A 50,746-nucleotide genomic window follows, 5' to 3' on the forward strand; every position below is an offset into this window, starting at 1 on the left:
ATCACCTTGTTGACTATCACTGAGTAAACGCGAAAGTTCAGGGCGTTCTAATTTTGTGCCACTAATATGCTCGCGATAATAATTCGCAATTCGTCCTCCTCGTTCTTCAACAAAATCATTTAGCATATTTTTTGCTCTATCTGCATATTGATCTTCAGAAGAGGCTCTGAGGTAAGCTCGTATGAACATTTTTTCACCAATCTATCGCATTTAAATTATCTCATTAAAAGTATCGCATATAGATTATTGCATTGATAGTGATTTGATGCATTTTAGGTTCTCGCTTTGGGGTATACCCTAATGCTATAAGTCTAATTGACTTGATTTTATCAAATAGGCTAACTAAAATTATTGTGTTAATAATTAACACAAAAGGTGGTGCTATGGCTCGTACAACAAGTGTAACAATCGGGGCTCAATTGGATGAGTTTGTCAATCAACTCATTTCGTCAGGAAGATATGGCTCAACAAGTGAAGTCGTTCGCTCTGCTCTACGTTTACTTGAGGTCCAAGAAAAGCAAACAGCAGCATTGAAGATGTTAATTGATGCAGGTGAGCAAAGTGGTGAGTCGTCGTTAACACTCCAAGATATCGCTAAGAAAGTGAAGAACGCTCATAATGTATAAACTTTCTAATTTAGCGGCTAAAGACTTTGAAGGGATATTCGAGTATACCCTCGTGAATTTTGGTATTAGGAAAGCAGATGAATACACTAAAAACTTACACGATGTATTAGAAGTGATTAGCCCTAATCCATTGATAGGAATCGAGTGTACAGAAATTGCAGTTGGGGTTAGGCGTCATAACCACTCTAAGCATGCAATTTTTTACCGATATAGAACCGATGATATTTTTGTTATCCGAATTCTTCATCAACAAATGGAGCCACTAAAACACTTTTATTTTGAGTAGTTTGAAAAGTAAGTAGACAAATATTTTAATAGCATTATTTTCATGCTGAAGATTAAAGTACCCTCTTTAGTTTTATCAGAAAGATAACCTAAAAAAGGTACTTATATGAATATTTAGCTATTATTTATTAATACAGCATTACATTTTATCATCTTTAGCCATGCTATCTTTAGCCATGCTATCTTTAGCCATGCTATCTTTAGCCATGCTATCTTTAGCCATGCTATCTTTAGCCATGCTATCTTTAGCCATGCTATCTTTAGCCATGCTATCTTTAGCCATGCTATCTTTAGCCATGCTATCTTTAGCCATGCTATCTTTAGCCATGCTGTCTTTAGCCATGCTGTCTTTAGCCATGCTATCTTTAGCCATGCTGTCTTTAGCCATGCTGTCTGCATAAGAAGCTGCAGCTGTCATACATAACGCACTAGTTAAGATTACCAATATTAATTTTTTCATAACAAATTTACTCTCTATCAGTTTATTTATATTAATACTACCATTATAACTATGGGTTATTGATTAAAAAATGATTACAAATTTGTCATAAAGCGAGGAGTAAGAAATATGGGCTTGTTGCAAATAATAAATTTGCGCATTTTTCACTCAGCGCTAAGAAAGTGAAGAACGCTCATAATGTATAAACTTTCCAATTTAGCGGCTAAAGACTTTGAAGGGATATTCGAGTATACAGAAATTGCAGTTGGGGTTAGGCGTCATAACCACTCTAAGCATGCAATTTTTTACCGATATAGAACCGATGATATTTTTGTTATCCGAATTCTTCATCAACAAATGGAGCCACTAAAACACTTTTATTTTGATGAGATTGACCTGTAAACTCGAAAACTTCAGTTAACTCATTTTTTATAAATCCCTTCTCATTAACTAGCTTAGTTTCTTTAAACTTATCGTGCGGAACTGGTTCTCTATAAGTCGATTTTTATAAGAAATGCGTACCATATTGCTTGGTGCAGATAAGGTATACTTTAATTGAACTATTTTTAGTGAGATATGATTAGTTGGAAAATCCAGAAATGATCGTTTGAAAAATCGATTAGTGGAGATGTCCACTCCCCATTAATTGAGACACATTAAATTAGAGTTTTCTAACTGTTTACGATAGGCCTCCGGTGGGAGGTGATTTAAACTTTCGTGAGTTCGATTTTGGTTATAATCTTGTAGCCAAAACCATGCTAATTCTCGAACTTGGCTTAACGATTCAAATAAATACGCATTTAAAAATTCACGACGGAACGAACCATTAAAACGTTCGATAAATCCGTTTTGTTGTGGTTTTCCTGGTTGAATATGGCACAGCAAAATTTGGTTATCTTCACAATAATTCAATAAGTTAACTGAAATGAGTTCAGGTCCATTATCGACTCGGATCTGTTTTGGCAATCCTCTTTCGGCTTTTAAACGTTCAAGCACCCTGATAACACGTTCAGCCGGTAATGACGTATCAACCTCAATCGCCAAGCATTCTCGCGTTCCTTCATCAATAATATTGAGAGTTCTGAAGCGCTTACCGCAATATAAACTATCGTGCATAAAATCCAATGCCCATTGAATATTCGGGACTTTTTCAATTACTAATGGTCTTTTTTCACGCTTCGGAAGCACTTTTTTAACCCGTAGTTTCAGATTCAATCCTAATCGACAATAAACACGATAAACTCGTTTATGATTAAAAGGATAGCCTTGAAATCTCAGTCGGAAATAGCACTTCCAGAATCCCGATTGTGGCGATTTCGCTAATACAGATTGTATGGCATCGATGACGATTCTATCTTTCTCGCGCCAATTTTGAGTCTTTCGATAAAACGAAGCGCGAGGTAGCGATGTTAGTTTACACGCTCTAATGACTGATAAACCCGCGGCCTTTAATGACTGAGCACAGGATTTCTTTTCAGCCACTACCAACCCTTTTTTGCGAAAAGCTCCTTCATCGCGTGGTTTTCAAGGCTAACTTCCGCAAAGAGCTTTTTTAGTTTCGCGTTTTCATCTTCAAGCTCTTTTAATCGTTTAACATCATTAGCTTCCATGCCACCATACTTTGATTTCCAGTTATAGTAAGTCGCGTTGCTGATCCCATTTTGGCGGCAAATATCTTCCACTTTCATGCCAGAATCAGCGAGTTTTAAAATATTAACGATTTGAGTTTCAGTAAAACGGGCTTTTTTCATTATGACCTCTGCAAATTTTAGGGCAGAAAATCTAATTATAGCTGTCTTATTTTAGGGGAAGTGGACAGAGACAGGTGTACGTTAAATGTTATTTACCGACTAAAAAAACACCGCTTCAGGCCTAATTTACGATGTTTAAAATGTCATAATATAAAAGACATCAGTGAGTTTGATAAGTCAAAATAAAAGACTGAAATTAATCATAGGACTTAGTAAGTCTTTTGTTTAAGAGACACTAACGAAAAGGGGATGCAATAATGGATGTGCTTCATTGTCCGATATTAGAGGAATTAAGCAATATATGGAAAAAAACTCTAGAGAAAAGGTATGGTGATGGTTTCTTTCTAATCAACGAAGCTGTCGGCAGACTTAAGTTAATGGCGAACAGGTTTTATGAGTTAGGATTAAATGATCCTACCTTTACTTCTGAAATTCTCTCTAAAGAACCATACAAATACGAACAAAGAATGTCAGAGATTTTATTCTCCGATCGGCTAATTCGTGATGGTTATAAGTTAAGCAGTGACAAGGAAGGGCCAGATTTTAAAGCAGAAAAAAATGGTAAAGTTACGTGGTTTGAAGTCATAACCCCAAGCCCCGTGCCGAAATTGGAGAAACAATTTAAAGACCCAAATTATAGACTAAACCCCACACAAGAAGGAGCTCGTTTAGCATCATATACAACGCTATTAAAAACCACTGCAGCGGTTAGAGAGAAAAATAAAAAAATAGTCACTTATATAAACGACGGAATCATAAGTGAGGGAGATGCTACAATAATAGTTATTAATGACTCGCTGTTTTTCCCTTTAGACCTCCCCACCATAGGGCTAAATTGTGAAATTGCAGAAGGCTGTAGCGGACTTCCTTTAATTATCGAGGCTTTAATGGGTATAGGGCAAGCTCATTGGATTAAGAATCAGAGTGATAATAATCACCAGATAGTAAGAGCCAATAACGATTTCATCATTAACCAAAATAATTCATCTGTAGATACAAACAGATTCAGAACCGATCGTTACAATTCAATTTCAGGTGTCTTTGTTCTAACGTTAAGGGAAGATTATGGACTGGCAGAGGTGATTTATGAGCATGTTAAGAACAAAAAAAATAAGGGCGTATTTTTAACAAACCCTAATACAACAAGGCCATTTGAGCCTAGAGATCTTTCAGCTAGACATATAGAACACAAACGGTTAGATGAGTTGACAAGAATCTCTGATGACAATCCAGTTAGTTGTCTCATGACTAAAACAGTTGCTGGGTACTTGATGGAATTAAATAGCTATCTTGGTTATATAAGGCAACTATTTATTAAGGCAGGTGTGCATGTGGCTAATGAAACAACCAATGAAGTTTCTATTTCGCAAAAAGCACTTGAGGGTGGTTTTGGAAAATATGTGGTAGATTACGATGAAGCGAGCGGGTTGCCGATAGGTGTTTCACTGCTAGAAGAGTAAAAAGAATAGGTAACATAATTTAAGAGCCTTCCATTGTGATTTAAATGATAGTGTATCGTTTAAATCACAAATATCATTTCAATGATATAAAAATCGATAACTAAAATATACTTATCATATAGTTATACTTAAATGGTATGTTGAAGGTTCTTAATGTAAGCATAAGATAATCTTTTAGAAAATTTCGCATGCGAAATTCATTGCATATCAATATTGATATGCAATGAATTTATGATATAATCCCCTCAAGATATGAATTTAGATTCATAGCTTTCAAAGATACATGAAGTTGTGTCTTTTTAGGCGAAACGCCTGACTCATAGGAGTGGATATGAAAATTGATATTAATATAAGTATATTCTTGTCACACCACACCTTTCTCAACATTTCGCATGCGAAATACTAAGGATTCTAATATGGAACTCAAAACAGGAAAAAAACTTGGCAAGCTAATAGTAGTGTGCAGCCAGAAAGGTGGTGTAGTTAAGTCTCAATCTACTAATGAAATATCTTTCAACTTGCAAAAAATGGGGTATTCAGTTCTAGAAATTGATGCGGATTGGACTACAGGGTTAACAGAACGTACCTTTCCGAATGAACTTCCATTGGAAATTGAAAAAGAACCATTAAAGCATGAGTTCACCCCTGGTGAGGCTAATACCTATCAATTGTTTTTTTCTAATACTGACATTAAACCGATAACTCTAGATGATGGACGTGACTTCATAGGCACAACGAGTGAACTTAATGAGGTTAACTATAGACACTCTGATTGTATGTTTGATTTCCGAGATCGTATATTAGAATTGAAGGAAAAATATGATTTTATTTTTATAGACTCAGCCCCTTCATATTCTAATGTAATGGTAGCAAGTCATATGGCTGCTGATTATTTATTAATTCCAACCTTACTAGAAAAACAATCAAGGAATGCTGTAGCTAAACAATTAACTTACATGCAAAAAATAAAGAAAAACTATAATCCATCGTTACAATTTTTGGGAACCTATGTGACTCAAGCTACAGTTGCGAACTATTCAAAACCACTTTTTGATGGTTATTTGGGGGCTGTGGATACTCATAACCTTAATATGCTAGTCGAAATACTTGAAGATAAAGGTTATACCCAAGATTATATCTTAGCTTATATTTCGTTTGCTCAAGCAACAGCAAAAGAAGCTATAGAATTAGGTATGACATTTAAAGAATATGAGCCTAAATCTAAACCAGCAATTCAATATGAAGAATTAGCAAAACGAATTGTGAAACAGGTAGGATAAATTAAATGGCTAAAAAACAATTTTTGAGTCGACTACGTGATCAAAATCGTAAATCGGCAACCGAAGCAATTAACAAAGTTATTGAAACTAAGTCACCTAATGAGGAAATCAGAGATATTGATGCTCACCAAATTATGACTGATATTGCCCGCCCTGAATTAGAAACGGAAGGGCAAATAATTAGAGTTCCAATAGATGAAGTTTATGCAGAAAGTCAAGTTCGTCCAGAGGAAGATTTTGATGACTCCATAATAGAGGGAATGGCTGATACATTTAACACTGTAGGGATATTAACACCACCGCGTTGTTATCCAAAAGATAGGGCTGGTTATAGAATTTGGATGGGTGAAACTCGTTGGCGAACAGCAAAAAAAAGAGGAGATACCTTTATTGATATTTATGTCGGTTCTCCACCTAAAAACGATAAATTTCGAATTATTGGTCAGTTGATAGAAAACCTACAACAATCCGGCCTTAAACCTTTAGCAACAGCAATAGCATTTAATGAGCTTAAAACAGTTCATGGAATGACTGGAGAAGAAATAGCAAAAACTGTAGGTAAACCTACATCATTTGTGAGTAAACATTTAAAATTAATAAGTGCTCCTGAAAGTGTTACCACATTACTAAAAGATAAAGTAACTTTAGATGTAGACTTAGCATATACACTTACTCAGATAAATGAAATTAACCCCAAAATTGCTGAAAAACTTGTTGAAAAAGCAAGAAAAAATGGTGTTTCTCGTAATGAAGCAAAAGATGAATTAAGTAAAATAAAAAATAGAGATAAAGAAAAAATTTCGCATGCGAAATCAAAACAAGTTTCTCATTCAAAATCTCAAGTTAATACAAATGATGTGTGGCATGTTCAGGTGGAGTTTGATAACAAGATAGGTATTATTCTCACGGATAAAAAGCCTGAAAGTGACGGGGTTGTATGGGTAAAGCTTGAAAATAGCATCAACTCTGTCAATGTTGATAAATTAATAGTAAAAGGGTTAGTACAGATCAAATGATAGGTACGCCATTTTCAACTATGGCCACAGAGTTTCGTGGCCAGATTATTAAAACATGGTTATTGCAACTATCTGGTACAGCAACAGAAAAATCAAAAATATTATGTCAAACAGCAATTGAGCTCGGTCTTACTGAAAGGTCTAAATCAATTCCAGGTTCTGCATTAATCCAATGGACAAAAACAACACCGACAAACACGCCACTTTGGGCTGCACAAAGCGCTCTTCTATTATTATTTGCTAATGAATGGAAACCAAGCACACATGTAGAATGGTGCGGAATGGCATCGCTATTGCAACGGTTATATAAGAAAAATAGTATAGCTGAGATGTTAAGTTATCTACCTAAACATATAAATAAAGATATTGCAGCAGGCTGGATTACTGCAGCCATAGAGGAAGATGCAAATTTTAGAAGGCATAAAAAAAGAAAATGACTTTTTCGGGACTAGAAAAAATAATTACATCTTCAGGACGTCGTTCAATATCATCATCCTTGCTAGCATATTTACTTGATGCTTTTGATAACGGATTCGATGGTATTGATCTTGATTTGTTCCAATCAAATACTGGTTATGTAAGGACAAATATAACTCAAGTTGCAAACTATCTAAAAGATAAAGGAATCATTTTAATATACTACTATAGAGATCAAGGTGACAAAAATAACCGAGATTATATTGAGGAGAACATTTTTGGACGGTGGGGTAAGCAGCATTATAAATTAACATCTGATGTATTACGTTTGTATAGAAGGAATTAGAAAACCATTTCGCATGCGAAATAGTAGATGTGAATTATAAATTCACATGTTTGTTTTTTAAAATGGAGTAAAGTATACTCACACTGTGTATTTATACAGTGTTGGTGCCCTATGCAAATTCCTATTTTCGAGAGTCTAGTTGCCTGTGGTTTTCCCAGTCCCGCTCAAGATCACATTGAGCGCAGGCTATCCCTCGATGCTGAATTAATTCGATATCCTGAAAGTACTTATTTTCTTCGAGCTTCAGGGGATTCGATGAAGGATGCGGGGATTTTTGACGGTGACTTATTGGTAGTCGAAAGTCACCTTACTGCCCGTCATGGGGAAATTGTCGTTGCTGAATACGATGGCGAATTCACCTGCAAGTACCTGCAAATCACACCGACTAAAGCCCTTATTCCTGCTAACAGTCAATTTCCCGCTATCCCAATCAATGACGATACAGACGTGCAAATCTTCGGTGTCGTTCGTTATGCCGTGCATACCTGTCGGTGAAAAGTATGTTTGCGCTTATCGATGTCAATTCCATGTACACCTCCTGTGAATCTGTCTTTAGGCCTGATTTAAAAGGAAAGCCGATTGTTTGCCTTTCGAATAATGATGGCTGTGTGATTGCGCGTTCGGCGGCGGCTAAACCTTATATCCGTATGGGAGCCCCTTATTTTGAAATTAAGCAGATAATCAAGCAAAAACAAGTCACTGTTTTTTCTTCAAATTATCCCTTGTATGCCGATTTTAGTAATCGATTTATGGCGGTGGTTGCTCAAATTGTGCCTCAAATTGAGGTTTACAGTATTGATGAATGTTTTTGTAACCTGACAGGTATGGATTCATTGTATTCCTGGCATGAACTTGGCCATAAATTAAAAGAGGATGTATTCCAGTGTGCGCATTTGCCTGTGGGGGTGGGGATTTCCAGTACCAAAACGCTAGCTAAGTTGGCGAATCATGCCGCCAAAACGTGGAAGAAAACAGGTGGTGTCGTCGATTTAAGTTCGCCCAGTCGTCAGAAGAAACTTATGGCCCTCGTGCCCGTTGGGGACGTTTGGGGAATAGGGCGTAAACTGGCAAAACGCCTGAATCAAAGCGGAATTGAAACTGCCTTGGATTTAAGTCGGTTGTCAACGACCCAGGCGCGCCAAATGTACTCCGTGGTATTAGAACGAACCGTGCGAGAGTTGAATGGTGAATCCTGTCTGGAACTTGAAGAAGTCGCGCCCGCCAAGCAACAAATTATTTGCTCTCGCTCTTTTGGCCATAAAGTCATGGACTACGAATTGGTTCGCCAATCGGTATGTGCCTTTGCTGAACGTGCAGCAGAAAAACTGCGGGAAGAAAAACAGTATTGTCGATTAGTGACCTTGTGGGTGCAGAGTAGCCATTTTTCCCATCATGAGCCGCACTATTATCGTCAAGAAACCCAAGCTCTCATTTATCCGACCCAAGATACACGCGAGATTCTTCAGGCGGCTGTGGGGTTATTTGACCGACTTTGGCTTCCGAATGTGAAATACAGCAAAAGTGGCATATTACTCAGTGAATTTTCCCCTTCAGGGCAAGTGCAGCTGAATTTGTTTGAAAGTGGCCATGCTTTTCGCAAAAGTGGTGAACTGATGCAGACGATTGACCAGATTAATCGCGGAAAAGGCGCTATCTGGTTTGCAGGTCAGGGGGTTCAATCGCAATCGGCTTTATGGAAAATGAAGCAGCAATTTCTCTCGCCCCGATGGACAACGCAATTCTCGGATATTCCTATCGTAAAATGCTAATCATTGGGTGATGTTTTTTTGAGCAGTGTTGATATTCATTCATTAATCAGGCTATTAACCTTGTTATTAACAGGGCTATTTCAAGTTATCCACTGATTTTGTGGATACGCTTTTTTTGCGTTTCGGGGCAACGGCTTCATGCTGGCATTGAGCCAGGCTTAAGCCGAACGCCGGATTGACCCCATTTACACACAGTTGGCGCAGGTTCCCCGTACACTTCCGTTCTCGCGCCTGTTTGGGGCGCGTTCACTGGCTCGCCAAATGTGGAAAATGGGGACAACCGGCTTGAAAGGTCAACCTCTGCGCCTTTTTCCGTTTTCAACGTGGCGCAAAGGGCAGGGGTGCAGCTCCCTGCGGAACCGCCCCTGGTTCACTGCTTAGCTGCGCTAAGCGTTAATGGCGACTTGCCGTTCGCTTCTCTCGCTGCAAGTCGGGTGCTGCCATCTTCATCACCTGTGTGATTAATCTTTCATCGAGCACCTCCGCTTGGCCTAAAACATAGCCTCATCTCGTCATACAGCAAGCGTAAAGTGCACTCCACCAAAATTCTTGTCGCTGCGCTTTCCAACAATTTTGTCTCCGCCCTTGCTTCCTTCCTCGTCTCGGCTCTGTACGGCCTTTGCAGCGGAGGAACTCGACGAAAGAAATCATTAATACAAAGGAGGATTCAAAAATGTCATCACATCAAAACCTTGCAGCTCCAGAATCTAACGAAAGAAGGGTTAAAACCCCACTGACGCATGACCAGAAAGCGGATTTATTGCATTACATTGCGCCGTTAACACGGTTATTGGAGTTATTCGAGGGGAATATTTCACCGGAGTTATACGACGAAGAAATCACGCTGCACAGTGATGCGTTCGATTCCAACAGTATTTTTATGAAAGACGGTTATCCGATTGGATTTAGTGACAATTTAAACAACATGTTTTATCTGCGTCCTGAACTGATTCAGGCATCTTAAGGGCTAAGGGAGTTATTGAGCCTCCCTTAGCTTAGACACAATAACACTAGAGGTAACTACTATGTCTACATTAGAAACTATCATTAACCCAAAACAACGTAAAGTGAAAAAAGGCGCAAAATCCGCACAGGCCGACGCGATTTATCAGGCATTGGACAGCATGGAAGCACATGTATTGCCGTTATCGGCATTAGTACAAAGTGAACTCAATGTGCGTAAACGTCCAATCGACGAAAAAGCCTTGTCCGAACTGTCAGACAGTATTCAAGCGGTCGGGGTATTACAAAACTTGGTGGTTTACCCGATGGACAATGACGTCTACGGGGTTGCTGCGGGTCAACGTCGTTTACTGGCGTTACAACAATTGGTGGCAAAAGGGCATTTAGCGTCGAGTTTCCCTGTGCCTGTTAAAGTGGTCTCAGAGTCCGATGCGCTGATTATTTCCCTGACGGAGAACAGCCAACGTGAAGCCATGCATCCAGCCGACCAACTTCATGCTTTTATCGAGCTACAAAAAACAGGCAAAAATGCGTCTGAAATCGGTGACTTATTAGGGTTCAGTACTCACCACGTTAAAAAATGTCTGCGTTTGGCGAATATGGCGCCCGAGCTGTTAGCCGAATTGGATGCGGATAATATTACCCTTGACCAACTGCAAGCCTTAACAGGCACCAATGACCATGAGCGCCAAGTCATGGTGTGGAACAATGCCTTTGGGTGGAAAAAAGAGCCACGCCATTTGCGTGAAGCGGTCGAAGAAACCAAAACCCCCGTAGAAAATAACCGACTGGTGAAGGTTGTGGGGTTGGACGCTTACGAGCAAGCAGGGGGAACCCTTGAAATTGACCTCTTTACCGAAGCTGGATTTATTGAAAATGCCCCATTATTAGAAAAATTGGCACTCGATAAACTCACTGCGTGTGCGGAACTGTTAGCGGATATTGAGGGTTGGCAGTTCGGTACTGCACGTTTAGAGCGTCCGACCTTTTATGGTAATGACGGGGAAACCTTGTCTCTCAGTCATGCGCCCGAGGCGGTCATTCTCCCTGAATTTGCAGATTTACTGGCTGAATTACGTTCCCGTGAAACAGATTTACGTCAGCAATCATGGGAAACGGATGACGAAAATGAACAAGCTGACCTTTGCCAAGCCGTGGCAGACTGCGAAAAGCAAATCGAAGACATTAAAGACCGTACCAAAAATCAGGCGTGGACAGCCGATAGAAAAGCCACAAAAGGCGTTGTTGTCTACCTTGACCGTGATGGAGAACCGTGTGTCATCCGTGGCGTCATTGATTTAGCACAGCAAGAGTCACAGTGCAGTGAAGCGGAAAGCAAAACGGAAAGTGTGAGTGAGCAATCAACGACTCAAGTTGAGACGGTTTCTACCTACAGCGCAGCCTTGTGCAAAAGTCTCTCTTCGGAGCGCACATTAGCGGTTCAAGCGGCATTAACTCAGCACCCAAACGTGGCACTGGCGATTTTGGTTCATGATGCATGCATTCAAGTGTTTGGTTCACCGTATGCCAAAACTGCATTTAACATTAAATTTTCACTTTCTCAGGAAGAGTTACTCAAAAATGCCCCGACCGCCCAAGACAGTGAAGCATTGCAATTACTCAATACGCAATTTGAGTCATGGTCAGCGCGTCTCCCTGACACATGGCAAGCGGATTTTTCGTGGTTGTTGTCATGGGAACAGGCGGATTTAGTCGCATTACTGGCGTTTTGTTCCGCGCAAACGTTGAGTGAAGTCAATCATCATGCGCCGCACGATAACACGTTAGCTAAAGCTTTGCGTCCAATTGAACAGGCGATTGCCTTCGATTTTCGCCAGTGGTGGCAGCCAACAAAAGCCAACTTCTTTGGGCGTATCAGTAAAGACCAAATCAGCGATTGTTTAGCTGAGGCAAGCGCATCAGATAAAGCCCTTGAAGCCGTCAAAATGAAGAAAGGGGATGCTGCGGAGTTGGCTGAAAACACCCTCAAAGATACGCATTGGTTGCCTCGCTGTTTTCTCGATGTAAATGCTGACACTCACCAAACCGATAACGCACAATAATCAGACTGGAGGCACTGCCCTGAAAAGGGCAGTGTGAATAATCATGACAACTATTCCCAACCATTTAGCCCTTGTTCCCTTTAATGCCCGTCAATATGCCGCGGCAAAAGCCATCCTTTTTGTTGAAGATAAAATGCAAAAAGGGCAATACCAAAAACGGTATCCCTATGCATGTGCGTTAATTCGCTTTTTTACGGGTAATAAAGGGGCAATAACCGTAAAGGATTTGCACTATACGTTAGTGTTATCTTTTGATAATAAACGTGAAATGCCATCAAAAAATCGCTATCTTGCTGCCCTTGATACGTTTATTCAATCCCGTGGTTATCTTTGTCCGTTGCCGTTGTGTGATCATCATGTGCCCGATTTTTTTCCTGAACTGGATTACCGTGACCGTGAACGGCAGGGGCGAAAAATTCAGTCTCACGTGCATGTTGTGAGCCGAGCACGACAAAAAGCCCAAATTAAAGCGCAGCAACAGTATCAAAATCGATTAGCCCAAGCCGAAATTGAGTTAGCCTTTATTACCCCCAGTGAGTTTAAATCGTGGTACAACCGGTTTAATCATGATGGGATTGAAGAGTATGATTTGATTGAATTGCTTGTGAACTGGACGTCGAGATTTAACAATTTAAACTTGCGAAAATACCTTGATTTTGCCCCGTTGTGGTCGGCTCTCTTGGATTTCAATGAGGATATCGATACCCGATCATACGGTGAACAATTACTGGATAATTATGCCATTCCCAATAAATTAATCGGTTAAAAGGGCGTTGACGATGAATGAATGGAATGTGGTGTTACTCGAAACTGAAGACAGTTTGCTGTTAATGATGCGCGGTGAGCACTCAAAAGAAACGGTGATTAACTCAGCAATTGCCGCGAATGAAATTTCACAGAGTGACCGCGAAACGTGGTTAGCTTGTGAAGATATCAATGTAGGATATTACAAGGCGGTGCCTAGAGATGGGTATGCAACCTATTATTACCCCTCCAGTCAGGACGTTAAAGGGGCATTTTTAGCGACGTGTCTTGAGCTATTTTAGGATGCAAGACAGTTAGTGAGTTCACGATGCAATTAAAAAGCAAACAAACACAATGTGTTGATTGTTATTACAATGGAACATTTTTTTCTACTGTATATCGCTTCGGGTCGAGTGGGCGTCATTGATGACTTTAGTGGGTAAATGGTTGATAACAGTACCCTGTGGGATGGTGTGTGATTAAAATTGCCTACTGTGGACAGTGTCATCGACCTTGCGGAACCGTTGAATAATGAGAGCAATAAAGGGCAGTTCGGGTAAACCCGAACTGCCCTTTATCTCTCTTGGAACAGGCATAACCAGCGAGTCTTTGAGTGTAAAAGCCTTGGAGTTTGTTAAAAAAATGGGACTTTCCTGAGGTCACGATGACGTATCGTTGGTTTTTAGATTTTAAAACAATGAGATAATGCTTTTTAACAAAAAGCTTAAATTAAAATTTATAAAATTTAGTTATTAAAAAACACAATAATCCCTTATGGGTTCCTACGGCAGCTCGATATCCTCGAGCTGTCGCCTACACTCCAACGCCATTCGTTTTACGAATGGGTTTCCGCAGAGCCGCAAGCGTCTCTGTCCTTCGGATAGCAAGCGAAACCTAACGGCACGGCATTTCGTGCTTCGCACGGCCGTTAAAGACGCCACGCGTTGCGTGTCGGCCGATTGCCTCCTCACCCGACGGTTATTTTCTTACTATCAGCCCATTCGCTAGGGCTTAAACATAGCCTCAACTCGTCATCCAGCAAGCGTAAAGTGCACTCCAGCAAAATTCTTGTCGCTGCGCTTTCCAACAATTTTGCCTCCGCCCTTGCTTCCTTCCTCGTTTCGTCTATGCACGCCCTTGCCGCGACTGAACTAACAGTAAGATGAATTAACACTTTCAAAGAGAACTACGAGGCCATCGGTGAACGTCAACACCGCCACGCCAAAACCTCCAGAAAGATGAGTTAAAAGCCAAAAACAAGGAGTATCAACATGAATTATCAAGTTTTTATTGCAGAAACCCATAAGCAAAAGGTGACAGGGCAAGCGGATGACGTTTATCACTTCAATTCCATTGCCGAATTCTTCACTTTTCTGAAAAAAACGAAATTCGCGGAAAAAATGAACATGAATTATCACTACGTTTTAACCGATGGAACAAAAAAACCCGATTTAACTTACCGTGAAATTGAAAGCGCCAATCACCTTAAACCGTTTAAAAAACAGGTTCGCCAATACCGTTAAAGCGACCTATTGAATAGCGCGAAATCGTAACGCGCTATTCAATATCGAGCCAGTTCGATATTGAGCCAACTACTAAATCATAAAAGGAGAAAAAGTATGTATCACGCATTAGAGCTGTACGAAACAGACAGTTACCAAGAAACCCAAAGCGCGGAATTGATGTATTGGATAGGACGTGAACAAGCGGCTAAAACTGCACCGACAGAAATCACCTTAATGCAATTTATGGATGCGTTATCCGTTATGCCCCCGTTGGATTGGCAAGGCAATAACAATACGGAGTCCTTTAAATTGCAAGAGATGTTTTTGGGGAACGTGACGGACATTTTTGTCAAAGTGGACGGGCGTTATTTCACGTTTAGAGATGTTTCAACGTTATCTCACGCGCAAATTATTTCGCGTGTACGTTGTGCTGGATTACTGGCGCAACAATGAAAAAAGCAGGCTTTCGCCCGCTTAATCCGTGCCTTGAGCGACTTTAGCGTAGGAACTCAAGGTATTCACCCAATCAAAGGAGTAAATCCGATGAATACAAATATCATGGCATATGCTGCCAACCCTGTAAAGCCCCAAATACCCACCGTGTCAAAACGTCGGGTCGTACGTCACGATATCGCGATTAGTGATATTGAGCCTACCTATCGGGCAATGGCGCGACATATTGACAAACAACTTAAACGCAAACAGCCCGTTCGCATTCCTGCAATGAATAACCATTGCTTGGGGCAACTTTTGCGCTGTTTAGAACTGCGTAAATCGTGGATTTAAGTTAACTCACTGCCCCTGTTTTTTGTTTCAGGGGCAGTTCTGGAGCGTCGATATGTCACAATTGAGTTTTTTTGATGTGGATTTAAGCCAAGCCGTGAAAACACCCAGTCCTATCATCTCAGGCTCACCCAGTAAGATAGACACAAAGACAGACAAAACAGTCGAAAAAGCAACCCTAGCAATGGCTAACACCAAGTCAAAGCGCGATTTTCACACCGAGTTTATTCAATTATTTAATCAAACGGCACGTTATCACAGTCGTGTAGAGGTGTTTCGCGATTTTATTCATGTTGCTGCGATTTCATTAGAAAACAGTGTAAAACAGTGCTCTGAATTGGAACAAACCTATTTTAACGTGATTGCGCGTTATGAAAATGCTGATTTGGATGCGTTTGCGAAACTATTAGCCCTTTGTGTTAACGCCTTAGACCAACAAGCCACCGATTTTTTAGGTGCGGTGTTTATGTCACTTGAGTTAGGTGAAGGAGCATGGGGGCAATTTTTTACCCCATTTCACGTTAGCCAGCTCATGAGTGATATGATCATTGGGGATTGTGGCTCGATAATTGAGAAAAACGGCTATATCAGTGTCTGTGAGCCTACCTGTGGTACAGGCGGAATGGTGATCGCCTGCGCTAATGCTGTTTTACAGCAAGGTTACAACCCACAAACGCAAATGATCGCAGTGTGTACCGATATTGATGAGGTTGCAGCTCGAATGTGCTACGTCCAACTGGCATTGTTGGGGATACCTGCCATTGTGAATATTGGCAACAGTTTAACGCAGGACGTTCGCCAAACGCTGTATACCCCGATGTTAATGTTAAATTCATTCCGCTTTAAATCCTTTTTAACCGCCTAATCCACGTTATTTTCAAGGGGATTTATTCCCCTTTTTTGCGCATCGGCTTAATCCTGGCATCGAGCCAGGCTAAATCCGACAACGTCAACCCCTGCGCCTTTTTACGCAGGCGCGTGGCGCAAAGGGCAGGGATGCAAGCTCCCTGTGGGAGCTGCTCCTGATAAACCGCTTAACGTTGTTAAGCTCAAAGGACGCCTTGCGGTTCGATTCTCTCGCCGCAAGTCGGGTTACGTCATTTTCAGCCACTGTGTTGTTAATCTTTCGCCAAGCCCCTCCGCTCGGGCTTAAACATAGACTCAATTCGTCATCCAGCAAGCGTAAAGTGCACTCCAGCAAAATTCTTGTCGCTGCGCTTTCCAACAATTTTGCCTCCGCCCTTGCTTCCTTCCTCATTTCGTCTATGCACGCCCTTTGCAGCGCAGGAACTCGACGAAAGAAATCATTAACCCAAAAGGAGGCACTAAAATGACTCAACAACAAAACCTTGCAGCGAGAGAATCTAACGAAAGAAATGGAAAAGACGAAATCCTAATCACGGCTATTGAGGTGAAGAACGAACAAGCACGTTTAAAATTTTTGCCATCAAAATTAGGGCGGTACTGTATTGCCTTTGAAAATGCTATCTATAACTGGATGACTCGGAACGCCGTAGCCTATAACGGCGGCTATTGGGATTTTTATACGTTGTCGAATAACGGTTTTTATTTGCAACCGACAAAAGGCTATATGCTCACCTCACCAAACGGCTTTATGGACGATGTGAGCGCCCAAGAAGCGGGAATTATTGTCACCTTAATGATGTTAAGTCATTTTTCATTTGTGACGTATGAGAAAGAGCATCATAAAGATTGTGAGCGTATTTCTGCTTATTTTCATCAATTACGGGATTTTATTTTCACATTATCCCCTGAATCACAAACCAAAATATTAAACGCCATTGATTAACACTATCCCGCGCAAGTCTCAGGCTTGCGCTTCATTAAACACCATCAATCAATAAATCAGAAAAAGGTAAATGGATATGGAACAGCAAACATTATTATCGGTTGGTCAAGTGGTTTACACTAATTTATATAATCTCGGCAAGGGGGTTATTGTTAATATTCATGGCGAGCAAAAACCACAAAACATAAAGAATATGTATAATGTTATGGTCACAGGGGGCAATGCTGAATTTGATATCGTATTCTTTAATGGGAATAAAACTAGTCGTTTGCCGGAAAGTATTTTGCACGGCATACAATGGAAAATTGAAGATGAAATGGTTGAACAAGAAACCATTAAATCATTAATTGAAAAAGCGGAAGCACATGAACAAGCCGAGAAAGCCGAAGAAGAACGAAAGAAAAATGAATTTAAACAAAGTGTCGAATTCCAAAAAAACAATAGTCAATATTCACACTTAACACAGATAACCTCTAATTCAGATAAGGAAGTCAAAATAGTCGGTAAAAATATCCGCGCTGAGTTAAAAAAACATTTTCCAAAAACAAAATTTTCAGTGCGTAAACAACATCACAGTACTTACCATATATCATGGACAGATGGTCCGACAGTGGATGAAGTCGAATCTATAATCAATAAATATGAAACATCACGTTTTGATAGTTATACCGATTATCATTACAGTGAGAATTCGCCTTTTAATGTGGTTTATGGTGGTGCTGATTATGTTTTCACACATCGGGATTACAGTGATGAAATAATCGTGCTGGCAATCAAATCATTGATTGATAAATATGGCGAGTCTTATGAGTTTGATACCGCGCTAATGACGGTTGAAAATTATCATCAAGGAATATTATACAAAATAGGACGAGAACAAATTATTGGGAATGATGGGATAGGTGGAGAAATTGGTCGAGTATTAAGAAAAACCAGTTATTAAAGAAAACGCGCCATAAAGGCGCGTTTCTCGTTTTAATACTAAGCCACATGCATTACTTAATATTAAACGTGATTATAGCGTTAAAAATAGAAAGTAAAAGGAATAAGTTTAGTTATTTTTTTAATGTTAAGATAAATGTGATAGACCTCAAGCGCGTATTGATTTCTTTTTTGTTCTTGAACCTCGGATTTTTTCAATCCTGCATTATAAGCCCCTACGCCTTTCCAGATATCCCCTTGTATGCGAATAAACTTCGCCAGATAAAATGCGCCCGTATAAATATTCAAACACGGATCTAACCTTAATTGATTTTCGGTAATGCCATACTGTGCTAATTTGTTAAAGTTTTGCGAATGAATTTGCATTAAGCCAATAGCGTATCGCGTCAGTGAAGCTTGGTTAATCGCATTAGGCTGAAATGAGCTTTCACGAAAGGCAACCGCACGTAATAAATCAGGGGCAATTTGATAATCATTTCCTGCTTTATCATAGCAATCAAACGAAAATGAAAACGGTGAAAAAATAACGCAATGAGAATACAGATCATTCGCATATAAAACCCCATTTAATAATAATCTCTCTTAACTCAGAATCGCCAATTTTAATTAAAAAATAAAGCACTATTTAAATGCAAGCCAAAAGAAAGGAGGAGCAATAAATACGCTCCTCTGAAAGAAAGAACTCACACCCCACGCAAAATTTCATTTTGCAAGAATTTATCATAAAATCAGGGTGTTAATTAAAAATAAATGGGTGAAAATTTTAAAAATCTTTGTGCTGAGTGCTAAAAGAGTGCTGAAATGTGGCTAAGTTAGTGCTGTTATGTGGCTATCTTGTGGCTAATCAAATTAAAACATTAAGTTATAAGATGTAGTGCTTGATTAGTGCCTAGTGATTAGCACTAATTAAGTGCTTAAATAATTCAGGATTAGCACTTCTAAAGCACTAAAAATATGATACTATCGATTTTAATAGGCACTCAATTAGCACTCAAATAAATAGGTTAAATAAATGGCAAGACAAAACGTATATATGTCACAAAAAGTTTATGATGCAATTAGAGCGATTGTTGATGAACGACGAGCTGATGGGGCAAGTCATGCAGATGCAAATATGTCGAGTGTTTGCTCAGAAATGCTAGACATTGGCGTTCGAGTGACGATGAATTTAAAAAAGAAGGCAGACGAAACTGATGACAACGGAATGACATGGGATGAGCTTTATAAAAAGCAAATGTTAGAAGACTCGACCAAAACACGTCAATGCATTCAAATGATTTTTCAGATGCTATTTAATATTAACGAAATAAAAGAAGATAGCCGCTACGATTTTAGAGAAGGAATTACAGAGATGAAAAAAGAAACTGAAAAGCTTGTTGAACAATTTTTTGATATTAATGGAAGGTGATGTTATTTATGAAAATATTTACATTATATCCCATAGTGCATGACTCTTTAATTACCAGAAATATTTACTCATCGAGATATATCCCTAATTCCAATATAACAAAAAATCTAGGTATGGTAAAAACAGTTAAATCTGAAATATGAGTGAATTCAAAGATGAAAATGAAGTGGTAAAGGTAGAGCTAATTAATCTAACTGAAGATAAAAGTGGGAATGCAATAATTAATTTCAAATATGAAACTGGATCCTTTCAAAGGATAGGAAGTGGTTGTATTTCTAGTTATATAATTACATATGGGATGCTGTTTTTTATTGAATATAATGATTGATTTAATCTGTAAATATAGGTATATTTAGCTTAAGTAATATTGATTGCTTAATTAAAATTTAAGAGTCGCCCAATAAAGGAGTTCTGACCTCCCTTATTGAGCTAAACATATAACCCCCAATTTAGGAGACGGTTACATGTCTATTCATGATCCTATTGATCTTAATGATAGATCTCAAGTGTTTTTTACGCCAATAATGGCGAATTATCATATTTTTTCAATTAAAAAGTGTTGTGATTCTAATTTATGTGACAACGATGATTGTTTTTTAGTCGATTCATTCGAAAATTTTGTTCTCCCACCTATAAACACTTCAGAAAAACGTAGAATACATCAGATTGTCTACATACAGTTCTTAAAAAGAAAGGATTCTAATAATTATTATCCTTTTACTGTTATTGTAAATCCAAATTATTTTGAAAATAATATTTCTTATATTGACTTCACTTATATATCTCTGAGTCAGCTATCAATTGAGTTTTTTATTCTTCCGCAAGATTGCTTTAATTATTTTGATCGCAACGAATCAAAACTAAGTTTAAATTTGAGTATAAATTATTTGTCAAATGAGAAACCATCAATTTTATTTTCGGAAAAGGAATGGATCGTAGGTTGGTTATTAATCTTTAATTTTACAGCTAAACAAATATCAAATTTAAGTGGTATTTCAATTTCTTATGTAGAAAAACTAACTAAAAATGTTTTAGAAAAAACATCTACACATAATAGAAATCTATATTCTAAAGTAGCAAAGTTACTTGGTTGGGAGAATTTCATACCTGCATACTTCATCAAGCATACTCTTATTAAATTCAGGACTGTATATAAAACCAGTCCGAGTAATGGACTTACCTAACTTATTTTACTTTAGTAGACTCCAGTTAAAAGGAGTCAAAATGAAAGAAAAAGAATATAAGTCGGTCACTATAAGTGTACCGATTAGTGCTGAAACAAATCGTTTATTAACAGAATCCGCCAAACGAGCACGACGCTCTAAAAAAGTCGAAGCCGTTTTACGATTATCTGATCATCTACGACTTGTTGAACATATTGAAGGGAATTACCAAGAGTTGTTAATTAAATATTAATTTACTCTATTACTGGGTTTATTCCATTTTGGTTTTTATTTTTGTTGATTACACACAGCAACGGGATCGCTTTGCCTAAAAAAAGGTAGTGCACACCCGGAGCGGTAGCTTTACCCAAAGCCAGGGAAAATTATCGCGTTTTATTTCTTTATTAAGTTAAGTGTTATTTATTTTAAGACTTTTCTGGATAAGGGAATAAAGCGAGCTAATTAGCTCAGTCGTTTAAGTACTTATTTATTTTACTTCATAGGGCATTTAATAAGAGGATATATTATGAGTCAAATTGCTATTGATTCACCGGTAACAAAAAGAAAAGGGTTATTTGCACGTGCTTGGAATTCACTGAATTCTAAAGTCGCTAAATCGCTGTATAAATATGTTGCTTCACCATTACTCTTATGGATGGCAGCACGTGGTTTTGCTCAGGCAGCCGATTTAGCGGCAGCAGGGGCAGCGGATGCGGGAGATACCTTCGGTGAAGGGTCATCGGTGATGTATTACATCATGCTGGGCGAAGTGGTGCTTGTTTTATTAGCCTTTATGCGCGCACAAAACCCTGCGTTACTCCTGCTCATTCCTGTCTTTATTGTGGGAACCAAAATCGTCTTTAGTTTAATCGAAGCACCAACAGCCCCTTAATCGATAAGGAGTTGCATGATGGAAAACGAACGTGCCCAGCGATTCATTTTCCCTCAGACATTAACCGAGCAAGGCGGTATTCTTCCATTACCCAATGATGAAACCGCCGTTCTAATAGGCCCCATGTCATGGGGCTTTTATGACGGACATTACATGACTGGCCTTGTGGTTGGTACGTTGCTCTGGTATGCCCTGAGGTACTTCAAAAAAGGGCGGGGAAGTCAGTGGTTACTCAATGCCTGTTATTGGTACTTACCCGCCTACTGCTTCAAAAGTATTTATAAAACTCTCCCTGACTCTGCGTTCAGACTTTATTTAAAATAGGAAGGAGGCTGCCATGAAACTGAGCGCAGCTAAATCCGCCACGAAATACACCTCGTTACTGTTTATTACACTGACCTTTATGTTAGGCCTCAGTTTGACTGGTAATATTTTCGCGTGGCTGAGATTAGATGATTTACTCAATAGTCGACAAGAAACGTATATCCCGATGTTTTTTGATACCCCATTTACCTTAACGCGCTCCCATGCGGATGCGAACTACCTTGAGTCCGTCGCGCAGTCGTTGTTGTTTCTACGCTATAACATCAGTCCCGAATCGGTCAAAGCAAACCATCAATCCTTATTACGGTATGTGGCCAAAGAGGCGCGTCCAGAAATGCAAGATGTGTTGGCGGTCGAAGCGAAAGAAATCATCAATAACAACGTCACTTCGGCATTTTATATGACCAAAATGGAAGTCTATCCCGCTGACGGCATTATTGATATTCAAGGTGATCTGAAAACGTGGATAGGTAAGCGTGAATCGTTACCTGAACATAAAAAATTGCGGCTGCATATGAAGTATGCCAATGGAATTAGTGAAGTGATCAGCTTTGAGGACATTATTGATGAAGAAAAAAAGTAATCCGATAAAGCTTCTCTGTTTAGCGCTCGCATTTTGTGGTTTTGTCTCGACAGTACGTGCTGAGCCAATGGCGCAGTTGCCAACTCAAATTCCGGTATCTCCGGACTCACAAGTGAAAGTGGGGCTGAGTAACAGTGAACCGAATATGTTGGTTGTTCCAGGGGATAGAATTGTAGCCATCGACAGTGCTCAAGGCATGTTTATCAATGGCAATCAAAAAGGGGCAACGGGTGTTGCGAATGGGGGCGTGGTATTGATGACCGCACAAACCAAACCCTTTACCTTTTACGTCAGAACGGCAGGGGGCTTAACGGTATCTGTTGTGGCTGTTCCGCAAAAGCGTGATGGTCGCGTGTTGCAGTTCATTTCCAATCAACCGGCACAAAGTGCTGTCGCTAAACGTTGGGAGCGCGCGTTACCGTATCCCCGTGTCTTAGTTGAAATTCACAAAGCGTTACTGAATCAACAAACACCAAATGGGTTTATTCCTGCGCCCGTGACCGCTTTACCGTCATTCACATTACCGTCAGCCTATCGTGTGACGGCAAACAAAATGTGGAATGGCGGTGAGTTGCGAGTCTACCAACTGGATGTGATGAACACCAGTGCCGTCTCACAACCGCTAAGTGAGCGATTGTTCAATCAACACGCGGTGCGCTCTGTCGTTATTTATCCGTATAGCGATACCGTGTTGGCAGGTGCCACGGCAACGGTCTGGTTAACCGTCAGTAATGAGGTTGAAAATGGCAAATATTAATGTTCGCGCAAAGCGAAAACAAACGGCGTTGTTTGTGTTATTGGCCTTGGGATTAACGGGGCTTGGCACAGCAGCTTGGTACATGAGTTTACCCGCGAAGCCAAAAGCGGCCACAAAGCAATCACGACCCGCTCCCAACATGACAGGCGTAGTGACATCCTCATTTGATAAGAATGTGGGAAAATCAGCGATGGCAGATTTGCAATCCACGGCGTCTCAAATGGATAAGCAAATGAAGCAAGTGAACGCGCGTATTGCGAAGCTGGAACAAGAAAATCGTGCGTATCGCGATAAAATTGCTGAGCAGGATAAAGAATTAGCTACCTTAGGTGAAGAACTCACGAAAATGGGAAACGATTTCATACACGGTGATAGCAATAACGGTTTGCCTCAACCACAGCAACTGCCCGTAGGAACACTACCCACACCGAATGCACAAGCTAGTCAGCCAATCATTCCGCCGCCAACGGCATTTTATCAAGGGGGACAATATCCTGTCGGGCAACCGCAAATCAATGTGAATCCCGTACTAAAACAAGGTTTATCCTCGATGACGATTGAGTATGAGGATGAGCAGGAAAACACCGATTTACCGGATTTGCCCTACATCCCGTCAGGCAGTTTTGCTAAAGCGATGGTGATTGAAGGGGCTGATGCCAACGCTTCAGTGACGGGAAACAGTAATCCCTCTCCGATGCAATTTCGGTTAACGGGCAAGCTGATTATGCCGAATAACGAAGAATATGATTTAAGTGGTTGTGCCGTCACCGCTGGTGTGTATGGCGATATTTCCAGTGAACGCGGATTGGTGCGTACCGACCGACTGTCTTGCAAACTGTTTGGTCATACTATTGATATGCCCTTTAAAGGCCACGTCTCTTTTATGGGGAAAAACGGCATTAAAGGTGAGCCGGTCATCCGAAATGGTGAACTAGTCGGCTATGCCTTTGGCGGTGGCTTTCTTGAAGCGGTCGGTTCCGGTTTTTCGAAAGTGGGGGATACCACTGTTGGGATTGGTGCCAGTAGCACAACCACGATGGCCGATGTGGCGCGTGGTGGTGTTGGCGGTGGGGTGCAGCAATCCGGAAAAATGTTATCGGAATATTTCATTAAACGCGCTGAGCAATACCATCCGGTTATCCCAATCGGCGCGGGCATTGAAATTACTGTGGTTTTTCAAGAAGGTTTTCAGCTGAAGTTTATTGAACAAATGAAGAAAGCCAAATCGCAAAAGCAAGAGAGTCAGTCGCTGGAAAACTCCATTAACCAAGGTATTACCGTTTCAAAACAAGCATTAGAACGGATTTCTTTAGGGGATGCCGTCCCTGTTGAGAATATTCCGCAGTAGTAGAGGTCCTTTCAGTCTTTATCCTTAATTTTCATTGTCATCATTCAGGTACAACCCAATGCAAAACCGAATTCGTCAGCTAAAAAAGCGGATGCGTTTGAGCACGTTACTTATGACGCTCATTACGATTTCTCCGGCCGCGTTATTTGTTTCCAATCATGTGAGTTGGGATTCGGTCATCTTTTTAGCCATTTACAGCGGGTTAAGTGTTTGGGTTGTACAAATTCTGAGTGCTGACCATCAACTAAAGTGAGTCATCATGGAAAAGTGGTATTTATTATATTGTAAACGTGACCAGGTTTTACGCGCGATTGAGCACCTTGAGCGTCAAGGGGTAACTGTGCATAACCCGACCTACAAAACGGAAAAGATGGTGAGAAACCGCCGCAAGAAAGTGATGGAGCCGTTATTTCCCAATTATTTATTTGTGAAATTTGATTATGAAGTTATCCACTTTTCAACAATTGGCTCAACACGCGGGGTGAACTACTTTGTGCGCTTTGGCCAGAACCCTGTGGTAGTACCGAATGAAGTGATTGCGACACTGGTTGTACCTGACTTCGTCAAAGAGATGAGTGATAACTTGCCGCAAAAAGGGGATGAAGTCGTCATTACAGACGGTATTTTTGCGGGGATCCAAGCGATTTATAACGAACCCGATGGAGAAGCTCGCTCAGTTTTATTACTGAACATCCTTAATAGGGAAGTTCCCAAAGTCGTCGATAATCGCAGCTTTGAAACCATCAAATAGCTGAGGGATGGAAAAAAATTATGTCAATGCTGAATACGATTACTGTTTTTATTTTTGCTGTCATATTTTTCGTAGCTATCTTTACTGCACTGAGAGAAGAAGAGTTTGCTAAAGCAGGTGCTGGCGCGGTTGTGGCTTTATGTTTTTTCGGATTGTATTACAGCCTATTTGGTGAACAGACTGGAAATGTGAGCAAAGGAGAATATTACGCAACGCAATGTCAGCTGATTGAAACCAATATTGATAATGGGTTATTTCAATCAAATACTAATAAGCCCAAGAGCGGTGATGTGATTGAAAAGGTCATTGTTGATGAATATCAACAAGCCATTCAAGCCTATCAAGGTAGTGGTAATTAAAATGGGATTTGTTGTTTTATTTTTGTGCTTGGTTCTTTTAGGGATGTGTGTTGTTGGTAAGATAATGTCAGAAGAGCCACTTCTCGGTTTGTTTTTTGGCTTTTCCTTCGTGATAATTTTCATTATTTTGGGAAGCGAAGCTTACTCGCTAATGAAAAATGGAACGCCCAAGATAATTGAACAAGGGCGATATTACACAGAGGAGTGTCACATCTTAGAAACTGACGTTGAAATTAATCCAGCCTATCCACATACGCATAAGCTGCAATGTGGCCCTATACCTATAATTAACTATGTTGATATCCAATCCTATCGCGAAGCTGTCAAGGCTTATCAAGACCTAGGTACATTGAATTAACACTTAATATGAAGCAGAAAGTAAAGATTAACTGGCTAGGGCGCTGCGTGGTTTGTGGTAGTGAAAATAGTATTGTCGAAACCGAGTTTGGCTCAGACGATTTCCTATTTGAAAAAGATAAAATCATCTGCTCAGGCTGTGCTCATCAAGGCCTTGTGGTAGTTGAAAATGGCGTTGCCTATGCAATTTGGAATACCCCTAAAATCAGTGTAATACCCGAACAATGCGAAGAGAAGGATTAAATTCATTTCAGCCATCGGGTTCGTTTTCTCAAATTATCAACAGGATTAATAATGGATATACAGTTTAAAGATTTTACGATAGATGGGGTTATTATTTCTAATTTAAAAAGTGTTAGGCGTGACCGACGGCTAATGAATGATGAAATGAACCAATGGCTAAATGAAAATAATATAACTGATATCATTAATATCGAATCATTGGAATATGAGATCCCTCCAACTATTGGAAGCCTTGGTGGTGTTAAATTTCACGGGTTTAGGCTTTGGTATAAAATCATCAAGTAACGTCTTTCGTTTAAATTCAAATTCCTACAATTGCTAGAAATTCATTTGTCTCAAAAAGTACATGATTATCCGTTAATTAACCGTATTTAATTAAATGGTTATGAGTAAAAATATTTTTTTCGTCACTGAATAAGCGGCGACACAAATTCATCGTTATTTCTCCAAAAAACACCTTTTTTTGTCATTCATTTATAAGGTTCATTTTATGAAAAAACTCCTCATTCTAGGCGCATTAACCCTGCTCGCCGGTTGTACTGCGGGCATGAAAGATTCCTTTGATTGTAATGCCACCGCACAAGACAGCTGCATGACCATGGAAGAAGCCAATCAAAAGGCAGCACAGCAAAATATCACGTGGAACCATCCTGCTAATGGGGAGGGCACATCCCAAAAGCGAGCCGAACTGCCGCGGTTAGCGCCGTTGGCAACCCCGACAGTACCGGTTGTGACAACCGCATCTCCGGCTCAGTCTGTTCGTACTGCGGTGCAGGATAATCGCGCTTCCTCACAAAGCGTGGGGGAGTTAGGCGCATTTAAGCCTTCATCCGCATCCGTTAAAAAATCCGCGCCATCCAATGCACTTCCCCCCATTCAACACACGGCACAAACCTGGTCGAGTTGGAGTGATATTGGCATGGCACCGCCTCAACGATTACCGACCACGACGGCTCGCTTATGGATAGCCCCGTGGATAGATGAACAAGATAACCTGTATCAGCCTGCGGTTGTCTCTTTTGTGGTGAAAGATGGTCAGTGGAGAGTCCAGTAACATGAATGAAAAACCGTCCTTAATCGATAAGCTGCTTGCCCCGTTTCTCCCCAAGTCAAAAGACATTGTGTTTGATGACGAGCCAGAACCAGTATCGTTGCAAGAAGCGTTATTCAAGAACTTATTTACCGCATGGCGAGAGCCGGATGGAAATAAACGGGCGGCAGAGGCCTTGGAGAATATGGATTACCCCTCCTTTTGTAGCCTTTTACCGTATCGCAACTACGATGCCAAATCCGGTCTGTTTATCAATAAAACCACCATTGGTTTTGCGTTAGAGTGCACGCCCTTAGTGGGGGCCAATGACAAAATTGTCGATGCACTGGATTATTTTTTGCGTAATAAACTCCCACGCAAAATACCCTTAACGTTCATGTTATTGGGCAGTAAGTGCATCAGCGAGCAGTTAGGCTATGGATTAAAAGACTTTGGGTGGCAAGGGGAAGAAGCGGAGAAGTTTAACCATATCACGCGCGCTTTCTACGAGCGCGGTGCTTTGGTGGGGTTGGATAACAAGCTCAATCTGCCGTTATCGTTACGCAATTACCGTTTGTTTGTGTGTTATGCCGAAGAGCATAAAAAAGCCGATGCGCTGACATTACAAAAAGTGAATCAAATTCTCAGTATTGTCATGAAGTCCTTGGCAGGTGCATCTTTGCATTGTGAACAAATGAATGACAAAGGGTTACTGCAACTGGTACGTGAAATCAGCAACTTTCGGCACGACCAGATTGCGTTGCCAAGTAGCCACGTTGACCCCTATGAGTCACTCAATGACCAATGTGCTGATCGCTCTTTGACTCTTGAAATTCGTCCCGATGCCATTCATCAGTCGTTATCGATGGACAAGGGGCAAAAAAGCCAAACCCGTATCATGAATTATATGTTGGAGAAAAACCCGACCCAGTTCGCCTTGTGGCAAACGGGCGATAACTTGAGTAATTTGCTTGACCCTGCATCCAGTGTGTCCTGCCCGTTTGCCATTACCATGACCGTGTACGTTGAAGATTTGGTCAAAACCCAAAACGAGGCGAAGAAAAAGTTTATTACCAATAACAGTCGGGCAAACTCCAAGTACATCAATTGGGTGCCTGGGGTTAAGCGTAAAGCCGAAGAGTGGGGAGCGTTGCGTGAGGGACTCGATACCAATCAAATGGCACTCGCGCGTTACAGTTACGGTATCACTTTATTTTGCGAAGACGATGATGATAAAGCGCTGGAAGCGGAAATGGCGTTGATGAATACCTACACCACCAATCACTTGAAGCTGTGTCCACCGACCTTTATGCAATTACGTAACTATTTGGCACTGTTCCCTTTTGTTATGCAAGAGGGGCTGTGGGGCGATATGGTTCGTTCAGGCGGCACACTCAGAGCGAAAGCCTTTAATGTCGCCAATTTATTACCCGTGGTGGCAGATAATCGGATCTGTCAAAAAGGCTTACCTATCCCGTCGTATCGGCACCAACTCTCCTTTCTCGATATTTTTGAGCGGGGTTCTGGTCTCGGTAACGACAACTTTAATGCGGCTGTGTGTGGGACGTCAGGCAGTGGTAAATCGTTTCTCATGCAAGCGCTAATTCGTCAAGTACTCGATGCAGGCGGGTGGGCGTATGTCCTCGATATGGGGGATTCGTATAAAGAGCTGTGTCACAGCCTTGGGGGCGTCTATGTCGATGCGCGTGATCTTAAATTCAATCCGTTCGCGGGTGTCGTCGATATTAAAGAGGCCGCAGAAAGTATTCGTGACCTGCTCATCGTGTTGGCGAACCCTTCGGGCGATATGGATGATGTATCTAAATCTATCCTACTCAATGCCGTTCAAGAGGTGTGGGAAGGAAAAGGGCCAAATGGACGTAAAGGGAATAAAGTTCTGATTGATGACGTTCATGATTACCTCGAAGCCGAAGTGAAATCCGCTTATTTCGATCCGCAAAGTACGGTTCAAAATAAGATGCAAGAAATCATTGTGGCATTGAAAAAATACACCACCAAAGGGCTGTACGGAGAGTATTTTAACAGTGACAAGCCGGCACTGAATGAGCAGGTGCGTTTTACCGTACTTGAAATGGGCGGTCTACAAAACAAACCTGACCTATTAGCCGCCGTCATGTTCTCCATGATGATATTCATCCAACAACGAATGTATTTAACGGCGCGCAGTATCAAAAAACTCGCGGTAATTGATGAAGGTTGGAAACTGCTAGATAACAAGAGCAGCTTTGTTGCCGACTTTATTGAAAGCGGTTATCGAACAGCCCGTAAATACGGCGGCTCTTACATTACCATCTCACAAGGGATTGCCGATTTCGATGGTGATGATGCCAGTACCGCCGCGAAAGCCGCGTGGAGTAACTCCTCATTCAAAATTATCTTGCGCCAAGGTACGGAAACATTCCGTAAATACAACCAGAAAAACCCCGACCAGTTCAACCCTGTTGAACGCACCATTATTGAAGGGTTCCCTGCCGCAGGGGATGCACATTTCAGTGCCTTTATGCTGCGAATTGCGGGGCGCTCCTCATTCCATCGGTTGGTAACCGATCCGATTAGCCGGGCATTGTACTCAACGGATGGGGATGACTTCCAATTTCGTGAAAACCTGATGGCGGGAGGACTGTCACAACAAGCAGCGTTATTGGCACTGGCTAAGCGCAAATTCCCACAAGAAATGGAGACCTTATCCCAATGGCAGAGTCAAACACGACATTAGTCGACAAGGCAGTAAAAACCCCTGCTCTAGGCATGAGCCGTCGCCGCAAACAATGTTTAAAAGCCATGAGTTTTTTTATGGTCATTGCGGTGGTACTTAGCTTCAGTATTTCGGTGTTTGTGGTGCGCTGGCTTGCCCCCGTTACCGTCACTTTCGACATGACAGGCACGGTCAACCAGTACCAGCAGCAAATGGCTATGCAGTTTAACAGCGAAAACCCATTGAGCGAACAGCAAATCGCAGAAGCGACTCACCGTTTTCAAGTGGCGCTCAGTGACAGTTTATCGGAGTACCAACAGACGCATCAGGCCCTGATTTTAGTCACCCCTGCGGTGGTCATGGGCGCAGAAGATATCACAGTCGATATTCAAGCCGCGATTGCCGACAAAATGGCCCAATAAGGAGGGGAAATGAAGCGATTACAGTTGTCTGTCATTGCCTTGTTATTCAGTGTTCCTTGTTTTGTTACCGCCAAAGACCTCGGGGTATGGGGAGATGTCTATCCCGTTCAAGAGCAAAGCATGTTGGACTTTATCCAAGGGCGGTTAAAACAAATGGAAGGGACGGGCGAAATCGCGCAGATGCAACAAGATTTTAAAGATCGCGTGATTGAAAACACGTTGCGCCCACCGCCAGTGGATTGGCTCAGTACGGATACCGAAGCACATACGGTGTGGTACGACCCGACCTTTACGGTTCAAGGGGATTATGCCGACCACAATGGCGTGATGTTTGCTCGTCAGGGTGACAAAATAAACCCGCTGAGTCACGTGGCACTGGGGCAAACCCTGTACTTTTTAGATACGGATGATCCGCGCCAAATCGCGTGGATGAACGCACAGCAGCCCGCAACTTTGCGTTATAAAGTTATTTTAACCAACGGCAATATCAAAGAGGCCACACAGGCACTGAATACGCGCGTGTTCTTTGACCAAGGGGGCAGTTTAAGTCGTCAGCTCGGGCTTCAGTACATTCCGGCGGTGGTGACGCAAGAGGGCGACAAGCTCAAAATCGTCTCAGCGGCAATGCAGGAGGGGTGATGAGAAAATTTACCCGTTGGTTATTGAGTGTGTGCGTCCTTGGCTGTGTGAGCGTGACAACGCCAGCGAAAGCCGATGTGATGTGTGAAGGGAATTTTGTTAATCCGATCACCGATATCTGCTGGGACTGTTTGTTCCCAATGACCATTGGTAATGTGCCTGTTTTCCCTGGCGTGGCACCGGATACAGAAAACCCGTCGATGCCGATACAAATTTGCCCGATGGGGATTTTATACCGCATTGGTTTAGCGATTGGGTATTGGGAGCCCTTTGCTTTGACCGATGTGACCCGTTCACCATATTGCATGGTGAATTTAGGCGGCTTTAACATCAATGTCGGTAAGATGGGCGGGGGCAAAGGCACACAAAATGACCCTGCCACCCAAGGGGCGTTTTACCATGTCCATTGGTACAAATACCCACTGACCTATTGGCTCAATATCATTACCTCGGCAGGCTGTTTAGAGCGCGGGGATATGGATATTGCCTATTTGTCCGAGTTAGATCCACTGTGGAATGACAGCTCTTTGTCGTCGATTATTGCCCCTGAAGCCTTTGTGTTTGCGAATCCCATCGCGCAAGGGGCGTGCGCCGCCGATGCGATTGCCAGTATTGGCAGCAAGCCTTTAAATGCGCTCTTTTGGTGTGCCGGTTCACAAGGCAGTATATATCCGTTTACGGGGTATACGGGCAATGAATTTAGTCCGCAGGCTTCTTCAGTTCTGCTTTCTGAGCGCATGGCGTTTAAGTTGCATCGACAAGGGTTGGTGATGAACAGCGTCGGGAAAAATCAGGAGGTGTGTTACACCTACCCGTCCCCGATTATCCCGAAAGACCGTTATCGCTATCAAATGGTGAATATGTACCCGGATACCGCGCAATGCCACCCTTTTGGTCGTTCCGTGATGCGCTGGCAAACAGGGCATGCTTCACCCAACAGTCGTAAAAACTTCGGTTATCTCATCTGGCGTAAACGTAACTGCGTTTTCCTCTAATACGGGGTCCTTTTCATGAAATCCGTTTTCTTTTTATTCGTAAGCTTGGTGCTTGCGCCAGTTGGTTATGCCTTAACGGACGACCAACAGTTTTTAGAACAGCTGCGCGACCAAAGCTCGGCCTTGCTCGAACAGTCCTTGCCGCCGGATGGCTTTAAGCCACCGGAAATCTCGGCCAAGGATAAAGCCTGGATTGATAGCTTATTAGCCAAACAGGAGCACGCGCAGCAACAGGCCGCGGATGCGGCTAAAGCGCAAACAGCTCGGGAAACTCCGTTTATCTATTTTGTGTCGTTTTCGATCCCCGAAGCGGGACTCAAACAGATGGTGCCAGAGGCCACGCAGCTTGGTATCCCCACGTTGATTAATGGGCTAATTGACAATGACTTTCGTAAAACGGCCAGTGCCGTGTTTGAACTGACCAAAGACAGTGGTGAAGGGGGCGTGCAAATCGACCCGAAAACCTTTGCACAATACGGCATTACCCAAGTCCCCGCACTGGTCGTTCGCTGTGAACACGGCTTTGATGTGGTGTACGGCAATATTCGTTTGATATCTGCCATTGAACGGATTGCCAATAGTGGCGATTGTCGTGATGTAGCCCGAGATTGGTTGGAATCGAGGGCGCGGCAATGAAACGGTTATTGATTGCATTATGGGGGGTTGGGGCTCTATCACTGGGTTTTGCGGCCAATGAGTATAAAGCAGGCTCAGAATTTGCCAGCGGCCTGAAAAACAAAGGCACAGACACGATAAAAAACACCAATCCCGCCAATATCATTCCGAACTATACCGCTAATCCGTCAGAAAGTGGTTATTACGGTGGGGTGACGTCAGGCGCAGCTTCGGGTCTGGAAAATGCAGGAATGAAAGCCATGAATGAGACGGAGGCGGGGCAAACCACGATGGAGGTCATGAAAAATCGCCCACCGGATAAGTTAGATTTGGACGCTCCGTTCTTAAAAGCAGGGATTGATATGCGGGAAAAAGCGGAGTCGGAAAGCGGGCAAATCACGGTGCCCTGCCAGGATGTGACGCTGGATAAAACCGAAATCACGTCACACCAATGTGAGCGAACGCCCGCAGCCAGTTTAGCCTGTACTCGGACAGCCAAAATTACGTGGGAGGAGGTTGACGGGTGGGAAAATCAAACGATTGTTGTGCCGCCCTCTGATTTTGCTTACCACTGGCATGGTGACCGATGGTCGTTTTCGTTCAAATCTCCCGTCACAGGCACCATTCAAAGTGCAACCTTAACACTGAACTCGGGGTTTTTATTTAATCAGCATGTCATTTTTATGAATACGACATTTCAAATGTTAAATGCAAGTCGTTACACATTAAATGCACGAAATATGGCGTTGAAAGAGGGGGAAATTATTGCCTCCAATCGGATTTGTGTCGGTAACAATGGCGAGTTGTGTCGAGTGGGTATTCAAGAATTGGTTTATCAAGCCTTTGCGTCAACAAAAACGGCGACCTTAACCTTAAATATGATGGTGACAGTTAAAGTTAAAACGCCATCGCCCAAAATTGAATGGGTTGAACATTGTCCGTTTGATAAATCCGAAGAAGTGAAGGTGGAAACCCAGTGTACTGAAAAAGGGGGCACCAAAACGGTCACTGTGGGTGGTAAAAAATACGATGTTTACAGTGAATGTTGGCAGTACACCGATTATTACGCCAAGCAGTCAGCAGACAATGGTAGCTGCGGTGATTACATGAAAAATCCCGCGTGTACCATTGTGAAAACCACCTGTATAGAATCCGTTGGCAGTACCTGCTTGCGTGAGCAAGCCGTGTTTTCCTGTGAAAAGGGGCTGACCGGAGGCGGGAAAATGTGCGGTGTTGAGTTGATTTGTGCCAGCGGCGAGTGTGACCAAATCAAGAATGACAAGGCGAACAGTTTCCAAAAAGCGGTATCGGCGTTAGCGGCCGTGGCCACCGCAGGGGAAGATGTGGCAGAGCTCAATGACGTGAATGTCAGGGCCTTTACAGGTCAGCGTTATACATGCCGTAAAGCCGCTGCAGGGTTTAATAACTGCTGCAAAAGTGGCGGTTGGGGGAGTGATGTGGGGCTGGCGCACTGTGACAGTGAAGAAAAAGCCCTGGGTAAAGCCAAAAGTCGCAATCTGACTATTTATGTTGGTTCATATTGTTCTAACAAAGTCCTCGGGGTGTGTCTTCAGAAGAAAGAAGCCTACTGCGTATTTGACAGTAAGCTCGCCAAAATCGTGCAAGAGCAAGGGCGTGGCGGGCAGTTACGCATTGGGTTTGGTAGCGCCAAAAACAGTGATTGTCGCGGTATCACCGTCGATGAGTTGCAGTCCATCAATTTTGACCGACTGAACTTTGCGGATTTCTATTCCGATTTGCAATCGGGCACCGATATTCCGGCTGACCAAGAACTGATTGACCGTGTGAAAAATCAAATCGCCAATGTCCTGCAAGGGCAAGGGGGACAAGGATGACAAGACGGATTTTGATATTACTTGTCAGTCTGGTGATATCGGGAAGCGTGTTGGCCAATAATGGCGAACAAGCAGAAACGCGAACCTATGTGGATGAACCTATCGTCGGTTGGCACTGGTATAACGAACCGCAACCGGAAGAGGATGAAGAGCCGCCAGAGCCAGAGCAAATCCCGCTGTCGACGCTACCACCGACTTTACAAAAAAAAGTCATGCAAAAGTTGACAGAAGAAGCCTTAGATACCGCGATTATGCAGCCCTCGCCACAAAATGCCCTACGATACATGACGTATCAGCGCTTTTGGTTGGAGCAATCCGGTAAATTTGAGCGGTCAGTAAAAAAAGGGTTATTGCTTGACCCTACCCTTGATTACAACTTAGAGCACAGTCATTACAACAGTACGGTGCCATTGCAACTATCTCAACTGCAAGACAAGGAAAAAGCGGCTATTCAGTCGTTATCGTCACAATACGGTGTGTTTTTCTTTTATCGCGGACAAGACCCACTGGATAACCAGTTAGCGACTGTGGTTCGGGAATTTGCACAGTCACACAATATTGCGCTTATTCCCGTATCCGTTGATGGCGTTCGCAGTGAAGCACTGCCTGAGACGCGACCTGATACGGGGCAAGTCGCTAAAATGGGTATCACCCATTTTCCGGCTCTGTTCTTAGTTGACCCGAAAAGTAAACATTACCAATCGCTTGCGTATGGGTTTATGACGCAAGATGCGTTAGCACGCCGCTTTTTAGATGTGGCCACAGATTTTAAGCCTAACTATTAAGGATAAAGACATGACAAAACCCACGATAAAAGAACGATTAATTGAAAATACTTTGATTTACCTTGGCATGACACTGATTTTTGCCTCACTGATTTTTTATGGACTTATCCATTACTTAATCGATATTCGCCACGGTGTTTTAAGTGAGTCTACAAAGCAAACCCTTCAAATGATACAAGAAACGGGCATGGTATTTATTTTCGCATTAGGGGCGGCGACGTGTTTAGCAGGGATGTTCTATGCCGTCATTAAAGCTTGGCAGCGCATTAAAGCCCCGACGGTTTTTCCAGAGGATGAGGAGAAAACATCGTGAGAATAATGATGTTAGCGATAATGTTGTTCTTCAGCGGTCTAGTTCAAGCGAGTGTGATGGACGATATTGCAGAACTTGAAGCCCATAAAACTGCTCCTTCAGAACGTGAAACAGTGATTGAAGAAGAAACACCGACAATTAATGTTAATACGGTCGCCGTTAAGCCGTACCGATTACCGAATGGAAAGGTCGTCAATTTAAATGATTATACCCTGGTGTTGTTTATGCAAGCTAAGTGCCCGTATTGCCAGCAGTTTGACCCACAATTAGCCTTATTGTCAGCGCAAACGGGATTTAAGGTTTTTGCGTACACGCTCGATGGTCAAGGCGATATGGCGTTTCCCAATGCGATACCCGCCCCCGCTGAAGTGGTGCAAACTTTTTTTGGGGCAGGGATGCAAGTCGTGACGCCGTCGGTCTTTTTAGTTGAGGTGAACACATTGCGAACATACCCACTGCTACAAGGGCTAACGGACATGCAGGACGTGATGAACCGAATCAACAGTAACTTAATGTTGGCGACACAATAAAGGAGAGTTGGTGGCTGAAAATGCGTAAAGCGCAAAAAGATGTGTAATAAGTGCTTTTTTTAGTGCTAGGTCTGTGGGGATAGGTACTTTAACTCCTGGCCTATCTTTAACTATTTTAAAATAGAGGTCGTATGATGATTGATAATCAAGACGATACCGAAAACCATGATGAAATAAATTGTGAGCAAAATGCAAAACTTCAAAAAAGAATACGTGAATTAAGAAAATACCAATCCTGTGAAGCGAAACGCCAAGACCAGAGCGCTTCTGAGTTTATTGGTTATGTTATAGCCGGTTTGGTTCTTTGGTTTGTGATGCGTCAGGTTTTTGAGATGGCGTGTTGGCCAGAGAGTAAACTCGACGCTGACCCTAACTATTTAGGAACAAAAGGACTGTGGAATGTGGCTATGTATGTTGTGCCGTTTTGTTTTTGGGGGCTTGCGATAAGACACTTTGTAATAAGTGTCATTTCTTGGGTTGAATATACCTTTGCACGTTTAAAAATAATCCGCCTGAAAAAGAAGTTAGCCAAATGAAAAAGTGGGATCATCACATCATCGACCCACTGATTGAGCCTTTGGTGAAAACCTTCAATCAATGCGGTTTTAGCACTTATGCTTCCTGCCAAGGGCACGGTTGGCCTGTTGACTATCGGAAGCCCTATATCGCGTTTATATCGACAACGGAGCATGCAGGGCGACTTGAACGACGCTTACGAGAGGATATGGAATCCTCATTCCCCAAGCTTAACTGGGGATGGATGATTCATGGTGGATTTAATGATACCTATCAATTGTGTTTTTCACTGCGGCTTTGTGGACATCGTCGAGGGTATTATCGCTACTGGCGGCCGTCAATCAACCATGATTTTGCGGTTATCGAGAAGATACTCATCACCGAGTTTGGTTCTCATTCTTCAATGGAATAACGCTATTTCGCTCGTTATCTCCCTTTAATCTCACTTTACTTTTTAATGCCGACACGCAGCAACGTTGCGGGTGATGGCACTCAATAAGGTTTACCCACAATGAATGATTTAATTAACCCTATTCCTTGCTGGAATAAGGCGATAAACCCTGCCTTATTTTCGTGTTGGCCTATTTATCTTCAATCCGGAGGCCCTCATGCGTAAAGGACTCATCGCTGTCATATGTTCGGCATTACTCAACCAAACGGTGGCGGTTGCCAATGTGAACAGTGATATGAATAACTTCTTCAATAAGTTGGGCTTCGAAGGCAATGCCACCGATGCCCGCGCTTGGGAAGGTCAGGCCGCAGGTTATGCCACAGGCGGTAATTTATTCCTGCGTAGCCAAGTGAAGCAGTTGCAAATTGCGTCATTCACACCGCCATCCATCAATGCGGGGTGTGGGGGGATTGATGCATACCTAGGGTCTTTTTCTTATATGAACAGTGAGCAGCTGCAGCAATTTATCAAACAGATGATGACCAATGGGGCGGGGTATTTATTCGATTTGGCGTTACAAACCACCGTACCTGAACTGAAATCGGCAAAAGATTTTGTGCAAAAAATGGCGGCAGATATCAATAGCATGAATATTTCTTCATGTCAGGCCGCCCAAGGCATTATTGGCGGGCTGTGGCCCACCAATACCGTGGCCTCACAAAAAATCTGTCAAGATATTGGTGGAGAAACCAACCTATTTTCAGACTGGGCGGCTTCCCGTCAAGGGTGTACGGTCGGCGGGCAGATGAACAATGCCTTTAATAAAGCCCCTGAAAACATGAAAGACCAAATCATGCAGAATAAAAACTTGATGTGGGAAATCTTAGCCAAAAGTCAGTTTTTATCCGGCGATAACGAGTTAAAAGAGTTGGTCATGAATCTGACAGGCACACTCATTTTTGATGCCAAAGGGAATGTCAAAAGCACCATTCCCAAAGTGAATCGGCAAGAACTCATCAAAACCTTGATGGAAGGCGGCACCATGACCATTGAAGGCTGTGTGTCTACGGTGGATTGTTTGGAGTTAAAAAGCAAAAAAATCACCATTAGCAGTCAAAATGGCCTTATCTCCATGACCAAAACCATGATTAAAGGTATTCAAGGGAAGTTACGCAGTGATGAGGGGTTAAGTGCCAAAGAAAAAGGCTTTATTCAAAGTACCTCTATCCCGATTTTGAAGTACTTGGTTGACCCGATGCAGCTGAATATCCAAGCCAATTTATTACCGGCTCTGGCGGATTATATTGCCTACGACATTTTACTTCAGTACCTGCAGGAGTTGATTGACCAAGCAAAAGGCGCAATGGGAAGTCGAAATTACATGGAAGAAGCGGTGAAACCGCTACGGGAAAATATCGCTGAAGCTTCACGCCAATTGGAATCCCTGCAGCAAATGGTCAACACCAAGGCCAATGTCTTGATTGAGCTGGAGCGGCAAATGAGTTACTTGCGCCAACAAACCTCCAGTCAGCTGCAAGAACGTTTTATGCAAAATACCCGCTTTAATATCGTCACCCCTGAAACCCAAAAATAAAGGAGCCGCAATATGGCCGTGATAGATACCGTCTATGTGCTCGGCGGCGGTGAATACATGATGCAAGTATTCAACGGCGTCGCTGCATTGATAGGCTCTGATACGTGGGACTCCATGTTCCGCATTGTATTATCGATTTCTGCGGTATCCGTATTGATATCGTTTATGAAAGCCCATGACCCGAAAGAGCTAATTAAATTTACCGCGATGATTGTATTGGTATCCAGCGTGTTGTTAGTACCCAAAAAGACGGTGCAAATTATTGACCGCACCAACCCCACAGGCGTCTATTTAGTCGATAATGTCCCGTTAGGGTTAGCGGCACCGGCTAAATTTATTACCTCGATTGGAACGGGATTGACTGAGTTGTATGACACGATATTCCATACCCCTGACTCATTAACGTACAGTAAAACCGGCATGTTATTTGGGGCAAATCTGGTCGGTAATCTCAGTGATGCGATGATGGTTGATGGTGATTTGGCGGAATTGATGGGGCTTTACACCAAAAACTGTGTTATCGGGGATATTTTAATTAACCATAAATATTCATTCCAAGAGCTGATGAGTAGCCGTGACCCTTACACGCTCATTTTCCAAAAACCAAGCCCGTTACGCGGCATTATTGTGCCCTACGGTAACACCGCTGCCGTTGGCGCTAATGGTGTTGCACAAAGTGGTTTCTGGACATGTGCAGATATAGCAAAACATGTCTTAATGCCAAAACTCAATATCGATACACAAACGGGCGGAAAAACCTGGAATTACATGGTGAAACAAATCTTTGGCGGCCGTCCTGATGCTAATGTGTTGTACAGTAATATGATGGGCGATAGCTATAACTTTTATTACCAAGGGTCAGAAACCGCCAGTCAGTTGATGCGAAATTCCGTGGTGATGAACGCACTTAAAAATGGCATCAGTGCTTACAGTGCGCAAAGCGGCGATACCGCCAGTTTAGTGAACCTCGCATCCACGTCGTCATACAATAAAATGCGATTAAGTTGGGCGACGTCATCCCAAGTGGCGGTTTCCTTTGTGCCGATATTGAATACCATTTTGTTGTCGTTAGTGATTGCGCTCTTTCCCATTTTTATCTTACTGGCGGTCATTCACTCATTATCGGTCAAAATGTTATTCAACTACATCATGTCCATCATTTACCTGCAATCCTGGCCGCCGATGTTTGCCATTTTAAATTACGCGACCAGTTTTTACTTGCGAGGAAAAACGGGCGGATTGGATTTTAATCTGGCCAATCAAGCCAGTATCCAACAAATGCACAGCGATATCGGGTTAATTGCCGGTTGGCTATCTATATCGATACCCTTTATTGCTGTTGCGATAGTGAAAGGGTTAGGTCCTGCAATCGCACAAGCGGGGAATTATTTGGGTACTGCCATCAACAGTTCGGCGACAGCCACTTCCTCACAAGCGGCGGACGGAAACTGGTCATTTAATAATATGCAATCAGGCAACGTAGCAGGCAATAAATGGGATACCAATGCCAGCTTCCGTGATGGACAGATGACGCGGCAACTCGCCAGTGGGGCAAGCAGTACCGTAACCAGTAGTGGCCAAGAAGTGATGGATATCAGTGGGGCGATGTCGAGATTACCTGTATCCATTAAAGACAGTGAGGCTGTGGTGAGCTCGTTACAACAAAGTGCTAAGTTCGCTAAAACCCAAGCTGCGCAGTCGCTGAGTGCGTTCCAAAGTTCGGTGAATTCCGCGTGGAATCAAGCGTCACAATTTACTAAGCAATTTGGTAATAGCTCAACAGGGTCAACTACTACGGATTCGGGATTAAGTGGTAATCAAGCTGACGGCTTTAAGAAAATAATTAATGCCACTGAAACTCGCGCGAAAAATGACAATATCAGCTATGAAGAAGCTTTCGCTAAGCTTGTAAGTGAGAATTTCGATGTCTCTAAAACCATGGGGGCGAAGGCAGAAGGCGGGATATCTCTTCCGGTTATTGGGGGAGCTCAAGCATATACCGATGGCAATACTCGAGATACAGATAGTACGCAAAGTAGTGTACAAGATCGGGGTTCAAGGCATCAAGATGCACGCAGTGAATCCGGTTCACAAACGACTCGTGACTTCACTGAGGGCTTAGATATGCTCAATAACAGCAAGGTCTCAGAAGGAACCAATCGCCACGACAATGAGGCGAATTCAGAAATTAATCAGTTTGTTGCAACGCTGAATGTGGCGAAAAACCAATATGAGCAATACTCGAATAGCTTAACCGAAAGTAAGGAGTTAAGTGATATGGCGAGCTTTGCTCAAAATAACAGTGCACAGATTGACAGTAATTTAGATCAAGAGTTTGCCAGCTACGTCAGACAAAAAGCCCCAAGTCAAGCGGATGAATTACTCAGTAATACCAGTGATATCCGTGTGGCAAAAGAAAGGGATGCTTTGGCTCAATCGTTTGTCAAAGAACGGTTACTACCGAAACTGGAGAATGAATATTCTCAAAATCGTGAAAATATCGAAGTTAAAGGTGCAGCGACTTCTGGTGGAAATCTACCCTCATCAAGTGATTTAATTGCAGAGCATGAATCTAATGATAAACGGATTAAAGTGATGAGTGAAGGCGCAGAAATAAAACATGATACAGCTCAAAATGTGCTATCAAAAGAGACGTCAACAAAAGAAAATATTGCTAATATTAAAGATAAAATAGTCGAAGGTAAAAATGAAGTCGAGAAGCAGCAGAAAGCTTTAGAAAATAATCATCAGAATGAGTTGAAAAATCATACTGAAAAAATGGAACAGGAAAAATCTCATAAAATTAAATCGGGGTTAATTTATGATAACAATCCAAGTTTAGATAAAAGTAAGCCTAATAATGGAGTAATGAATAAAGATGAGTATGACAAATATCCGAATAGTGATTAATTTTATATTTTTCATGTTTTCACTATTCATTAGTTTTAATTCCATTTCAGATACAAAAGTTATTAATTTGACAATTAATCAATCTACTTTGAAAGATGTGAATAAGCTATATGAAACTGAAAGGAAAGGAGACTTAGGATATAAACTTGATCCTTCCAAAGTACCAATACAAGATGTTGTTGAAGCAAGTGTTGTTATATATGAAGGAAAATTGAAAGTTGTAAGTTTTACATTTTACGATTCTAAGTATTCTTACTTGAATGAGTTATTGAAATCAAAGTACAAGCTAATTAGCGAAGAGAATAATGTAGTCTCAAAGTTGACAACCTTTGAAAATAATGGCGATATGATCTTCTTAAAAAGTAACGGAGGTAAGTATATAGAACTAATTTATGTAAACAAGGAATACAATATATTGGTTAATAAAAGTGTTAATAAAAGAAAAGAAAAAGAACGTGATAATGACTTTGGTCATTTATAATCCTAACGCACTTCGTTTGTTAACGATCTATTCCCCTAAATAATAAATTTTTCAGGGGAATAGACCGTCTCGTCTCAAGAGGTTTCCAATGGCTGATGAAATTGATGTCTCTCAAGCTGAGAGCGATTTTTTGCTGTCTCTAAGATTGAGTCAACGTGCTCAATATCAGGGGCAGAGTGCAAAAGTGTGTGTTGAGTGCGGTGATAATATCCCGCTTGCTCGTCGAATCGCGTTACCAGGCGTTCAGCACTGTGTGGGGTGTGTCGAGCGCCAAGAGTTGTTCCGCTCCAGATAATTATTCTCCACATAAATATCATCGAATTTTTTCTTAAAATCTTTATTGAGGTTACAATGAAAAAAACAATCCGTAATAAAGCGGTGTTCGCTTTATCGTTACTATTTTTGTCAAATATCACCTATTCATCAGAAGAAAAGAATAAACTTGATGAAGTTATGCTTTATTTTACATTATCTCAATGCAGTGAGTATGTGATTGGTACTCAATATCCCGATAGAACGCTTGAAGAAAATATAACGACTTATTTGGATTACCTAAGAATAGACAAAAAGGATATTACGCTTCTCTCACAAGAAATCATTAAATTTAAAGACACCTTACCCACATTAGGCCTTGTATTATTCAACAATAATGCAAATAGAGATAAGGACGTATCCTTTTGTGCAATAGCCTCATCGCATTATATTGAACAGCTAAAAAATAAATTGGGATTAACAAAATAAGTTTTCTTCCATCTCCAGCTTTAAATTCTATCCTTTTCCTTATTAATTAGAGTGATTTCATTATGAGTTCTACCAAGCATATTACGCAGGGTGGACAAGTCTTTAGCTATATGCTCGGCATGTTCATGCAAGTGAATAAGCGAATATCTTTTTGGCTTATTCTGGTTTTCTTGATCATCTTTCCGGTCATTTTTTATTTTAAAGTGCCGCTGCAAGAAATTAAAAATGGCGGATTATATTGGTGGTTATATTTAACCGCAGGCGGTGAAAAAGCCTTATATCGCGTGGCACCAATTTATGAAGTGGATTTTGATGGTCAACTTTATCAGTTTACGTCTGATGCGATATTAAAAGATGACTACATGATCTATGCCGGTAATATCGTGCTACAAGAATTGGGATTATCCTTATTATGGGCGTGCATTATCGTCATTGTGCTATTTTTTGTCATCTACCGTGTCTTTCATGGCTTAGGTAAGCGCCAAGCGAATGATGATGTGATTGGTGGGCGTACACTCACGGAAGATATTAAGCATGTTCGCAATATGCTGCATGCACGACGCGAAGCGTCGCCTATTACTTTTGACGGATTACCCTTGAAACTTAACAGTGAAGTGCAAAATATGCTAATGCACGGCACACCAGGGTCAGGGAAATCAAACACTATAAATAAGCTGCTAATTCAATTACGAAAGCGCGGTGACATGGTCATTGTCTTTGACAAAGGGTGTTCATTGGTCAAACGACATTATAACGAAAATATTGACAAACTTCTAAACCCACTTGATGAGCGTTGTGAAAATTGGGACTTATGGGGGGAATGTTTAACCACGCCGGATTTTGACAGTGTGGCAAATACGCTTATTCCACAAAGTACCTCGGAAGATCCCTTTTGGACGGGATCTGCGCGAACCATTTTTACAACGGTTGCTGCCAAACTTGGTTCTGATGACCAGCGCAGCTATAACAAGTTATTACGCACCTTACTGGCCATTGATCTAAAGTCATTACGCGCGTATGTCGAGAAAACTGAAGCCAGTAACTTGATGGAAGAAAAAGTCGAAAAAACCGCTATTTCTATCCGTGGGGTGCTGACCAACTACGTCAAAGCGTTACGCTACCTACAAGGGATTGAGCGTAATGGTAAACCGCCATTTGCTATTCAGGAATGGATGAAAAGTGTCAATGAACCGAAGCAGCGACAAGGTTGGTTATGGATCACCAGTAATGCCCGTCAACATGAGTCGTTAAAACCGTTAATTTCCATGTGGTTAGCGCAAGCCGCGAATTGTCTATTGGAGATGGGGGAAAATCCTGAACGCCGAGTCTGGTTTATTTATGATGAATTAGCCTCACTGCACAAATTGCCGGAATTACCGCAAGTTTTATCTGAAGCCCGTAAGTTTGGTGGATGTTTTATTCTTGGGTTTCAAAATAAACCACAGCTTGACTACACCTACGGTCATGATTATGCCAACGCCATGATGGATTTACTGAATACCCGCTTCTTCTTTCGCTCTCCTGATGAAAGTGTGGCGAAGTGGGTACGTGACCAACTCGGGCAAACACGCAAAAAAGTGGCGAGTGAACAATACAGTTTTGGCCCTGAAACGGTACGTGATGGCGTGTCATTCAGTAAACAACAAGAGGATGTCGATTTAGTCAACTATTCTGACGTGCAATCGTTACCCGATTTGGATTGCTACATCACGCTGCCAGGCCAATACCCTGTTGTCAAAATCTCGATGCGCTATGAAAAAATCAAACCGATTGCGGCAGAATTTACGCCTCGACCGATTAATGACAGCTTAGACCAAGAAATTGAAGCTGAGATTAAATCCCGAATGCAAGAGGATGCGCTCCCCGCAGTGATGAATCAAATAATTGATAACCTGATTAGCGGCAAACCGATTGAAACACCCGTTGATACGGCACAAAACAATATCGCTCCGGAAGTGGCTCAGACACAACCACAGTCTATCGTTGAGCTCACATCGCAGTCAGTCACACAAAACTCCACGCCGATAACAACGGAAACCGCAGCATCCGACCATCCACCGGAAACCCAAGGCGGGCAGGAGGTCATCATTGATAACGTCAAAGTGAACACCGAAACAGGGGAAGTTCTTGGACGCGTGATTGATGGAGAAGAAAATCCCTATGATCAATATGACAGTTACACACGCATGCGACAGGAAGAAAAGGAGATTTTGGATGATCCGCATACTAAAAATGTGAATTCTTCACCAGATTTAGATAGCGAATATGATAACGGTTGGGGGAAATGGTAATGCTGACTGTTGCACCGATTGCCAATAATGCGGCAAATTATTATACCCATAAAGACAATTATTATTTCCTCGGTAACCTTGAAGCCCGTTGGATGGGCGAAGGCGCTAAATCACTCGGATTAGAGGGGGAAGTCACCAAAGAGCAACTTGGTGAAATTCTGGAAGGGCGTTTACCCAATGGCCAAAGTCTTGAGCGCATGGAAAATGGTAAAAACGTCCACCGCGAAGGGCAAGACTTAACGTTTTCGGCACCGAAAAGTGTTTCTGTATTAGGGCTAGTGCTAGGTGATAAGCGCATGATTGACGCGCACAATCATGCGGTCGAGGTTGCCCTGAAAGAGGTGGAGAGCCTCGCGTCAACGCGGGTGATGGTTGACGGCAAAACCTCGCTGGAAATGACCAAAAACTTGGTTATCGCCGCATTTAACCATGATACGTCCCGCGAGCACGACCCTTTAGTCCATACGCATGCCCTTGTGATGAACATGACCGAACACAATGGCGAGTGGCGCACGTTATCCAGTGATACACAGCAAAAAAGCGGCTTCAGTGAGGCGGTTTATGCATTGCAAGTGTCATTAGGGCAAATTTACCGCCATGCTTTACGAGAGCGAGTCGAAAGCTTTGGTATGCAAACTCATGAAACGGGAAAAAATGGGTTATGGGAAATCGTGGGTGTGCCTGTTGTGCCTTTTTCGCAGCGACATTACCAAATCATGGATGCGGTGGGGCATGAAGCCTCACTCAAATCCCGTGATGTGGCTGCGCTTGATACTCGTCAAGCCAAAACAACCCCTGAAAAAAGTGAGTTGCTGACTGACTGGTTTGACCGCTTGGATAAAAATGGCTTTGGTCCTGAAGAACGCAAAGCGTTTTACGCTGAAGCCGAGCAGCGTCTTGCCAAAGGGGAAGCCGGTTCGGCTTCACGGGAGATACCGCCCGATATTAGCCGGGCGGTGACGGATGCTATCGCGCTACTCAGTGATAAACAACTTAGCATGACCTACAGCCAAGTGTTGGCTAAAACCCTTGGGGGATTGGAAGCCCGTGCGGGCATGATAGCGCAGGTACGTGAAGCGATTGATGTCGCGATTGAACAGCGTCAACTTATTCCACTGGATGAGAAAAAAGGGCTGTTTACCTCGTCCATTCATTTAATGGATGAGCTGAAGCTGCAACAAATCGCCACCGACATGAAGCAACATAACCGTACCGTCAGTTTTCAGGCGCGGACAGAAAACCTCAGCCCCGTGATGGAAAAAGTAGCCGATACCTTACCCAATATTGCGATTGTCGCCAGTCAAGGACTCGGTAAAGCACAACGAGACGGGGTATTAGACGGTGTCACGATGGCACAATCACAAGGGCGTGACGTAGCGGTGATGACCCTTGATACAACCAGTCGTCAAGCCTTTACCAATGATACGCGTTTTGCAACTGTGCCGAAAATGACTTTGGGTGATGGCCAACCGCTTAAACCCAACAGTACCTTGGTGGTTGCCAATGCCGAAAAACTGTCATTGAAATCGGCTTTATCTCTACTGGAAAGTGCGCAATCTGCCAATGTGCAAGTGCTCATGATGGACAGTGGCGGGCGCAAAGGCACGGGGAACGTGTTGGCCACCTTGCAAGATGCGGGGGGGCCACGTTTTCAAGGCGAGGCTTCCGCTGTCTTAACGGTGAAAACGGCACACATTCCCGATAAAAATCATCGTTATGCGGCACTGGCGGCGGATTATGCACGACTGCACAGCGACATGAAACCCGTGGTTGCGCAGGTCAGTGGCGTTCGGGAACAAAAAATCGTGACCGATACCATTCGCCAAACGCTCACCGAGCGCGGGATGCTCAGTGAAAAAACGGTGACGGTGACACAGCTCAAACCCGTATGGCTCGACAGCCATTCGCGCAAGCAAATCGACAGTTACCGTGAAGGCATGGTGATGGAGTGTTGGAATGCGGACAAAAAGAGATTGAGCGTTTTACCATTGACCGTGTCACACCTGAAACCCGTTCCGTCACCTTGCTTGACAGTCAAGGGCAAAAACAGGTGATGAAACCCCAGCAATTCAATGGTCAGTGGAGTGCGTATCAGCGCCAAACGATGGACATTGCTCAAGGTGAGCAGTTAACGATATTGGCGAAGCAAAACAAACTCTCTGCACGTGACAGGGTCACGGTAACTGGGTTTATGCCAAATGCGATTATGGTTAACTTTAATGGCAAAACCCATCGGATTGATGTGCGAGACGGTGTCAAAGCCGATTACGGCTATGTTACCGCGCCAGGGCAGCAGGCTAACGATACGGGTACAGTGTTGTTGGCCGCGTCAGCACGTGATACACAGCCCACTTTACTTAATACGGCTGCATGCAGTGGTGAACATATTACCGTGTATACGCCCCTAGATAAGATGGAAACAGAGCGTCGTTTATCGCGTTCGCCTGTCTATCAGCAAGCACTACTGTTAGCGGGGGTTGAAGGATTGTATGGCAAAGCCATTGAACAAGCGGCCGATAAAGCCACGGAAGCGTTATTGTCTAAGCCCGAAAAAGCCCTGCAACAAGGCATGACATTAGCGCAAGAGAGTCAGGTTTTTTTCTCGCGCATCGATGCAATTGCCAAAGCGTTACCATTACACAACTCGCTGGACAGTCAATCGCTGGGGAAAGCCTTTGACCGCTTAGTCGCCCAAAAAGCCATTATCCCCGTGACCAGTGGTAAAGGAGCAGCCCAACAACACTACGTGACGGCCAGTACCTGGGAGATGGAAAAGCAAATCTTGACCACCATTTTAGCGGGAAAAGGGACGCAAACCCCACTGATGGAGTCTGTACCCGATGCCGTACTGGTGGGGTTAACGGAGGGGCAAAAGGCAGCGACCACATTGATTTTAACCACGCGTGACCAATTTGTTGGTATACAAGGCTATGCAGGGGTGGGGAAAACGACCCAGCTGAAGGCTGTTCTTAAGGCGCTGGACACACTCCCTGCAGCGCAGCGGCCGGAAGTCATAGGCCTTGCGCCCACGCACAGAGCCGTCGGGGAAATGGCGGCAGTGGGGGTGAAATCACAAACTTTGCATGCCTTTTTGATGGATGCCAATCAACGCCAACAGCAAGGGGAGGTACTGGATTTTAAAAACACCCTGTTTTTAGTGGATGAAGGGTCGATGGTCGGTAACAAAATTATGACTGAAGTGTTAGACGTGATTGGGCGCGGTGGCGGGCGAGCGCCAATTTCAGGGGATAGGGCGCAGTTATTGTCGGTGGACAGTGGTGACCCATTTTCCCTCGCGCAAGACCGTTCAGCGCTGACGACTGCGGTTGTGAACGAAATTGTGCGGCAAAGACCCGAGCTTCGTCCTGCCATTGAAGCTATCATCGCGGGTCAAGTTCAAACGGCTATGGATACAATGAATCGCGTGGCGCCGGATGTGGTTCCCCGTCGAGCGGGAGCGGAACTGCCTGAACAGTCGGTGATAAATTCAGGCGACAAGGTCATCACGCATATTCTCGATGATTATCGTGGGCGAACGCCTGAAGCCCAAAAAGAGACGCTGATTGTGGCACAAACCAACCGTGATAAAGATGAACTTAATCGCGGTATTCATCAAATCTTAGTCGAGCAAGAGCAATTACAAGGGGGGAAAGACGTCCCGATATTGGTGCGTGAGAGTACGCGCACAGAGGCCTTGCTATCAACAGCGGGGATGGCGGCACATGCGGGTAAAATTGCCCTCATTCAAGAGCAGTACTATCGAATTGAAGTGACCCGTGAGGGGGTAAATGACGGGGTTGTGACGCTGGTTGATGAACAAGGGAAAGGGCATTTACTCTCAGCCTTTGAAAGTAGCTTGCGAGATATCGGTATTTACCGCCAAGAAACCCGCCATATCGCAGCCGGTGAAAAAATCAATTTTACCCGTACAGACAAAGAGCGTGGGCGCGTGATGAACAGTGATTGGACGGTCAGTGAGATTAGTGAAAACGGGCAAATCACTCTTACTAAGGGCGACGAATCTCGCGTACTTAATCCGAATAGCGAATTGACAGACCAACATCTGGATTACGGCTATGCGGGCACGGCATACAAAGCCCAAGGAGCAAGTAGTCTGTATGTGATTGTCCTCGGTGGTGTCGAATCAGGACGACGTATGCTGGCCACTTTGCGTGATGCGTATGTGGCTTTATCTCGTACTAAAGCGCATGTCCAAACCTACAGTGATGACTTGGATAAATGGACAAAAGCCATCGAAAATCCAGGAAACCGGCAGACTGCGCACGACGTGTTGTTAGCTGAACAAGACCGTGCCGCCAAAGTCGGTAATCAATTGTTTAACCATGCGAAACCCCTTAATGAGACGGCGGTAGGTCGAGCTTTAAGCCGTCAAATAGGGTTGGGCGAGTTACACGAAGGAAAGTTTGTTTACCCGTCCACCAAGCATCCCGAACCGCATGTGGCGTGGCCTGTGTTTGATGAACACGGCAAGTCTCAAGGTGCGATGCTGCAATCCATTGAACTTGAAGGCGATAGATTACAAGGGCTTCGCGCTGAAGGGCGTTTACTGGGGAGTGAACAGGCGCAATTTATTGTTGTGAAACCCAGTCAAAACGGGCACACCGTGATTGTGAACAGTCTAGAGTCCGCCTTTGAGACGATGGCCCAGCAACCTGAACAGGGCGTGGTGGTGCAACTCAATCACGATGAACGTTTACACACGGCCATGATTGAAAAAATCACGCAGGGGGAAGTGGATAACGCCTATGCGAATCCGAATGCCGCGCAAACCGATAAAGCGGACAGTGACCCGAAAAATCTGCAAACCCCGGAGGAGCAGGCGATTGATAAAGCCTTAAAAGGGGCTGAAGCGGCCTTGCGTCAGCAAGCAGACAGCGACACCAAGGCACCTGAGCTCAACGAGGACGAGCTGCGGCAGGTGATGGCACAAGAGCGTGATAGCTTGCTGAAAGGGGAGCATGACTTAATGGAGGCGAAAGAGCGAGTCATTGAAAAGGCTGTTCAGTTTGAGCGTGAACATCAGCAGCAACAACGGGACGTCTTGCGTCAGCAAGAACGTGAAATGGTGATGGAAAAATCCCGTGACCGTGAGTTTGGTGATTAAGTTTCTGTTATTTCTGTTTTAACCCGCATTGTCGGCGATTTCCGCCAGTTTCATTTAGTTTTCTCTCGCGTCGAACCTCAAGTTTTATCACAAATTTTGTGAATAAATCGCGCCTTTATCGTGAAGGCGTTGCTTGCTTGAATGCGCATAGAGTGCTAAATTAGCCGACAATTGATGTGAATTTTGTGGCTGCCACGCCGAAAGGTGGCAAGTGATGGGATGTAACACACGAAATGTGCTGTGAACCCAAATAGAAAACCCCTGTAATCTTCTTCATTCTTGGCGGAGCGAAAAGATTATCAGGGGTCATCAGAGCAATTCCGCTAGGGGTAATGTTGAACTCCTAGCGGGGAGTATAGAATTATGCGTAAAAAAATACAACTCCTTCCGTACAACATAAGTGCGGAGAAGC

Annotated in this window: 57 protein-coding genes (1 of these 57 running past the window's edge); 54 read left to right on the top strand and 3 right to left on the bottom strand. The window is 42.9% G+C overall.

Annotation, left to right across the window (positions count from 1 at the left end; translation table 11 throughout):
- Positions 1-189 carry the 5' end (the start) of a recombinase family protein gene (locus RB151_RS22560; RefSeq protein WP_071548926.1) on the bottom strand. Its footprint begins 444 nt before the window's first position, so only the first 189 of its 633 coding nucleotides appear in the window; the start codon lies at positions 187-189; its stop codon lies beyond the left edge, outside the window.
- Positions 190-383: 194 nt separating this feature from the next.
- Here RB151_RS22560 and RB151_RS22565 point away from each other — a divergent pair, with 194 nt between their 5' ends.
- The 4 genes from RB151_RS22565 (at position 384) to RB151_RS22580 (ending at position 1,752) form a co-directional block, all read left to right on the top strand.
- Complete coding sequence (locus RB151_RS22565; RefSeq protein ID WP_071548927.1) at positions 384-626, top strand: type II toxin-antitoxin system ParD family antitoxin; 243 nt, start codon at positions 384-386, stop codon at positions 624-626.
- Positions 619-912, top strand: a complete 294-nt coding sequence (locus RB151_RS22570) for a type II toxin-antitoxin system RelE/ParE family toxin (protein WP_071548928.1) — start codon at positions 619-621, stop codon at positions 910-912. Before RB151_RS22565 ends, RB151_RS22570 begins: the two co-directional genes overlap by 8 nt.
- Positions 913-1,077: 165 nt before the next feature.
- Complete coding sequence (locus RB151_RS24670; RefSeq protein ID WP_369109528.1) at positions 1,078-1,335, top strand: pentapeptide repeat-containing protein; 258 nt, start codon at positions 1,078-1,080, stop codon at positions 1,333-1,335.
- Positions 1,336-1,548: 213 nt separating this feature from the next.
- Positions 1,549-1,752, top strand: a complete 204-nt coding sequence (locus RB151_RS22580) for a type II toxin-antitoxin system RelE/ParE family toxin (RefSeq protein WP_071548929.1) — start codon at positions 1,549-1,551, stop codon at positions 1,750-1,752.
- 240 nt (positions 1,753-1,992) lie between these two features.
- Here RB151_RS22580 and RB151_RS22585 read toward each other — a convergent pair.
- Positions 1,993-3,101, bottom strand: a protein-coding gene (locus tag RB151_RS22585; protein ID WP_420794215.1) for an IS3 family transposase whose coding sequence is annotated in 2 segments (ribosomal slippage) — positions 1,993-2,840 and positions 2,840-3,101 — 1,110 coding nt in all. Because the reading frame shifts where the segments join, the coding sequence is not laid out codon by codon here.
- A 257-nt stretch (positions 3,102-3,358) separates the two neighbouring features.
- Here RB151_RS22585 and RB151_RS22595 point away from each other — a divergent pair.
- The 17 genes from RB151_RS22595 to RB151_RS22685 all read left to right on the top strand — a co-directional run bounded on the left by RB151_RS22595 (position 3,359) and on the right by RB151_RS22685 (position 18,200).
- Complete coding sequence (locus tag RB151_RS22595) at positions 3,359-4,561, top strand: hypothetical protein (RefSeq protein ID WP_071548931.1); 1,203 nt, start codon at positions 3,359-3,361, stop codon at positions 4,559-4,561.
- Between the two features lie 416 nt (positions 4,562-4,977).
- Complete coding sequence (locus RB151_RS22600; protein ID WP_071548932.1) at positions 4,978-5,841, top strand: ParA family protein; 864 nt, start codon at positions 4,978-4,980, stop codon at positions 5,839-5,841.
- A gap of 5 nt (positions 5,842-5,846) precedes the next feature.
- Positions 5,847-6,857 (top strand): ParB/RepB/Spo0J family partition protein, encoded by a 1,011-nt coding sequence (locus tag RB151_RS22605; protein WP_071548933.1) that lies wholly within the window; start codon positions 5,847-5,849, stop codon positions 6,855-6,857.
- Positions 6,854-7,294 (top strand): hypothetical protein, encoded by a 441-nt coding sequence (locus tag RB151_RS22610; protein ID WP_071548934.1) that lies wholly within the window; start codon positions 6,854-6,856, stop codon positions 7,292-7,294. The genes RB151_RS22605 and RB151_RS22610 overlap by 4 nt, the downstream gene beginning before the upstream one ends.
- A complete protein-coding gene (locus RB151_RS22615) occupies positions 7,291-7,620 on the top strand; it encodes a hypothetical protein (protein ID WP_071548935.1) in 330 nt (109 codons plus the stop codon). The genes RB151_RS22610 and RB151_RS22615 overlap by 4 nt, the downstream gene beginning before the upstream one ends.
- 111 nt (positions 7,621-7,731) lie before the next feature.
- On the top strand, positions 7,732-8,115 hold the full coding sequence (gene umuD / locus RB151_RS22620; protein WP_071548936.1) for a translesion error-prone DNA polymerase V autoproteolytic subunit: 384 nt from the start codon (positions 7,732-7,734) through the stop codon (positions 8,113-8,115).
- A gap of 5 nt (positions 8,116-8,120) precedes the next feature.
- Entirely contained in the window at positions 8,121-9,389 is a 1,269-nt protein-coding gene (umuC, locus tag RB151_RS22625; RefSeq protein WP_071548937.1) for a translesion error-prone DNA polymerase V subunit UmuC, read from the top strand.
- 673 nt (positions 9,390-10,062) lie between these two features.
- Positions 10,063-10,353: a hypothetical protein gene (locus tag RB151_RS22635; RefSeq protein ID WP_071548939.1), complete on the top strand. Its 291-nt coding sequence runs from the start codon at positions 10,063-10,065 to the stop codon at positions 10,351-10,353.
- 61 nt (positions 10,354-10,414) lie between these two features.
- Complete coding sequence (locus RB151_RS22640) at positions 10,415-12,415, top strand: ParB/RepB/Spo0J family partition protein (RefSeq protein WP_071548940.1); 2,001 nt, start codon at positions 10,415-10,417, stop codon at positions 12,413-12,415.
- 43 nt (positions 12,416-12,458) lie between these two features.
- Complete coding sequence (locus RB151_RS22645; protein WP_071548941.1) at positions 12,459-13,181, top strand: plasmid SOS inhibition protein A; 723 nt, start codon at positions 12,459-12,461, stop codon at positions 13,179-13,181.
- Between the two features lie 13 nt (positions 13,182-13,194).
- The gene (locus RB151_RS22650; protein WP_071548942.1) at positions 13,195-13,461 is read left to right on the top strand and encodes a hypothetical protein; all 267 of its coding nucleotides are present in this window, start codon (positions 13,195-13,197) and stop codon (positions 13,459-13,461) included.
- Between the two features lie 969 nt (positions 13,462-14,430).
- Positions 14,431-14,682 (top strand): hypothetical protein, encoded by a 252-nt coding sequence (locus RB151_RS22655; RefSeq protein ID WP_071548943.1) that lies wholly within the window; start codon positions 14,431-14,433, stop codon positions 14,680-14,682.
- 96 nt (positions 14,683-14,778) lie between these two features.
- Complete coding sequence (locus tag RB151_RS24535; RefSeq protein ID WP_071548944.1) at positions 14,779-15,117, top strand: hypothetical protein; 339 nt, start codon at positions 14,779-14,781, stop codon at positions 15,115-15,117.
- 90 nt (positions 15,118-15,207) lie between these two features.
- Positions 15,208-15,450 carry a hypothetical protein gene (locus tag RB151_RS24540; RefSeq protein WP_071548945.1) on the top strand — a complete coding sequence of 81 codons (243 nt, stop codon included), beginning with the start codon at positions 15,208-15,210 and terminating at the stop codon, positions 15,448-15,450.
- Positions 15,451-15,502: 52 nt separating this feature from the next.
- Positions 15,503-16,312, top strand: a complete 810-nt coding sequence (locus RB151_RS22670; protein ID WP_071548946.1) for an N-6 DNA methylase — start codon at positions 15,503-15,505, stop codon at positions 16,310-16,312.
- 465 nt (positions 16,313-16,777) lie between these two features.
- A complete protein-coding gene (locus RB151_RS22680) occupies positions 16,778-17,257 on the top strand; it encodes an antirestriction protein (protein ID WP_081364000.1) in 480 nt (159 codons plus the stop codon).
- Between the two features lie 76 nt (positions 17,258-17,333).
- Positions 17,334-18,200 carry an LPD29 domain-containing protein gene (locus RB151_RS22685; protein ID WP_071548948.1) on the top strand — a complete coding sequence of 289 codons (867 nt, stop codon included), beginning with the start codon at positions 17,334-17,336 and terminating at the stop codon, positions 18,198-18,200.
- A gap of 80 nt (positions 18,201-18,280) precedes the next feature.
- On the opposite strand, the gene RB151_RS22690 is transcribed toward RB151_RS22685, so the two are convergent.
- Positions 18,281-18,742 carry a transglycosylase SLT domain-containing protein gene (locus tag RB151_RS22690; RefSeq protein WP_071548949.1) on the bottom strand — a complete coding sequence of 154 codons (462 nt, stop codon included), beginning with the start codon at positions 18,740-18,742 and terminating at the stop codon, positions 18,281-18,283.
- Between the two features lie 469 nt (positions 18,743-19,211).
- Here RB151_RS22690 and RB151_RS22695 point away from each other — a divergent pair, with 469 nt between their 5' ends.
- From RB151_RS22695 to RB151_RS23865, 33 genes are all read left to right on the top strand, one after another.
- On the top strand, positions 19,212-19,607 hold the full coding sequence (locus RB151_RS22695; RefSeq protein WP_071548950.1) for a relaxosome protein TraM: 396 nt from the start codon (positions 19,212-19,214) through the stop codon (positions 19,605-19,607).
- A gap of 464 nt (positions 19,608-20,071) precedes the next feature.
- Entirely contained in the window at positions 20,072-20,791 is a 720-nt protein-coding gene (locus tag RB151_RS22705; RefSeq protein WP_071548952.1) for a helix-turn-helix transcriptional regulator, read from the top strand.
- A gap of 40 nt (positions 20,792-20,831) precedes the next feature.
- A complete protein-coding gene (locus RB151_RS22710; protein ID WP_036965549.1) occupies positions 20,832-21,023 on the top strand; it encodes a TraY domain-containing protein in 192 nt (63 codons plus the stop codon).
- Positions 21,024-21,296: 273 nt separating this feature from the next.
- Positions 21,297-21,662 carry a type IV conjugative transfer system pilin TraA gene (locus RB151_RS22715; RefSeq protein WP_071548953.1) on the top strand — a complete coding sequence of 122 codons (366 nt, stop codon included), beginning with the start codon at positions 21,297-21,299 and terminating at the stop codon, positions 21,660-21,662.
- Between the two features lie 15 nt (positions 21,663-21,677).
- On the top strand, positions 21,678-21,986 hold the full coding sequence (traL, locus tag RB151_RS22720; RefSeq protein WP_224051201.1) for a type IV conjugative transfer system protein TraL: 309 nt from the start codon (positions 21,678-21,680) through the stop codon (positions 21,984-21,986).
- A 13-nt stretch (positions 21,987-21,999) separates the two neighbouring features.
- Positions 22,000-22,569: a type IV conjugative transfer system protein TraE gene (gene traE, locus RB151_RS22725; protein WP_038601410.1), complete on the top strand. Its 570-nt coding sequence runs from the start codon at positions 22,000-22,002 to the stop codon at positions 22,567-22,569.
- Positions 22,553-23,326, top strand: coding sequence for a TraK domain-containing protein (locus RB151_RS22730; protein WP_071548955.1), 774 nt, complete (start codon positions 22,553-22,555; stop codon positions 23,324-23,326). The genes traE and RB151_RS22730 overlap by 17 nt, the downstream gene beginning before the upstream one ends.
- Positions 23,313-24,674: a TrbI/VirB10 family protein gene (locus RB151_RS22735; protein ID WP_071548956.1), complete on the top strand. Its 1,362-nt coding sequence runs from the start codon at positions 23,313-23,315 to the stop codon at positions 24,672-24,674. Before RB151_RS22730 ends, RB151_RS22735 begins: the two co-directional genes overlap by 14 nt.
- A 259-nt stretch (positions 24,675-24,933) precedes the next feature.
- Positions 24,934-25,425 carry a transcription/translation regulatory transformer protein RfaH gene (gene rfaH, locus RB151_RS22745; RefSeq protein ID WP_071548958.1) on the top strand — a complete coding sequence of 164 codons (492 nt, stop codon included), beginning with the start codon at positions 24,934-24,936 and terminating at the stop codon, positions 25,423-25,425.
- A 20-nt stretch (positions 25,426-25,445) separates the two neighbouring features.
- Positions 25,446-25,784: a hypothetical protein gene (locus RB151_RS22750; RefSeq protein WP_071548959.1), complete on the top strand. Its 339-nt coding sequence runs from the start codon at positions 25,446-25,448 to the stop codon at positions 25,782-25,784.
- The gene (locus RB151_RS22755) at positions 25,738-26,142 is read left to right on the top strand and encodes a hypothetical protein (protein WP_145927312.1); all 405 of its coding nucleotides are present in this window, start codon (positions 25,738-25,740) and stop codon (positions 26,140-26,142) included. Before RB151_RS22750 ends, RB151_RS22755 begins: the two co-directional genes overlap by 47 nt.
- Before the next feature lie 8 nt (positions 26,143-26,150).
- On the top strand, positions 26,151-26,384 hold the full coding sequence (locus RB151_RS22760) for a hypothetical protein (RefSeq protein ID WP_071548961.1): 234 nt from the start codon (positions 26,151-26,153) through the stop codon (positions 26,382-26,384).
- 51 nt (positions 26,385-26,435) lie between these two features.
- The gene (locus RB151_RS22765; RefSeq protein WP_071548962.1) at positions 26,436-26,669 is read left to right on the top strand and encodes a hypothetical protein; all 234 of its coding nucleotides are present in this window, start codon (positions 26,436-26,438) and stop codon (positions 26,667-26,669) included.
- Between the two features lie 205 nt (positions 26,670-26,874).
- Complete coding sequence (gene traV / locus RB151_RS22770) at positions 26,875-27,438, top strand: type IV conjugative transfer system lipoprotein TraV (protein ID WP_071548963.1); 564 nt, start codon at positions 26,875-26,877, stop codon at positions 27,436-27,438.
- A 1-nt stretch (position 27,439) separates the two neighbouring features.
- The gene (gene traC, locus RB151_RS22775; protein ID WP_081364002.1) at positions 27,440-30,151 is read left to right on the top strand and encodes a type IV secretion system protein TraC; all 2,712 of its coding nucleotides are present in this window, start codon (positions 27,440-27,442) and stop codon (positions 30,149-30,151) included.
- Positions 30,127-30,552: a type-F conjugative transfer system protein TrbI gene (gene trbI, locus RB151_RS22780; RefSeq protein WP_081364003.1), complete on the top strand. Its 426-nt coding sequence runs from the start codon at positions 30,127-30,129 to the stop codon at positions 30,550-30,552. The genes traC and trbI overlap by 25 nt, the downstream gene beginning before the upstream one ends.
- A gap of 9 nt (positions 30,553-30,561) precedes the next feature.
- Positions 30,562-31,191, top strand: a complete 630-nt coding sequence (traW, locus tag RB151_RS22785; protein ID WP_071548964.1) for a type-F conjugative transfer system protein TraW — start codon at positions 30,562-30,564, stop codon at positions 31,189-31,191.
- Positions 31,191-32,186, top strand: coding sequence for a conjugal transfer pilus assembly protein TraU (traU, locus tag RB151_RS22790; RefSeq protein WP_071548965.1), 996 nt, complete (start codon positions 31,191-31,193; stop codon positions 32,184-32,186). Before traW ends, traU begins: the two co-directional genes overlap by 1 nt.
- 15 nt (positions 32,187-32,201) lie before the next feature.
- Complete coding sequence (trbC, locus tag RB151_RS22795) at positions 32,202-32,822, top strand: type-F conjugative transfer system pilin assembly protein TrbC (protein WP_071548966.1); 621 nt, start codon at positions 32,202-32,204, stop codon at positions 32,820-32,822.
- Positions 32,819-34,657 (top strand): conjugal transfer protein TraN, encoded by a 1,839-nt coding sequence (locus RB151_RS24545; RefSeq protein ID WP_071548967.1) that lies wholly within the window; start codon positions 32,819-32,821, stop codon positions 34,655-34,657. Before trbC ends, RB151_RS24545 begins: the two co-directional genes overlap by 4 nt.
- On the top strand, positions 34,654-35,442 hold the full coding sequence (gene traF, locus RB151_RS22805) for a type-F conjugative transfer system pilin assembly protein TraF (RefSeq protein ID WP_071548968.1): 789 nt from the start codon (positions 34,654-34,656) through the stop codon (positions 35,440-35,442). The genes RB151_RS24545 and traF overlap by 4 nt, the downstream gene beginning before the upstream one ends.
- Positions 35,443-35,452: 10 nt before the next feature.
- Positions 35,453-35,755: a hypothetical protein gene (locus RB151_RS22810; RefSeq protein WP_071548969.1), complete on the top strand. Its 303-nt coding sequence runs from the start codon at positions 35,453-35,455 to the stop codon at positions 35,753-35,755.
- A 5-nt stretch (positions 35,756-35,760) separates the two neighbouring features.
- On the top strand, positions 35,761-36,285 hold the full coding sequence (gene trbB, locus RB151_RS22815) for a type-F conjugative transfer system pilin assembly thiol-disulfide isomerase TrbB (RefSeq protein ID WP_071548970.1): 525 nt from the start codon (positions 35,761-35,763) through the stop codon (positions 36,283-36,285).
- Between the two features lie 131 nt (positions 36,286-36,416).
- Positions 36,417-36,821: a hypothetical protein gene (locus RB151_RS24550; RefSeq protein ID WP_071548971.1), complete on the top strand. Its 405-nt coding sequence runs from the start codon at positions 36,417-36,419 to the stop codon at positions 36,819-36,821.
- On the top strand, positions 36,818-37,213 hold the full coding sequence (locus tag RB151_RS24555) for a hypothetical protein (protein ID WP_071548972.1): 396 nt from the start codon (positions 36,818-36,820) through the stop codon (positions 37,211-37,213). Before RB151_RS24550 ends, RB151_RS24555 begins: the two co-directional genes overlap by 4 nt.
- 196 nt (positions 37,214-37,409) lie before the next feature.
- Entirely contained in the window at positions 37,410-38,786 is a 1,377-nt protein-coding gene (traH, locus tag RB151_RS22830; RefSeq protein WP_071548973.1) for a conjugal transfer pilus assembly protein TraH, read from the top strand.
- A gap of 12 nt (positions 38,787-38,798) precedes the next feature.
- Positions 38,799-41,696, top strand: coding sequence for a conjugal transfer mating-pair stabilization protein TraG (traG, locus tag RB151_RS22835; protein WP_081364005.1), 2,898 nt, complete (start codon positions 38,799-38,801; stop codon positions 41,694-41,696).
- A gap of 67 nt (positions 41,697-41,763) precedes the next feature.
- Positions 41,764-42,177: a hypothetical protein gene (locus RB151_RS22840; RefSeq protein ID WP_145927313.1), complete on the top strand. Its 414-nt coding sequence runs from the start codon at positions 41,764-41,766 to the stop codon at positions 42,175-42,177.
- Between the two features lie 88 nt (positions 42,178-42,265).
- A complete protein-coding gene (locus tag RB151_RS22845) occupies positions 42,266-42,472 on the top strand; it encodes a TraR/DksA C4-type zinc finger protein (protein WP_071548975.1) in 207 nt (68 codons plus the stop codon).
- 56 nt (positions 42,473-42,528) lie between these two features.
- Positions 42,529-42,918: a hypothetical protein gene (locus RB151_RS22850; RefSeq protein WP_071548976.1), complete on the top strand. Its 390-nt coding sequence runs from the start codon at positions 42,529-42,531 to the stop codon at positions 42,916-42,918.
- A gap of 62 nt (positions 42,919-42,980) precedes the next feature.
- Positions 42,981-45,209 (top strand): type IV conjugative transfer system coupling protein TraD, encoded by a 2,229-nt coding sequence (traD, locus tag RB151_RS22855; RefSeq protein ID WP_071548977.1) that lies wholly within the window; start codon positions 42,981-42,983, stop codon positions 45,207-45,209.
- Positions 45,209-47,263: a MobF family relaxase gene (mobF, locus tag RB151_RS23860; protein WP_158516042.1), complete on the top strand. Its 2,055-nt coding sequence runs from the start codon at positions 45,209-45,211 to the stop codon at positions 47,261-47,263. Before traD ends, mobF begins: the two co-directional genes overlap by 1 nt.
- Positions 47,158-50,334, top strand: a complete 3,177-nt coding sequence (locus RB151_RS23865) for a conjugative transfer relaxase/helicase TraI domain-containing protein (protein ID WP_145927314.1) — start codon at positions 47,158-47,160, stop codon at positions 50,332-50,334. The genes mobF and RB151_RS23865 overlap by 106 nt, the downstream gene beginning before the upstream one ends.
- The last annotated feature ends 412 nt before the right edge of the window (positions 50,335-50,746 follow it).

Source organism: Providencia rettgeri (genome assembly GCF_001874625.1).
Lineage (GTDB): Bacteria > Pseudomonadota > Gammaproteobacteria > Enterobacterales > Enterobacteriaceae > Providencia > Providencia huashanensis.

Bases quoted from the DNA above. Each gene is read 5' to 3' on its own strand.
- RB151_RS22580 (WP_071548929.1), top strand. From the start codon at position 1,549: ATGTATAAACTTTCCAATTTAGCGGCTAAAGACTTTGAAGGGATATTC.
- RB151_RS22640 (WP_071548940.1), top strand. From the start codon at position 10,415: ATGTCTACATTAGAAACTATCATTAACCCAAAACAACGTAAAGTGAAA.
- RB151_RS22605 (WP_071548933.1), top strand. From the start codon at position 5,847: ATGGCTAAAAAACAATTTTTGAGTCGACTACGTGATCAAAATCGTAAA.
- RB151_RS22730 (WP_071548955.1), top strand. From the start codon at position 22,553: ATGAAGAAAAAAAGTAATCCGATAAAGCTTCTCTGTTTAGCGCTCGCA.
- RB151_RS22750 (WP_071548959.1), top strand. From the start codon at position 25,446: ATGTCAATGCTGAATACGATTACTGTTTTTATTTTTGCTGTCATATTT.
- traW (WP_071548964.1), top strand. From the start codon at position 30,562: ATGAAGCGATTACAGTTGTCTGTCATTGCCTTGTTATTCAGTGTTCCT.
- RB151_RS22680 (WP_081364000.1), top strand. From the start codon at position 16,778: ATGACTCAACAACAAAACCTTGCAGCGAGAGAATCTAACGAAAGAAAT.
- RB151_RS24545 (WP_071548967.1), top strand. From the start codon at position 32,819: ATGAAACGGTTATTGATTGCATTATGGGGGGTTGGGGCTCTATCACTG.
- RB151_RS22810 (WP_071548969.1), top strand. From the start codon at position 35,453: ATGACAAAACCCACGATAAAAGAACGATTAATTGAAAATACTTTGATT.
- RB151_RS22850 (WP_071548976.1), top strand. From the start codon at position 42,529: ATGAAAAAAACAATCCGTAATAAAGCGGTGTTCGCTTTATCGTTACTA.
- RB151_RS24540 (WP_071548945.1), top strand. From the start codon at position 15,208: ATGAATACAAATATCATGGCATATGCTGCCAACCCTGTAAAGCCCCAA.
- traD (WP_071548977.1), top strand. From the start codon at position 42,981: ATGAGTTCTACCAAGCATATTACGCAGGGTGGACAAGTCTTTAGCTAT.
- trbC (WP_071548966.1), top strand. From the start codon at position 32,202: ATGAAATCCGTTTTCTTTTTATTCGTAAGCTTGGTGCTTGCGCCAGTT.
- RB151_RS22755 (WP_145927312.1), top strand. From the start codon at position 25,738: ATGAATATCAACAAGCCATTCAAGCCTATCAAGGTAGTGGTAATTAAA.
- RB151_RS22570 (WP_071548928.1), top strand. From the start codon at position 619: ATGTATAAACTTTCTAATTTAGCGGCTAAAGACTTTGAAGGGATATTC.
- trbI (WP_081364003.1), top strand. From the start codon at position 30,127: ATGGCAGAGTCAAACACGACATTAGTCGACAAGGCAGTAAAAACCCCT.
- traL (WP_224051201.1), top strand. From the start codon at position 21,678: ATGATGGAAAACGAACGTGCCCAGCGATTCATTTTCCCTCAGACATTA.
- traH (WP_071548973.1), top strand. From the start codon at position 37,410: ATGCGTAAAGGACTCATCGCTGTCATATGTTCGGCATTACTCAACCAA.
- traE (WP_038601410.1), top strand. From the start codon at position 22,000: ATGAAACTGAGCGCAGCTAAATCCGCCACGAAATACACCTCGTTACTG.
- RB151_RS22565 (WP_071548927.1), top strand. From the start codon at position 384: ATGGCTCGTACAACAAGTGTAACAATCGGGGCTCAATTGGATGAGTTT.
- mobF (WP_158516042.1), top strand. From the start codon at position 45,209: ATGCTGACTGTTGCACCGATTGCCAATAATGCGGCAAATTATTATACC.
- RB151_RS22645 (WP_071548941.1), top strand. From the start codon at position 12,459: ATGACAACTATTCCCAACCATTTAGCCCTTGTTCCCTTTAATGCCCGT.
- umuD (WP_071548936.1), top strand. From the start codon at position 7,732: ATGCAAATTCCTATTTTCGAGAGTCTAGTTGCCTGTGGTTTTCCCAGT.
- traF (WP_071548968.1), top strand. From the start codon at position 34,654: ATGACAAGACGGATTTTGATATTACTTGTCAGTCTGGTGATATCGGGA.
- rfaH (WP_071548958.1), top strand. From the start codon at position 24,934: ATGGAAAAGTGGTATTTATTATATTGTAAACGTGACCAGGTTTTACGC.
- traC (WP_081364002.1), top strand. From the start codon at position 27,440: ATGAATGAAAAACCGTCCTTAATCGATAAGCTGCTTGCCCCGTTTCTC.
- traU (WP_071548965.1), top strand. From the start codon at position 31,191: ATGAGAAAATTTACCCGTTGGTTATTGAGTGTGTGCGTCCTTGGCTGT.
- trbB (WP_071548970.1), top strand. From the start codon at position 35,761: ATGATGTTAGCGATAATGTTGTTCTTCAGCGGTCTAGTTCAAGCGAGT.
- RB151_RS22650 (WP_071548942.1), top strand. From the start codon at position 13,195: ATGAATGAATGGAATGTGGTGTTACTCGAAACTGAAGACAGTTTGCTG.
- RB151_RS22710 (WP_036965549.1), top strand. From the start codon at position 20,832: ATGAAAGAAAAAGAATATAAGTCGGTCACTATAAGTGTACCGATTAGT.
- RB151_RS22705 (WP_071548952.1), top strand. From the start codon at position 20,072: ATGTCTATTCATGATCCTATTGATCTTAATGATAGATCTCAAGTGTTT.
- RB151_RS22715 (WP_071548953.1), top strand. From the start codon at position 21,297: ATGAGTCAAATTGCTATTGATTCACCGGTAACAAAAAGAAAAGGGTTA.
- traV (WP_071548963.1), top strand. From the start codon at position 26,875: ATGAAAAAACTCCTCATTCTAGGCGCATTAACCCTGCTCGCCGGTTGT.
- RB151_RS24555 (WP_071548972.1), top strand. From the start codon at position 36,818: ATGAAAAAGTGGGATCATCACATCATCGACCCACTGATTGAGCCTTTG.
- RB151_RS24550 (WP_071548971.1), top strand. From the start codon at position 36,417: ATGATGATTGATAATCAAGACGATACCGAAAACCATGATGAAATAAAT.
- traG (WP_081364005.1), top strand. From the start codon at position 38,799: ATGGCCGTGATAGATACCGTCTATGTGCTCGGCGGCGGTGAATACATG.
- RB151_RS22845 (WP_071548975.1), top strand. From the start codon at position 42,266: ATGGCTGATGAAATTGATGTCTCTCAAGCTGAGAGCGATTTTTTGCTG.
- RB151_RS22695 (WP_071548950.1), top strand. From the start codon at position 19,212: ATGGCAAGACAAAACGTATATATGTCACAAAAAGTTTATGATGCAATT.
- RB151_RS22600 (WP_071548932.1), top strand. From the start codon at position 4,978: ATGGAACTCAAAACAGGAAAAAAACTTGGCAAGCTAATAGTAGTGTGC.
- RB151_RS22760 (WP_071548961.1), top strand. From the start codon at position 26,151: ATGAAGCAGAAAGTAAAGATTAACTGGCTAGGGCGCTGCGTGGTTTGT.
- RB151_RS22615 (WP_071548935.1), top strand. From the start codon at position 7,291: ATGACTTTTTCGGGACTAGAAAAAATAATTACATCTTCAGGACGTCGT.
- RB151_RS22635 (WP_071548939.1), top strand. From the start codon at position 10,063: ATGTCATCACATCAAAACCTTGCAGCTCCAGAATCTAACGAAAGAAGG.
- RB151_RS22595 (WP_071548931.1), top strand. From the start codon at position 3,359: ATGGATGTGCTTCATTGTCCGATATTAGAGGAATTAAGCAATATATGG.
- RB151_RS22735 (WP_071548956.1), top strand. From the start codon at position 23,313: ATGGCAAATATTAATGTTCGCGCAAAGCGAAAACAAACGGCGTTGTTT.
- RB151_RS24535 (WP_071548944.1), top strand. From the start codon at position 14,779: ATGTATCACGCATTAGAGCTGTACGAAACAGACAGTTACCAAGAAACC.
- RB151_RS22610 (WP_071548934.1), top strand. From the start codon at position 6,854: ATGATAGGTACGCCATTTTCAACTATGGCCACAGAGTTTCGTGGCCAG.
- RB151_RS22765 (WP_071548962.1), top strand. From the start codon at position 26,436: ATGGATATACAGTTTAAAGATTTTACGATAGATGGGGTTATTATTTCT.
- RB151_RS22655 (WP_071548943.1), top strand. From the start codon at position 14,431: ATGAATTATCAAGTTTTTATTGCAGAAACCCATAAGCAAAAGGTGACA.
- umuC (WP_071548937.1), top strand. From the start codon at position 8,121: ATGTTTGCGCTTATCGATGTCAATTCCATGTACACCTCCTGTGAATCT.
- RB151_RS22670 (WP_071548946.1), top strand. From the start codon at position 15,503: ATGTCACAATTGAGTTTTTTTGATGTGGATTTAAGCCAAGCCGTGAAA.
- RB151_RS22685 (WP_071548948.1), top strand. From the start codon at position 17,334: ATGGAACAGCAAACATTATTATCGGTTGGTCAAGTGGTTTACACTAAT.